The organism is Actinotignum urematis (assembly GCF_051264595.1).
GTDB lineage: Bacteria > Actinomycetota > Actinomycetes > Actinomycetales > Actinomycetaceae > Actinotignum > Actinotignum timonense_A.
In genome coordinates this window covers 1-57,671 of sequence record NZ_JBOZBG010000010.1, presented here as the reverse complement: position 1 = coordinate 57,671, position 57,671 = coordinate 1, and the positions used below count along the sequence as shown (strand labels likewise).

Annotated in this window: 41 protein-coding genes (1 of these 41 running past the window's edge); 13 read left to right on the top strand and 28 right to left on the bottom strand. The window is 63.1% G+C overall.

Features of this window, described 5'->3' with window-relative positions; translation table 11 throughout:
• Nucleotides 1–986, top strand: partial view of an MFS transporter gene (locus ACRQDJ_RS05905; protein ID WP_087071139.1) — the 3' portion only. It extends 367 nt beyond the left edge of the window; the window shows 986 of its 1,353 coding nt (coding positions 368–1,353); the start codon falls outside the window, past its left edge; it ends in the stop codon at nt 984–986.
• Between the two features lie 201 nt (nt 987–1,187).
• Here ACRQDJ_RS05905 and ACRQDJ_RS05900 read toward each other — a convergent pair whose 3' ends face one another.
• The 5 genes from ACRQDJ_RS05900 to gnd form a co-directional block, all read right to left on the bottom strand.
• Nucleotides 1,188–1,940 (bottom strand): iron ABC transporter ATP-binding protein, encoded by a 753-nt coding sequence (locus ACRQDJ_RS05900; RefSeq protein WP_435717883.1) that lies wholly within the window; start codon nt 1,938–1,940, stop codon nt 1,188–1,190.
• A gap of 107 nt (nt 1,941–2,047) precedes the next feature.
• Entirely contained in the window at nt 2,048–3,103 is a 1,056-nt protein-coding gene (locus ACRQDJ_RS05895) for an iron chelate uptake ABC transporter family permease subunit (protein WP_087070057.1), read from the bottom strand.
• A complete protein-coding gene (locus ACRQDJ_RS05890; RefSeq protein WP_026429002.1) occupies nt 3,100–4,101 on the bottom strand; it encodes an ABC transporter permease in 1,002 nt (333 codons plus the stop codon). Before ACRQDJ_RS05890 ends, ACRQDJ_RS05895 begins: the two co-directional genes overlap by 4 nt.
• A 63-nt stretch (nt 4,102–4,164) precedes the next feature.
• Entirely contained in the window at nt 4,165–5,217 is a 1,053-nt protein-coding gene (locus ACRQDJ_RS05885) for a siderophore ABC transporter substrate-binding protein (protein WP_284896028.1), read from the bottom strand.
• A gap of 567 nt (nt 5,218–5,784) precedes the next feature.
• Entirely contained in the window at nt 5,785–7,242 is a 1,458-nt protein-coding gene (gnd, locus tag ACRQDJ_RS05880) for an NADP-dependent phosphogluconate dehydrogenase (RefSeq protein WP_435717879.1), read from the bottom strand.
• A gap of 199 nt (nt 7,243–7,441) precedes the next feature.
• Here gnd and ACRQDJ_RS05875 point away from each other — a divergent pair, with 199 nt between their 5' ends.
• Nucleotides 7,442–8,089, top strand: coding sequence for a DUF4232 domain-containing protein (locus ACRQDJ_RS05875; RefSeq protein WP_284904612.1), 648 nt, complete (start codon nt 7,442–7,444; stop codon nt 8,087–8,089).
• Nucleotides 8,090–8,139: 50 nt separating this feature from the next.
• Here ACRQDJ_RS05875 and ACRQDJ_RS05870 read toward each other — a convergent pair whose 3' ends face one another.
• From ACRQDJ_RS05870 to ACRQDJ_RS05860, 3 genes are all read right to left on the bottom strand, one after another.
• On the bottom strand, nt 8,140–9,132 hold the full coding sequence (locus ACRQDJ_RS05870; RefSeq protein WP_284904611.1) for an Abi family protein: 993 nt from the start codon (nt 9,130–9,132) through the stop codon (nt 8,140–8,142).
• Nucleotides 9,133–9,469: 337 nt separating this feature from the next.
• Entirely contained in the window at nt 9,470–11,140 is a 1,671-nt protein-coding gene (pgm, locus tag ACRQDJ_RS05865) for a phosphoglucomutase (alpha-D-glucose-1,6-bisphosphate-dependent) (RefSeq protein WP_284904610.1), read from the bottom strand.
• Nucleotides 11,137–12,333, bottom strand: a complete 1,197-nt coding sequence (locus tag ACRQDJ_RS05860; RefSeq protein WP_284904609.1) for a glutathione S-transferase family protein — start codon at nt 12,331–12,333, stop codon at nt 11,137–11,139. Before ACRQDJ_RS05860 ends, pgm begins: the two co-directional genes overlap by 4 nt.
• A gap of 222 nt (nt 12,334–12,555) precedes the next feature.
• Between ACRQDJ_RS05860 and ACRQDJ_RS05855 the strand changes: the two genes are divergently transcribed.
• Together ACRQDJ_RS05855 and ACRQDJ_RS05850 are read left to right on the top strand one after the other, a co-directional pair.
• Nucleotides 12,556–13,227, top strand: a complete 672-nt coding sequence (locus ACRQDJ_RS05855; protein ID WP_284904608.1) for an ATP-binding cassette domain-containing protein — start codon at nt 12,556–12,558, stop codon at nt 13,225–13,227.
• Nucleotides 13,224–15,608 carry an ABC transporter permease family protein gene (locus tag ACRQDJ_RS05850; RefSeq protein WP_435706443.1) on the top strand — a complete coding sequence of 795 codons (2,385 nt, stop codon included), beginning with the start codon at nt 13,224–13,226 and terminating at the stop codon, nt 15,606–15,608. The genes ACRQDJ_RS05855 and ACRQDJ_RS05850 overlap by 4 nt, the downstream gene beginning before the upstream one ends.
• A gap of 43 nt (nt 15,609–15,651) precedes the next feature.
• On the opposite strand, the gene ACRQDJ_RS05845 is transcribed toward ACRQDJ_RS05850, so the two are convergent.
• The 13 genes from ACRQDJ_RS05845 to ACRQDJ_RS05785 form a co-directional block, all read right to left on the bottom strand.
• Entirely contained in the window at nt 15,652–16,011 is a 360-nt protein-coding gene (locus ACRQDJ_RS05845) for a fluoride efflux transporter FluC (RefSeq protein WP_284904606.1), read from the bottom strand.
• Entirely contained in the window at nt 16,008–16,418 is a 411-nt protein-coding gene (locus tag ACRQDJ_RS05840) for a fluoride efflux transporter FluC (RefSeq protein WP_284904619.1), read from the bottom strand. Before ACRQDJ_RS05840 ends, ACRQDJ_RS05845 begins: the two co-directional genes overlap by 4 nt.
• A gap of 64 nt (nt 16,419–16,482) precedes the next feature.
• A complete protein-coding gene (locus ACRQDJ_RS05835; protein ID WP_435717878.1) occupies nt 16,483–18,177 on the bottom strand; it encodes a DUF2079 domain-containing protein in 1,695 nt (564 codons plus the stop codon).
• Nucleotides 18,158–19,753, bottom strand: coding sequence for a DUF2079 domain-containing protein (locus ACRQDJ_RS05830; protein WP_435717877.1), 1,596 nt, complete (start codon nt 19,751–19,753; stop codon nt 18,158–18,160). Before ACRQDJ_RS05830 ends, ACRQDJ_RS05835 begins: the two co-directional genes overlap by 20 nt.
• Nucleotides 19,753–22,581, bottom strand: coding sequence for a lysylphosphatidylglycerol synthase transmembrane domain-containing protein (locus tag ACRQDJ_RS05825; protein WP_301575263.1), 2,829 nt, complete (start codon nt 22,579–22,581; stop codon nt 19,753–19,755). Before ACRQDJ_RS05825 ends, ACRQDJ_RS05830 begins: the two co-directional genes overlap by 1 nt.
• Before the next feature lie 119 nt (nt 22,582–22,700).
• Nucleotides 22,701–25,151 carry a heavy metal translocating P-type ATPase gene (locus ACRQDJ_RS05820; RefSeq protein WP_284904600.1) on the bottom strand — a complete coding sequence of 817 codons (2,451 nt, stop codon included), beginning with the start codon at nt 25,149–25,151 and terminating at the stop codon, nt 22,701–22,703.
• Nucleotides 25,152–25,262: 111 nt separating this feature from the next.
• Nucleotides 25,263–25,508 carry a heavy-metal-associated domain-containing protein gene (locus ACRQDJ_RS05815; protein WP_274735787.1) on the bottom strand — a complete coding sequence of 82 codons (246 nt, stop codon included), beginning with the start codon at nt 25,506–25,508 and terminating at the stop codon, nt 25,263–25,265.
• 94 nt (nt 25,509–25,602) lie between these two features.
• Nucleotides 25,603–25,791: a hypothetical protein gene (locus tag ACRQDJ_RS05810; protein WP_284904598.1), complete on the bottom strand. Its 189-nt coding sequence runs from the start codon at nt 25,789–25,791 to the stop codon at nt 25,603–25,605.
• The gene (locus ACRQDJ_RS05805) at nt 25,784–26,731 is read right to left on the bottom strand and encodes a BsuBI/PstI family type II restriction endonuclease (RefSeq protein WP_284904596.1); all 948 of its coding nucleotides are present in this window, start codon (nt 26,729–26,731) and stop codon (nt 25,784–25,786) included. Before ACRQDJ_RS05805 ends, ACRQDJ_RS05810 begins: the two co-directional genes overlap by 8 nt.
• Nucleotides 26,728–28,167 carry an HsdM family class I SAM-dependent methyltransferase gene (locus ACRQDJ_RS05800; protein WP_284904594.1) on the bottom strand — a complete coding sequence of 480 codons (1,440 nt, stop codon included), beginning with the start codon at nt 28,165–28,167 and terminating at the stop codon, nt 26,728–26,730. The genes ACRQDJ_RS05805 and ACRQDJ_RS05800 overlap by 4 nt, the downstream gene beginning before the upstream one ends.
• Before the next feature lie 186 nt (nt 28,168–28,353).
• The gene (locus ACRQDJ_RS05795; protein WP_016441929.1) at nt 28,354–29,037 is read right to left on the bottom strand and encodes a DedA family protein; all 684 of its coding nucleotides are present in this window, start codon (nt 29,035–29,037) and stop codon (nt 28,354–28,356) included.
• Nucleotides 29,038–29,141: 104 nt separating this feature from the next.
• Complete coding sequence (gene purB / locus ACRQDJ_RS05790; RefSeq protein ID WP_284904592.1) at nt 29,142–30,596, bottom strand: adenylosuccinate lyase; 1,455 nt, start codon at nt 30,594–30,596, stop codon at nt 29,142–29,144.
• Between the two features lie 105 nt (nt 30,597–30,701).
• Entirely contained in the window at nt 30,702–31,544 is an 843-nt protein-coding gene (locus ACRQDJ_RS05785; protein WP_284904590.1) for a fructosamine kinase family protein, read from the bottom strand.
• Nucleotides 31,545–31,683: 139 nt separating this feature from the next.
• Here ACRQDJ_RS05785 and ACRQDJ_RS05780 point away from each other — a divergent pair, with 139 nt between their 5' ends.
• On the top strand, nt 31,684–32,796 hold the full coding sequence (locus ACRQDJ_RS05780) for a histidinol-phosphate transaminase (RefSeq protein WP_435717876.1): 1,113 nt from the start codon (nt 31,684–31,686) through the stop codon (nt 32,794–32,796).
• A 68-nt stretch (nt 32,797–32,864) separates the two neighbouring features.
• Here the strand turns inward: ACRQDJ_RS05780 and ACRQDJ_RS05775 are convergent, their stop codons facing one another.
• Together ACRQDJ_RS05775 and ACRQDJ_RS05770 are read right to left on the bottom strand one after the other, a co-directional pair.
• The gene (locus ACRQDJ_RS05775; protein ID WP_284904586.1) at nt 32,865–33,662 is read right to left on the bottom strand and encodes a hypothetical protein; all 798 of its coding nucleotides are present in this window, start codon (nt 33,660–33,662) and stop codon (nt 32,865–32,867) included.
• Between the two features lie 119 nt (nt 33,663–33,781).
• Complete coding sequence (locus ACRQDJ_RS05770) at nt 33,782–34,261, bottom strand: (deoxy)nucleoside triphosphate pyrophosphohydrolase (protein ID WP_435706442.1); 480 nt, start codon at nt 34,259–34,261, stop codon at nt 33,782–33,784.
• Between the two features lie 162 nt (nt 34,262–34,423).
• On the opposite strand from ACRQDJ_RS05770, the gene pulA reads away from it, so the two are divergent.
• A complete protein-coding gene (gene pulA / locus ACRQDJ_RS05765) occupies nt 34,424–37,186 on the top strand; it encodes a pullulanase-type alpha-1,6-glucosidase (RefSeq protein WP_284904582.1) in 2,763 nt (920 codons plus the stop codon).
• Here the strand turns inward: pulA and ACRQDJ_RS05760 are convergent.
• Genes ACRQDJ_RS05760 through ACRQDJ_RS05750 form a run of 3 tightly spaced genes read right to left on the bottom strand, consistent with a single transcriptional unit; the run spans nt 37,170 to nt 39,878 of the window.
• Nucleotides 37,170–37,832 (bottom strand): DNA-3-methyladenine glycosylase, encoded by a 663-nt coding sequence (locus tag ACRQDJ_RS05760; protein WP_284904580.1) that lies wholly within the window; start codon nt 37,830–37,832, stop codon nt 37,170–37,172. The genes pulA and ACRQDJ_RS05760 overlap by 17 nt on opposite strands.
• 57 nt (nt 37,833–37,889) lie before the next feature.
• On the bottom strand, nt 37,890–38,861 hold the full coding sequence (locus tag ACRQDJ_RS05755; RefSeq protein WP_026428978.1) for an L-lactate dehydrogenase: 972 nt from the start codon (nt 38,859–38,861) through the stop codon (nt 37,890–37,892).
• A gap of 18 nt (nt 38,862–38,879) precedes the next feature.
• Nucleotides 38,880–39,878 (bottom strand): MDR family oxidoreductase, encoded by a 999-nt coding sequence (locus ACRQDJ_RS05750; RefSeq protein WP_284904578.1) that lies wholly within the window; start codon nt 39,876–39,878, stop codon nt 38,880–38,882.
• Nucleotides 39,879–40,038: 160 nt separating this feature from the next.
• Between ACRQDJ_RS05750 and ACRQDJ_RS05745 the strand changes: the two genes are divergently transcribed.
• The gene (locus tag ACRQDJ_RS05745; RefSeq protein ID WP_284904576.1) at nt 40,039–41,253 is read left to right on the top strand and encodes an amidohydrolase; all 1,215 of its coding nucleotides are present in this window, start codon (nt 40,039–40,041) and stop codon (nt 41,251–41,253) included.
• A 36-nt stretch (nt 41,254–41,289) separates the two neighbouring features.
• Nucleotides 41,290–42,981 (top strand): MFS transporter, encoded by a 1,692-nt coding sequence (locus tag ACRQDJ_RS05740; protein ID WP_284904573.1) that lies wholly within the window; start codon nt 41,290–41,292, stop codon nt 42,979–42,981.
• A 334-nt stretch (nt 42,982–43,315) separates the two neighbouring features.
• On the opposite strand, the gene ACRQDJ_RS05735 is transcribed toward ACRQDJ_RS05740, so the two are convergent.
• Together ACRQDJ_RS05735 and ACRQDJ_RS05730 are read right to left on the bottom strand one after the other, a co-directional pair.
• On the bottom strand, nt 43,316–44,128 hold the full coding sequence (locus tag ACRQDJ_RS05735) for a carboxymuconolactone decarboxylase family protein (RefSeq protein WP_284904571.1): 813 nt from the start codon (nt 44,126–44,128) through the stop codon (nt 43,316–43,318).
• 129 nt (nt 44,129–44,257) lie between these two features.
• On the bottom strand, nt 44,258–47,311 hold the full coding sequence (locus ACRQDJ_RS05730; protein WP_284904569.1) for a choice-of-anchor M domain-containing protein: 3,054 nt from the start codon (nt 47,309–47,311) through the stop codon (nt 44,258–44,260).
• 124 nt (nt 47,312–47,435) lie between these two features.
• On the opposite strand from ACRQDJ_RS05730, the gene ACRQDJ_RS05725 reads away from it, so the two are divergent.
• The 5 genes from ACRQDJ_RS05725 (at nt 47,436) to ACRQDJ_RS05705 (ending at nt 57,599) form a co-directional block, all read left to right on the top strand.
• The gene (locus tag ACRQDJ_RS05725; protein WP_284904567.1) at nt 47,436–49,268 is read left to right on the top strand and encodes a choice-of-anchor M domain-containing protein; all 1,833 of its coding nucleotides are present in this window, start codon (nt 47,436–47,438) and stop codon (nt 49,266–49,268) included.
• 93 nt (nt 49,269–49,361) lie between these two features.
• Nucleotides 49,362–49,916 (top strand): NADPH-dependent FMN reductase, encoded by a 555-nt coding sequence (locus tag ACRQDJ_RS05720; RefSeq protein WP_434736388.1) that lies wholly within the window; start codon nt 49,362–49,364, stop codon nt 49,914–49,916.
• A 202-nt stretch (nt 49,917–50,118) separates the two neighbouring features.
• On the top strand, nt 50,119–51,159 hold the full coding sequence (nrdF, locus tag ACRQDJ_RS05715; protein ID WP_284904565.1) for a class 1b ribonucleoside-diphosphate reductase subunit beta: 1,041 nt from the start codon (nt 50,119–50,121) through the stop codon (nt 51,157–51,159).
• A 752-nt stretch (nt 51,160–51,911) separates the two neighbouring features.
• Complete coding sequence (locus tag ACRQDJ_RS05710; RefSeq protein ID WP_435717875.1) at nt 51,912–57,254, top strand: Rib/alpha-like domain-containing protein; 5,343 nt, start codon at nt 51,912–51,914, stop codon at nt 57,252–57,254.
• 213 nt (nt 57,255–57,467) lie between these two features.
• On the top strand, nt 57,468–57,599 hold the full coding sequence (locus ACRQDJ_RS05705) for a hypothetical protein (protein WP_435717874.1): 132 nt from the start codon (nt 57,468–57,470) through the stop codon (nt 57,597–57,599).
• The last annotated feature ends 72 nt before the right edge of the window (nt 57,600–57,671 follow it).

Below are 57,671 nucleotides of genomic sequence, written 5' to 3'. Positions count from 1 at the left end.
GTGTGTGCATCGGGGTTGGGGGTCTGAACATCACTTCTATCCCCTATGTCCAGGAATTCGTTCCCGCGAAACAGCGTGGCTTACTCTCTGGTCTGACCTCGGTTTTCATTCCTCTGGGTATTTTCTTAGGGTCCTTGGCAACAAAGTTCCTCGGTGAACCCTTGGGATGGAAAGGACTCATTGCCCTGGGGTGTGTACCCGTTGTTCTCGTGGCGTGGGCCTTCTTCGTCCCGGAGTCGCCGCGCTACCTGGTGTCGCGCGGTCGGGTGGAAGATGCACGCAAGGCCTATGCCTGGGCACTCCAGATTCCCGTTGAAGAAGTGGGTGAGCTTCCTGTTTATGAACAAAAGCAAGCGGCATCATACGGAGTTATTTTCACCAAGTATCCCAAAGCGTTGGCGATTGTTACCTTTGGCTCCTTCTGTTTCATCTTAGGTTCCTTCACCATTCAGTCCTGGGGACAGGCCATCCTCGGCGAATCCTTCAAGTTCGATATCTCCACGGTGGTCTACATGTTCATGGGTGTTTCCCTGGCAGATCTGCTCGGACGCTTGGGCTCAGCGTGGATTTCTGACCGCATCGGGCGGCGCACAACCATGCTGATCTGGGGCGTCCTTGGCGGTATCGGCTGCCTAATTGCGGCCTTTGCCAGCCAAATGGATGGATACTCAGCCGGGATTATCTTCTTCATCGGCATCCTCATTGCCATGGCCTTTGGTGACGGCGCCTTCGGTATCTTGAACGCCTTCGGTGCCGAGCAATTCCCCAACGAGGCTCGCTCCACCGGGCTCGGCCTGGGGTACGGGATAGGTGCCACGGCAAAGATATTCGGTCCCTACATGGTGGGAGCGATGATCGGAGGAGGTAAACCGACCCCGGAAGTGGTTCTGGTGCCCTTCGTCATCTTCGCGGTATTGCTCTTCATCGGCGCGGGCATCTATATGTTCGCGAAAGAAACTAAGGCTTTGCAATTAGAAGAAGTCTAGTTTTCTTATGTCGCCATCCGTGATGGTGTAGCCTTGTGTTTCATCAAAGTCCTCCCGAGGAATGAACTGGCTAATTTGTCATTAACCAGGTTCACTCCTCGGGAGGTTCTGTATCAGGGTCAACGCAGGGCCTACATGAATGAAAATAATCTCCGTGCTGGGCCGTGCAATTCTCATTGCGCCCAGCACGCACGCCTCAGGCTAATAAATCGCGACCGGGCCGCAGGGGCCGGGGCTCACGTCGATCTCCGCGTCGAAAATCGCGGAGAGGCGCTCCGGGGTCATAATATCCGCCGGGGTGCCGGCATCCATGACCACGCCTTCGCGCATGGCAATAATGCGATCCGAGTAGCGTGCCGCGAAATTAATATCGTGGATAACCAGCACGATGGTGCGGTGAAGCTCGTCCGCGGCCTGGCGCAGGTGGCGCATCATCTGCACCGAATGCGAAATATCCAAGTTATTGAGCGGCTCGTCCAGCAGCACGCAATCGGTTTCCTGGGTGAGGACCATCGCCACGTAGGCGCGCTGGCGCTGCCCACCGGAGAGCTCATCCAGGTAGCGCCCTTCCAGCTCGGTCAGCCCAAGGAAATCAATATAGCGGGAAATGATCTTCTCATCCTCGGCGGTCAGGCGCCCATTCGAATACGGGAAACGCCCGAAGCCGACCAGCTGACGCACCGTCAGGCGGGTAACGAAGTGATTTTCCTGGCGCAGAATCGCGAGAATCTTGGCAAGATCGGCGGATTTCGTCGTCGTCACATCAAGACCCGCCACCGCAATCGCGCCCGCGTCCATACGCATAAGCCGCCCAATCATCGTGAGTAGCGTGGACTTGCCCGCACCATTCGGACCCACCAGGGCCGTCACCCCGCCGTGCGGAATATCCAAGGTGACCGGGCCGATCCGCACCTCCGAACTGTAATCGCGGCGGGTGCCCTCCATACGGATCATCGGATCGGCGCAGCTCAGATCGGCCGCACGCAGATGCGGGGAGACCACCGGCGGCACCGGCGCGGGAACCTCAAGATGCGTGCCTGCTGTTTTCTTGCGGTGGCGCATTACAACCGCCCCTTTCTCAATACGACGACGAGGAACGTCAGGCCGCCCACCAGCTCAATAATGATGGAGACCACGCCTTCCGCCGAGAAAATATTTTTCATCACGAAGAAGCCACCCATGAGCACCGCGTAACCAATCACGGCGGCCATGGGGAAGAGGAAACGGTGATCGTAGGTATCCGCCGCCTGGTAGGTGAGGGTTGCCACGAGGAAACCGAAGAACGTCATCGGCCCCACCAGCGCCGTGGACACCGAGACCAGCACCGCGATAAGTGTGAGCGAAATGAGCAGCATCCGCAGGTGATTGACGCCCAGCGACACCGCCACATCGCGCCCCAGCGCAATCGCGTTGAGGGAACGCGAAATGAGGAGGAGCGCCAGGCCCGCCCCGAGCGCTAGCGGCAGCGCCGCCACGAACACATCCGAACGCGCATTCGCGATGGTGCCGAACATGCGCGCGGACAGCACATCAAATTCGGAGGGCGTGAGCATACGCTGCATAAACGCGGACAGTGAGCCCAAGCCAGTGCCGATAATAATGCCGATAAGCAGCATAATATGCAGGCTGCCGAGCTTACCGCGCAGCAGCCAGCCGTACAGCGCCAGCGCACACGCCACCATAATCGCCACCTGGATGAGGAAGGCCCGCACCCCGGTGAAAGCCACGAATCCGGCCACCCCGAAGAAGAAAATCGTGGAGGTGTGAATCACCGAATACAGCGACTCGAAACCCATAATCGACGGCGTAAGAATCCGGTTGGTGGTCACCGTCTGGAACGCGAGGGTGGCTAGCGACTGGCAAAAGGCCACCAGCAGAATCGAAAACACCGCCTCGGCTCGCATCCGGGTAATAATCCAGAAGCCCTCGCTTCCCACCGCCACCGGAATATTCCACACAAAATAGAGCGCGGTGAAAGCCACGCCGAGTAGCGCGATGCCGATGAGCAGCAGCCAGTAGCGCCGCCGCGCCCGCGGGGTCGCGAAGGCACCCGCGTGGCGGGGAGCTGCGCCCGTGGCACAAGATTTTTCGGGAGATTGTGGTACGACGACGCTCATGAGAGCCTCCGGCGCTGCCGCAGAATAAGGAAGATGAACACGGCCGCTCCCAGGGTGCCGAGGATCAGTGACACCGGGATTTCAAAGGGAGCGATGAGGGTGCGGGATACCAGGTCGCAGACCGTGAGGATCCCGGCCCCGAAAACGCACACCCAGGGGAGGTTGGAGCGCAGATCATCCCCGCGCAGCAGCGAAATAATATTGGGGACGATGAGCCCGAGGAAGGGAATGCGGCCGATCACCACGGTGACCACGCCGGTGGTCAGGGCGATCACCCCGGTGCCGAGCAGCACGATGAGGTTGTAATTCACGCCCAGGCCGGTGGCCACATCCTCACCCAGGCCCGCCACCGTGAGGCGGTCGGCCAGGATGAAAATAAGCACCGTGGCGATAAGAACGATCCACAGCGGTTCGTAGCGCCCGGCCACCACATTAGCGAAACTGCCCTGGAACCACACCCCTAGGGTTTGCAGGGTGTCAGTTTTGAGGGCGAAGAACGTGGAAATGGCGCTGACAACCGCGCCGAGCATAATCCCCACAATCGGCACAATCACCGAGGAGCGCAGCGTGACCCGGCGCAGCACCAGGAAGAAAATAATGGTGCCGATAAAAGCGAAAAGGATGGCGGCCAGCATCTGCTCGATAAGCGAGGTATGCGGGACCAGGAACATTACGACGAGCAGCCCGAGGCCGGCCCATTCGGTGGTGCCCGTGGTGGTGGGTTCCACGAATTTATTTTGGGTCAGCAGCTGCATAACCAGCCCGCACATGGCCATGGCGGCGCCGGCCAGCACCAGGGAGGCGGTGCGGGGGATGCGGGTGGCGAAGTACATGAATTCGCCACCTTCGTGCTCGGCGATATTGTAGGTGCCGGTGGTCATGGATAGGTAGACCAGGCCGGCCAGAATAATAATGCCGAGGGTCAGGGGCAGGGCGCGCAGCAGCCTGCTCGCGGTAGGTCTGCGTGAGGAAAGAGAACTCTGCGGTGGTGTTGTCATGGGCGTACATGCTGCGGGGGGCGGGTTCCCGCCCCCCGCAGGTTGGTTAGCCTCTAGCCTGAGCTACTTGGCGGCCTTGAAGGCCTTAGCCAGGTCGTTGAGGAATTCGATGTAGGTTTGCGGACCTTCATTGACGTAGGTATCCGCGGGCATGGTCAGGATCTGCTTCTTCTGCACCGCCGGCACATTGGCCATGGCGGGGGAGTTGGTTACCAGATCAGCACCGTGAGCTTCGTTGCCTTCGCCCACGCCGGCATCGCGGTCCATAATGAGGATCCACTCGGGGTTGGCCTGCGCCAGAGCTTCGTCGGAAACTTCGTCACCCTTGTGGTTCGAGGTTCCTTCACCCAGATCGAAGGCCGGGGTGAGGTTGAGGAGCGGGTAGAGCGGCCCGAGGGTACGGCCCACGCCCGGGGCGAGGTAACCCATCTTGCCACCGTTGGTGTTGATGGACAGCACCTTCTGGCCGGCCGGGTAGGCATCGCGCGCGGCGGCAATCGCGGCATCCAAGTCCGCGTTGAGCTTGGCGGCTTCCTTTTCCTTGCCGAAGATCTTGCCCAGATCCTCAACGTCCTTCTTCATGCCGTCCATGAGCAGTTCGCCGGACTTATTGGCGTCCGCATCCTGTTCTTCCTTGGGTAGCACGATATTCATATCGATAATCGCGGCGTTCGGAGCGGCAGCCTTGATCTTGTCATAATGCTGGGCGAAGCGCTGGCCCACAATAACCAGATCCGGGTTGGCCGCGGTAATCGCCTCGAAATTCGGTTCGCGGTGGTTGCCGATATTCACGACCGAGTCATCCTTGACGTACGGATCGTCCTTCGGCATCACATCCTTGGGGGCCGCGAGGAGCTTGACGCCCCATTCATGCAGGGTTTCGAAAGTGCGGTTATCCAGGGAAACCACGCGCTCCGGATTGACCGGAACTTCGTGGGTGCCGTGCGAATCCGTAATCGAAACGCTGCTGGGGGCTTCCGAGGTGGCCTCAGCGGCGGGTTCTGAAGCGGCGGCCGAAGGGGAGGAGGTATCCTTGGCCGAGTCATTGGAGCAAGCGCCCAGAGCGAGGGTGCCGGCAGCCACAAGCGCGAAAAAGCCGCGAACTGTCTTCTTCATCGTTTACCTTTGCGTAGAGTAAAAAATTGTTAGGGAAGGAAGTCCTAACCCATCCATGAGTGTACTTATACGGGACACCATAATTCAAGGCTATGTGCATAATGCGGCATTATGCCAGTTCCGCGCTGTGTATAGACCTTAACTAATATGGCATCTTTTGGAGACACTGTCACGGAACAGGGTTTCGGGGTGGTCGCGGTGCTGGCCCGCTAGGACCTCGGGCCGGCAGGCCGCGCGGTAGCGCGGCGTCGTCGTCGTGCTACGTAACGTTCCCGCGGACCGAGGCGGGGTAGAAGCACCTCGGCAGCAAGATGTGGAACGGATCTTGCCACCGAGGTGCAGTCGCTGTGGTGTATAGCCACTGGCGAGGGATAGTTATGCACCCCGTTGAGAATTCGGGAGGCCCGCGCCCGCGGTACTACTCTTCAAGGTTACGCTACCGAAGGTTAGTGCGGCGGGAACGGCGCCCCGGGATATGTCACATCTGTGGATAACTCAACAAACGTTGATTGGCCCCAGCACGCCCGGCCCTGGCGTTCTTAAACGCAGCTACTTAGCCCAGCTGGCCTAGTCCCAGCGCTCTTCCGGGCGAGCCGGATCCTGCCACACGGTGTGGAACACGCCCTCGGTATCGAGGCGGCGATAGGTATGCGCCCCGAAATAATCGCGCTGGGCCTGAATGAGATTGGCCGGGAGGCGTTCGGCGCGCACGCCGTCGTAGTAGGCCAGCGAGGACGCGAAGGCCGGGATCGGCACCCCGCGCTGCGCGGCGAATACCACAATCCGGCGCCAGGCCTCAACCGCCCCGGAAATCTCGGAGCTGAAATAGGGGTCGGCCAGGAGGAGCGGGAGATCGGGCTGGCGGGTGTAGGCCTCGGTGATGCGGTCCAGGAAAGCCGCGCGGATAATGCAGCCCGCGCGCCAAATCCGCGCCATCGCGCCCAGGTCAATGCCCCAGGAATTCTCCAGGGAACCCTTGCGGATGAGCTCGAAACCTTGGGAGTAGGCCACCATCTTGGAGGCGTAGAGGGCCAGGCGAATATCCTCGATGAAGCGCTCGCGATCCTCCACCGTGACCTCGGTGGTGTGCCCGGGCAGGGCGCGGCCGGCGGCGCGTTCGGCGGCGTCCCCGGACAGGCTGCGCGCGAAGGTTGCTTCGGCGATCCCGGTGGCGGGCACCCCGAAAGCAGCGGCGTTTTGCACGGTCCAGGCCCCGGTGCCCTTCTGGGCGGCGGCGTCCGCAATCACATCCACGAGCGCGGCGCCGGTGGTGGCATCGCGCTGGCGTAGCACCTCGGCGGTGATCTCAATGAGGTAGGAATCCAGTTCGGTGGAATTCCAGCGCTCGAAAACATCGCCAATCTCCGCGGCACTCATTCCCAGGGCGGTGCGCATAAGATCATAAGCTTCCGCGATGAGCTGCATATCCGCATATTCGATGCCGTTATGCACCATTTTCACGAAATGGCCGGCGCCGTTGGGGCCCACGTAGGTGCAGCACGGTTCGCCGTTCTTGCGCGCGGCAATCGCCTCAAACATGGGGCCCAGGCGATCATAGGATTCGCGGGTGCCGCCGGGCATAATCGAGGGGCCCTTGAGCGCGCCCTCTTCACCGCCGGAGACCCCGGTACCCACAAAATGCAGCCCGCGCGCGGAAATCTCTGCTTCGCGGCGCATGGTATCGGTGAAGAGTGAATTCCCGCAATCCACGATAATATCGCCCGGCTCCATGAGATCGGCGAGTTCCTCAATCACCGCATCGGTGGGCTTGCCTGCCTTGACCATAATAATGGCCACCCGCGGGCGGGCCAGCGAGGCCACAAAATCCGCCATGGATTCACTCGGGTAGAACTCCCCTTCGCTGCCGTGCTCGGCCATCACCCGCTCGGTTTTCGCGGCGGTGCGATTGTGGATAGCAACTTTGTAGCCGCGGCTGGCGAGGTTGCGGGCCAGGTTCGAGCCCATCACCGCCATCCCGGTCACTCCGATATCTGCAACGCCAACGGGCGGGGTGGGAATAGACATGCGGCTCCTTCTTCTACGACTTCTCAGAACGCCTGATTGAGGTTTCTAACGGATCTATTCTAGAGTCCCGCGCGCAGATCGTGGATGGGCGTTCCGTTCGTTTTTGTGGTGAGAGCGCGAAAAATGACAGTCAGATGAGAATCTTGTCATTTTTCCTTGAAATACGGCCGGTTTCGCGGGTGCTTGTTAGGCTGGCGGTATGAAAATAACACGATTCACGGCCCTCTTTGCCGCCACCGCTACCGCCACCGCGCTGACCTTGAGCGCCTGCTCGAATGACGCTGCCACCACCGGGGATACCGGTTCCACGCCCCGGGCCACCGCCACGGCGCCGGGCTCCGGTGCTGAGAGTGGGAAGAACGACGACGCCGCCACTGCCGCTCCCGCCACCTCTGCCGCGGCTGCTGGTGGGGCGGCGGCCCCGGCCGCGGGCGCTTGCGGCGCGGCGAATCTGGCCGCCACGTTCGAGCCCGGGGGTGCGGGCGTGGGTGCGGCTGGCGATGCGAGCAATAGCGTGGCCGGCACCTATATTCTCACCCTCACGAATTCTTCGCAGGCGGCCTGCACCCTGCATCCGGATGTGGACATCGAGCTGAAAGACGCCGCCGGGGATGGCGTGTCCGAGAATCTGGAACTGAGCTCCCAGGCTGGCAGCATCGCTCCGGGTTCCAGCGTGAGCTGGACTGTGGCGGTGGCCGATGCCGGGAGTGTGCCCGGGTGTACTCCCACCAAGCCTGCCACCCATCTTGAGGTGGATATCGAGGATGGCGGGGAGGATATTGACATTCCCGTCAATCTCACGGGCTGTCAGGATGATGATATCGACCTGCTGAGCGAAGTCCGCTAGCGGGGAATCAACCGGGGCGGGTGGCACAGCCACCCCCCCCGCGTCTCCACTTATCTACGCCATAAGGGGTCATTCCGCCAGTTCTCAGGTGCTCCTAGTCGCGTAAACGGAACCAAGGTGTTATGCGGAAAGCTCTCGAGAACGTCGAGAATTGCGTCGTTGTGAGAAATATTAAGCACTCGTTGAAGGTGACGGATGAGCGTGAGTTGACCGAAAACACGATTAGTGGATTGCGCGAATCGGGGGTAAAGATCTTTTGGAAGTTTTGGCTTGATATCGAATGTCTTGTTGAAAACTCGCGCGTGGTGGGCCGCATAATTGCGGAGAATATTGAGACACTTGAGCCAGGACTCAAGCTGTGGGGCACGTAAGTGACAAGTTGTCGCCACCTCATTCCGGGCGCGTGAAGGGGACATACGGTAGAGATGGGAGAGCGTTCCCCAATCCATTATTTCAACAGCGACCCAGATGGGAAGCTGGCCGCCGTATCGCTCCCTGTGGTGCTTCACGAATTCTTCTTGTGAATTTTTTACGGCGTTTTCGTATTTCGCCAACCATATTTCGTGGTGGGTCGAAGCTGTTTTACCTGTTCGCTGGCGAGCCGGTGCACCGAGTTTTCTCGAATCAAGGTGGATGAGCGGGTCTATCGCTCCTAAGCGATAACCGATGAGCGCACGCATCGCAAGTTCGATGCTGCTCAAATCCGCGAAAACTACCTGCCGAAGTCTCTCGTCGAATCGATAAAGTTCCGCGGCGAGTTCGAACGAAGACCCTGGCCGGAAGGTGTTGAGGCTCTTGCGTGTTTCGGGGTCTATCTGCCGCATGGAGTGCCAGTAACCGGAAAGCCGATAGTAGTTTAGTGTGGCAAGCTGCCGCTCTGCCTGTTGTCGGTCGGCGATCACCATACCGCGGTTTATAAGTAGATCGACCTGCTGGGCGTAGGGTAGAAAAGGCTTCACTTCAATCTGGCGCACCCTCGCCTCCCGATGGAGAAAAAGGACCGGCCCTGGACTCCCGCCGAAGCGGGCAGCGGAACCGGTCATGTTGCCGTAAGTGTAACAAGTAATAACGCTGAGTGAAAGATCCCTGGATTCTCAATCGGCATGCTCAATCAAGAAACGCATATCACTTTTCAGAACAGGGTTGCCGTCAGCATCGTCCGGCACCCGCGTGCGCACGGTGTAGTCACGTGTCTCGTCGCCCGGGTAGGTCACCGCTGTAACGGGCGCCCAGATTTCTGGAAGGCGCTTTGGCAATTGTTGGTCGCCGCACGGGGAAGAAGCTACCTGCCATTATTGGGCTGTTGGCAAGGGAACGGGGGGGGGGGGGGCACAGCCACCCGCCCCGCGTCGTCGTCGTCGTTCCTATGTAGTGACGTTCTTAGTTACCCAACGCGGCCGCGACCACGGCGCGCGCCTCCTCCTGGACTTGGGCCAGGTGCTCCGGGCCGCGGAAGGATTCGGCGTAAATCTTGTAGACATCCTCCGTGCCGGAAGGCCGGGCCGCGAACCACGCATTCTCCGTGGTGACCTTGAGGCCGCCAATCGCCGCGTGGTTCCCGGGAGCCTCCACCAGCTTCGCGGTGATCGGCTCGCCGGCCAGTTCCGTGGCCGTGACATCCGCCGGGGAAAGCTTGCCGAGCTTGGCCTTTTCTTCCTTCGTGGCGGGGGCGTCGATCCGGGCGTAAGCCGAGGAGCCGTAGCGTTCCACCTGCTCGTCGTGGAGCTGGGAGGGGGACTTGCCGGTTACCGCGGTGATTTCCGCCGCGAGCAGATCAAGCACAAGGCCGTCCTTATCCGTGGTCCACACCGAACCGTCCTTGCGGAGGAAAGAAGCGCCGGCGGATTCTTCCCCGCCGAAGCCGATCTCGCCGCTCACCAGGCCGGACACGAACCACTTGAAGCCCACCGGGACCTCAACGAGAGTGCGACCAATGCCGGCCACCACCCGGTCGATAAGCGAGGAGGACACCAGGGTTTTCCCGACGTTCACCCGCTCGGACCACTGCGGGCGGTGCGTGAAGAGGTATTCAATGGCCACCGCGAGGTAGTGGTTGGGGTTCATGAGGCCGGCATCCGGGGTGACGATGCCGTGCCGGTCGGAATCGGCGTCGTTCCCGGTGGCCAGATCGTAGGGGGCGCGGCCGCTCGCATCCGGTTCCATGCGATGGAGCAGGCCCGCCATCGCGTAGGGCGAGGAGCAATCCATGCGGATCTTGCCGTCCCAATCCAGAGTCATGAAAGGCCAGGCCGGGTCCACTTCGGGATTGACCACGGTCAGGTCAATACCGTAGCGGTCCGCGATTTCCTGCCAGTATTCGGCCGAGGCGCCGCCCATCGGGTCCGCGCCAATGCGCACGCTTGCCTCGCGGATCGCCTCGAAATCGATGATGGTATCCAGCGCGGTGACATACGCATCGCGGAAATCATAGGTGCCCACCTTCGTGGCCGCATCCTCATAGGGCACGCGGGCGATGTTTTTCCATCCCGCGGCGATGAGCTCATTGGCCCGCGCCGCGATCCACTTCGTGGCATCGGTATCCGCCGGGCCGCCATTGGGCGGGTTGTACTTGAAGCCGCCATCGCGCGGCGGGTTGTGGGACGGCGTAATAACAATGCCGTCGGCCAGGCCCGGGCCGTCCAGGCGCAGCGCGTGCGGGGCGCCGTTCGCCTCCAGGATGGCCAGCGAGACCGCCGGGGTGGGAGTCCACGAGCCGCGAGCATCCACCCGCACATCAGCGCCGTTGGCTACCAGCACCTCGATAGCGGTTTTTTCCGCCGGGAGGGACAGCCCATGGGTATCACGGCCCACGAAAATGGGGCCGTCATAGCCTTGCTTATTGCGGTAGTCCACGATCGCCTGCGTGGTTGCCGCGATATGGGCTTCATTAAAGGCGCCATCGAAAGCTGAGCCACGATGGCCGGAAGTTCCGAAAACCACCTGCTGGAGGGGGTTGGTCGGATCGGGTTCGATATCGTAATATGCCGCCACCAACTCATCAACATTGATGAGATCTTCGGGGCGGGCCGGGGTTCCTGCGCGTTCGTTCATACATTGAGTATCCCACGAATTGCGCTCCAATCGCGGGACTTGTTCCGCGGGTGGATAACATCGCCGTTGCTGCCGTGCGTGCGGCTGTGTTCGGTTCCCTGCGCGCGGCTGTCCGCGGCTTCTGTGGTGCGCGCGAGTTCTTCGTGGAAATTCCCCCAGTGCCCGGCGTGCGCGGCCAGTGGAACTTCCTCGCCGGGGGCGACCGGCCCGGGCGCGGTGGAGCGTTCCCCGCGGGTGGCCGGCCCGCCGAAAGGCGCACCACCCAGGGCTTCGCGGCCGTGCGGGCTGAGCCATCCGGAGGTATCCGGGCCCAGCGGCACGATCTGGTTGGGGTTCACATCCAGGTGGACTTGGTAATAATGCGAAGTGATGTGCTCAAAATCCACGGTGTCCCCGAAACCGGGGGTCTGGAAAAGATCGCGTGCGTAGGACCAGAGTACCGGCATCTCGGTCAGTTTCTTTTCATTGCATTTAAAATGCCCGTGGTAGACGGCATCGAAACGCACCAGGGTGGTAAAGAGGCGCACATCCGCTTCGGTAATGTGATCGCCCATGAGGTAGCGGCGCCCCGCCAGCAGCTCGGAAATATTGCGCAGTGCGGTGAAAAGGCGCAGATAGGCGCGGTTATAGGACTCCTGGCTGCCGGCGAAACCACAACGGTAGACGCCATTATTAATCTCGGTGTAGATATAGCGCATGAGCGCGTCCATGGGCTCGCGCAGTTCCGCGGGATAGAGATCCGGGGCGCCTTCGCGGTGAAAATCGCGCCACTCGGTAGAAAAATCGAGCGTCATCTGCGCAAAATCATTTGTGGCGACGGCGCCGCTAGCAAGATCCACCAGGGCTGGAACCGTAATTCCCAAGGAGAAATTCGGGTCGCGGGCCAGGTAGGCATCGCGTAGGAAATGGATCCCGAGCACCGGATCCACCCCGCCCTCATCGCGGTCAAAAATCCAGGACCGCTCATCGTGGGTGGGCCCGGGTATGCCCAGCGATATAGCATTTTCCAGCCCGAGCAAGCGGCGCACAATCAGCGTGCGATTCGCCCACGGGCAGGCGCGCGCCGCGATGAGGCGATAACGCCCCGGCTCCACGGGGAAACCGGCGCTGTCGCGGCTCACGCGCGTGGTGATATAGCGAGCGTCGCGGCTGTAGCCTTCGCCGCGGCGAGTAAATGTTGCTCCGATGGTCATTTCGCCTCCCTGCGCGTCGGTGAGTATTGGGTGTTGATCGGGACATCGGTCTCTGATGACCCCTGATCGTTGAAGAATATATCAGATTGGGTGGGTGAGGGCCAGGTCTCCCTGCGCAGTAAGTCGGGTGAAACATGTAGGTTAGAATATAAGTAATGTAAGTCACTATGGATACGGTGTGGGACTCGCGAATCAAAGGCGATACGGAGGAGGCTTGCGGCAATGGCGGTAGACGTGATCGGGCTTGATTTCGCATATAAAGCCCAGCAGGAACAACGCATTATTTTTTCGGGCGCCACGGCGAGCTTTTCATCGGGCCGTTTTTACGCACTCATGGGCCCTTCCGGTTCCGGTAAAACCACGCTCTTCCGCATTCTTGCCCGCGAGTTAGAACCTGACGCGGGAAAAATAGTCATCGCAGGCAAAGACCTTGCCAGCATTCCACCGCGTGAATTGCGGGCATCAGTCATGTGCCGGATTTTCCAGGACTATCTTCTCATTCCGTTTTTATCACCCCTCGACAACCTTCTTCTAGCGGCTGAGATCACCACGGGCCGCTCAGGTAAAGAAGAAGATAAAAAACGTGCCCTTGAGCTTTTAGACCGCGTGGGGCTAATAGAGCACGCGTATAGGAACGTTGATTTACTCTCCGGTGGTGAACAGCAACGAGTCGCTATCGCACGAGCATTAATGGGCTCGGCACGAATCCTCCTTGCGGATGAACCCACCGGGGCGCTCGACCGTGACAACACTGAACATATAGCTCTTTTACTCGCTGACCTTGCTCACGAAGAGGGCCTTATTGTTATTGCGGGGACTCACGATAGCCAGTTCGCTGCTCATGCCGATGCCATTGTTCGCATCAGTGAGCATCAGCTGATTCTGGAGTCATGACCATGGGTAAACAGCGCGTCCTCCTTATCCTAAAGATGGCGGGGCAGCGTTCTTTCGCTACCTTGCGAACCGCAGTCCTGGCGCTTATTGCCGTAGCGCTAGCGGCCACGGTGGCCGCCTGCGTATCCGCACATGGGCGTGCGGTGGAACGCGGTGCTACGGCTTCGTTTGGCTCGTATTTCCAGCAAGTGACGGGAAATGCCGCAGTGCAAAGCTATATGGAAAAGCTTGGGAGCAGCGGGCGCGCGGTGGCCCTTTCCCGAACCCGGGCGAATCTTCTCTCTGCACAAACCCAAAGCGCCACGGTTGCTGATGTGACTATGACCAGCGGCCCGGCAAACATCGGAGTATTGCGCCAGGGAAGTTATCCGGCGCGGCCGGGGGACATCTCCATCAGCGTGGAAGCTGCCCGGCAACTGCACCTGAGCGTGGGTGATGTTCTTCAACTCATCGATACTCAGGCCGCAGAAGGGGATAAGACCGGAACCGCTGCGGAATTCCGGGTGAGCGGCGTGACCGAAAACCCCGCCTCCATTCGGGAGCTAAGTGCCGTTGCATTGACAGATAGCTCGGATGTACTCGGTCAAGCCGATGTGTGGCTTACCAATGAATCGTTGGCGCCGATTGAAGTTGAGCTTACCCGCGGTGGCGGTCAGGCGACGACGGCCGCGGTAACGTCGGCACGAATGGGCGCATACACACTCAGCAATCAGACTATCCCGCCACAACTGGCATGGTTTATTGGCTTGGTGATGCTCAGCGTGGTGATTGTGGCTCTCTACGGATCGGGCCGGTCGCGACGGCGTGAGATCTACCGGATCCTCCTTTCTCTCGGGGATACCCGGTGGAAGGCTTCCGCAACAACGTGTGCATCCGCCACCGTGACCGCCCTGGCCGGAGGAATTCTCGGGTGGGTTAGTGCTGCCGCTGTACACGTGAGCTTTGCTGGGGTCCTCGGAGAGTATGTCGAACAGCGCTGGGAAGAACCGGAATGGGGAGCCATTAACTCAACAGCGGTAGCGGTGCTTCTTCTCATGCTTATCGGTGGTGTGCTTGCCGCTGGTGCGACGGTTTTCTTCGAGGCACACCGGCACCGCAGCAAACTGCACGGTGAGATATTTTCACGGCGGCTGTTATTGGGGATTGGGATTATCGGCACGGTGCTCACCGTAGCTTTCGTCGCAGCACGGCAACTGTATATCTTCCCTTACGGGCACTACGCGGCGATGATTGCGGGTGCTTTGAGCATTCCGAGTCTCGCCCACGCACTTCAGCCTGGAAGCCGGCGTTACCCTGTCACCGCGCGTCTGGCACAGCGGATGCAGAAAATGGCGTTATTGGGTATGGCTGTGGTTTTTGTCCTTTCCTATTACGCTTCCCTCTACGCGAGTAGTGTGGCGGTGCTAAGTAACTGGACTAGCCGTCAGGTGAGCGGCGAAACAAGTTATCTCTCCATCACGGGTGCTAATAAGAACGCGGTTGATAATCTGATGCAGCGCTACCCAGAAATCTCGGAGCGCACCGCTATTTTCGGTGACGTAGCAACACACGACCGGATGTATAGAATCGTAGATTCGGCGGGAGCTCCGTGCATTAAAAGCGCATCTGATCTTGGTGATTGCCCTACCGTGGCACTGGACTTGGTCATGGTCGCTTCTGGTGGGCTTCTTGACCGTGGGTACGTTAACCATGCTCCGGCTTCTTTCGTTTCCGAAAGTGGGGCGACGACGCTACTCGGAATCGCGCTCTCTGACGGGCAGGTAACCGGGACTTTTACGGCTGATGGGCTCATCGCGGATGAGCGCCTGGAAAACAACGTGCTCAGCGGTTTGATTCTCCCACCCGATTCTCCGCTACTCACGCAGTTAGGCGTGGGGGAACCATATTCGTACACGGTTATTATTTTTGGCTTCGGAAGCCTTTCTGATGAAGTCCGCGACGGTATCCGCTCCACGGTTTTATTGGAAGCGCCCTTCGCGTTTCTCGTTGATCCAGATGAACCAGGAATACGGCAATTGAAGGCACAAGCGGTAGTGCGCCAGCTGCTGGCCCTGTTGGTAGCACCGATCGTTCTGCTAGCAACCGTGACGGCCGTGGTCTCTGAACAAACGACGGAACGCCGGCTCATTGAGCTGGGAGGCGGAGGGAATCGCGCTCGTTGGCGTTTGGTGGCTCCGTTGATCACCAGCTACGTGCTCAGCCTTGGCTCCGGGGTTGTTTTTGGCCGGTTGGCCGCAATGGACCGCCTGCCCTTCACGTATTCTCCGGTGACGCATGACTATGGATGGCTGTGGGCGCTCACGCTCGTGGGGTTGCTTGCCGTACTTCCGGCGCTGCGATTGGGAATCCGACCTTTCGTAGAAAATGTGAACCGCCGGTGAGCTCCCTAGCGTATCGCTTCATGAGAACTCGCTCTACCTGGCTCTACCCGAGCGCCAGGCCGGCGAAGAAGGCTGCGATGCCGAGGAGGAAATTCCCGAGCAGGAGGCTGATGCAGGCCCAGTAGCGGTGCTTTTCGAAGAGGCCGAGGGCGTCGGTCATCGCCGTCGAAAAAGTAGTGAAACCACCCAAAAAACCGGTGGTGACGTAGAGACTGTACGAACCGATCCAGGCGGAAAGGGCCCCGCCGCCGGTCACGAGCCCGAAGAGGAAACAGCCGATCACATTCACCGTAAAAATCCCGGCAGGCCACGTCGGCTTCAAACGCGCGGTGAGGAAAGAATCGAGAATCCCGCGACACAGGGCACCCAGCCCGCCCGCTAGACCAAGAAGCAGGAGCGTCACGCTGCATCACCGCCCGCGCGCCGGCGCGCCGCGAGGAAGCGCCGGCCTAGCGCGCGCCCGCAGGCCATCCCGGCGAAAGCCAGCAGGAAACCACCGAAAAGAGTGCCTCCCGCAGCCAGCCCGGCCAGGCGCGCTAGCTCGCTAGGTGCACCGCTGAGGACCTCGCCGGTGGCCAGGTGGGCGCTGAGCGCCACGAAACTCGAATAGGTGGTGAAGCCTCCGCAGAAACCGGTGCCGAGCAGCAGCCGCAGTCGGGCCCCGTACCGATGCACACCCGTGATGAAGCAGCTGGTGATGAGGCCGAGGAGGAACGCCCCCGCGAGATTGACGATAATCGGCGCCGCCACGCTCGGGACGAGCGCGCGGGCTACCGTGCCGGCCCCGCCGCCGAGGAAAACGAGGAGCAGCCCGGTCGCGTCCCGATAGAGTGGGCGCGTTTTATCCGTAGAAGTAGACCCAGATGTAGCCGTGTTATTTTCCTTCCTCGCGCGCGGGGGCTTCGCCGGGTAGCACGGTCACGTAGCCGCCCTTGTCGCTAGCAATATGCCAGGTGCCCCCGAAGGATGCGCTGGCCCAGTCGAGAATCTGCTGCGCATCCCCGTGGTTGGCCTTCGATTGGGGTGCGAAGACCACCGCGTTCGCCCCGGCATTCCCACGGGTTCCCTCCCAGTACACCGTATTATTCGGCACCAGGTAGGCAAGCATATGAATATCGGTAACCACGTGGGAGCCATCCGGTACCGCGGCCAGGGCTTCCCGCGCGCCGGCGCGCTCCTCCGCGCTCGCTCCGTCATAACGCCCTTGGAACCACCAGCCCACCGCGTTGGTGCGGGTACCGATCACCGTGGCAATCAAGCTGGCCGCCAGGGCGAGCGCAATCAAGCCGCGCTTGACGTGCCCGCTGCGCGTGGCGCATTCGCCGCGCGGGGAGCACTCGCCATGCGTCGCGCGCTCGGCATGCTCACGCCGCGCCCGAATCCTTATAGAACGCTCCAGCCGCCCCAGCCCATCGAGCAGCGCAATGGTGGCAATCGGCATGAGCACGGCGGAATAATGCCAGTCCAGGCCCCAGTAGAATTCCACGTTTCCCGTGAAACGCCAGGCGAGGGTCGGGAGCATAAGCAGAATCCACGGGCTGACCAAGCCCACCACTCCGGCGCTGCCCAGCAGCACCGCCAGGGTCATCAGCTTCGTAGCCGCGCCGGTGAAAAGCCCGGCATCGCCCGTGAGGCGATCCGTGTAATCCCAGGCACCGTCCGGATTGAAAGCCGGCAGCAGCACCCAGATAGAAAGTACAAACCACACCGCGCCCCATATCGCCAGGCCCACCGCCCAGCGCCCCGCGGGACTCGCCCAGAGTGCCTGAGCTCGCGCGCTCCGAGTTTGCGCCGCCGCGGCGGCGCCGTCGTCGTTCTGCACCGCCGCGCCGCAAACCGTCCGCCTCTGCGCGAAAAACTCCGCCAGTAGCGCGGCCGCACCGAAAGCGATGAGCGTGAGGCCGAGGTCTTCTTTGACGAAAACGAGCGTTCCGAGCGGGAGCGCGGCGCGCCGGTAGCGGCCCTCCACCCAGGCCGTCAGCCCGTAGGCGAGGAGGGGTACCGCGAAGGCGATCTCGTGGAATTGCGCGGCCACCGCGGCCGATAGCCCCCAGGACACCGCGTAGAGCAGGCCGAAAGCGGTCCCTGCCCCGGCCCCGCAGCGTGCCCGCGCCAGGCGGGTGAGCGGAATCGCGGAGATCGCGAAGAGCGCGTTTTGCACAATAAGCAGAGTGGCGCCGCTGGGCCACAGCGCGAAAATCGGGCCGAGCACCACCAGGATGGGATGAAAATGATCGCCCCACAGGTTGAAGCCGGGGCCTTTAATATCCACGATGGGCGCTTCGAGATGCGCGTAACGCTGGGCGAGCTGCGTGAAAATGCCCAGGTCCCAGGAGGACGTCTGCATAGAAGCCCATTGGTGCAGCGAAAAAGCGGTAAAAATAATGAAACTGAGGAGTGCCACCAGGTAGGGAACCGGGTCGGTGCGCAGCGGGCGGTACCAGGTCGCGGTGCGAGCCAGCCTCGTGCGGCGTGAAGCCGAGGTCGCGGTGCGAACCAGCTTCATGCGGCGCGGTACCGCTGTGCGGCGAGCCATCATCATGCGTTCCTCACCTTCCGTCCGTGCCATCGCGAGCCACCACCACATAGCCGGCGTCCTCGGTGACAATATGCCACCGCCCGCCCACTTTCGCGGTAATCCACGCCACCACCTGGGCGCCGTCCCCGTGGTTGAGCCGGTTGGAGAACACCACCGTGTCAATATACGCGCCGCCGTAGCTGTGCTCCCAGTACACGGTATTGCCCGGCACCACGTAGGCCATCATGACCACGTCGGCGAGGATATGCCGCCCGGTGCCGGCCGCCGCCACCGCCGCGCGGGCACCGTCGTGTTGCTCGGCGGTCTGGGTGGCGCCGTAATCGGAAAAATACACGTATTGCTGGGTATTGGAACGCCCCGTGAGCCACGAGCCGAAGCCGTTGGAGGCGGTGCCGAGCACACTGGAGGCGAGCGCAAGGGCGAGGGCAGCTGCGGCCAGGCGGGGGCGGCGAGCCAGCACACCCAGGGCATCGCGTTGCGTGGTTGCGGCCGCGGGAGCTTCAGATTCTTGCGCCTCCGGTGGTGGTACGACGACGCCGCGCGCACCCGCCCGCGCGAGCCCATCGGTCAGCGCGACGGCGATCATCGGCGCGAGCACCGCCGAATAGTGCCACAAAATAGTCCAGTAGTAGGGGTTGTCCCCCACGAAACGCCAGGCGAGAGTGGGGAGCAGCAGCGCCGCCCACGGGCTGCGCAGCCCCACGATTCCCAGGGCGGCCACGATATAGCAGAGGGTGCCCCAGCGGTTAGGCTCGAGGAGCATGCTCGCCAGGTCGAGGCCTTCGCGGACCCGCCCGGCGTAGTCCCACTGCCCGGAATTATTGAAAGCCGGGAGAATAACCTGGGTGGCGGCCAGAAACCAGGCGGTGCCCCAGGCAGCCAGGAAGGCGCCAATGCCGGCCAGCTCGCGCGCCCCGCGCCAGCTGAGCAGCGCCACCAGCACCCCGAAGCAGACCACCGTGAGGCCGAGATCCTCCTTGACGAAAACCAGCAGGGAGATGAGCACGGCGGCGCGCCGGTAGCGGCTCTCCAGCCAGGCGGTCAGCCCGAAAGCGAGCAAGGGCACCGCGAAGGCGATTTCGTGGAATTGCACCACGAGCGCGGACGTGAGCCCCCAGCTGGCCGCGTAAGCCACCCCGATGAGGGCGCCCGGCACGGCCCCCACCCGCGCCCGGGCGAAACGTGCGATGGGATACACCGAGATCCCGAAGAGTACCGCTTGGAGGGTGAGGAGGCTCAGCCCGGAAGGCCAGAGCCAGAACAGCGGCCCGGTCAGCAGCAAAATGGGATGGAAATGATCGCCCCACAGGTTGAAGCCCGGGCCTTTAATATCCACGATGGGCGGGAATTGCCAGCGGGCGTACTGGTCGGCCAGCTGGGTGAAAATGCCCTGATCCCACGACGGGGAGGAGAAGTTCACCCAGGTATACCAGGAGAAGAACATGTACACGGCGAAAGCACCCGCGGCCAAGAGCAGCGCCGTCGTATCACAGTGCTTGCGCGCCCACGCGAGTACCGCGCGCGGCGCCCACGCGCGCACCGTTGCCGTTCGGGAATGTGCCCGCGCCCCGCGCGCGTCCAGCTCCCGCGCCGGCCCGCCGCGCATTAGATAATGTCCTTCTTCTGGAGGTGACGCAGCGCGAACCAGCCGATGGGAACCCGCGCCCAGAAGGTGAGCAGGCGGTACAGGATTGCGGTGGAGAAGGCCACCGAATACGGCAGGCCAGCGATGGTGAGCCCGCCGGTGAGGGCCGCTTCCACCGGGCCGATACCGCCGGGGGAGGGCACCAGGGAGCCCACCGAATTGGAAACCAGGTAGGTGATCGCCAGAGTGACCACCGGCAGGGTCTCCCCGAAGGCCGCCAGGGAGAAACCGAAAGCCGCCACGAAACTCACCGTCATGAGGAGGGAACCGCCGAAACCGGCGAGAATCCGGGACGGGTGGGTAGCCAGCCACACCACGCGCGGCCACACCTGCTCGATGGTGGGGCGCACCAGCTCAATGACCTTGCGGCGCAGCGGGCGAATGAAGTAGACGGCCGCACCCAGGGCCGCCACCGCCGCCACGATGAGCATCACGGAGGTGCTCGGGATGGAAAGATTCCCGAAGTCGCCGGTGAGCAGCCCGAGGGCCAACAGCAGCAGCACCGTGGTAATAAATTGCGCGATCTGCACCAAGGACACGGTGGCAACCGCCACCGGGGTGGCCACCTGGTTGCGTTGCAGGTAACGCAAATTGAGGGCGAGCGGCCCGATACCGGCCGGCATAACCAAGCCCAGCACCGAAGCGGCGATCTGCACCTCGCTGGTTTCCCACAGCGGCAGGCGTTCGGCCGTGTAGGCCTTCAGGCACAGCGCCGCGCCCACGTACGTTGCGAAACTGGCGATAAACGCGGCGAGCATCCACCACGGGTTGGCGTTGCGAATCGTTTCTTGCAGCTCGGTGAAATTAATCGAACCGAGCAGAATAAAGATGGCAAGCACCCCGATGACGATGGTAATAATCGTCTTCGCGGAGAATTTACGCAGCTGGATGGTCTGGGTGGCGGTGCCAATATCCTGCGGGAGGACCTCCAGGAGCACCTCGCGCATGCGCTGCACGCCCTTTTTATCCTCAAGTTCGGCCAGGGTTTGCGCCGGCATAATGGTGCGCTGGATCGTCGGGGCCACCGAGGAGAGCCGGTCGCGGGAAATGCAGCGCAACGCGGAAGCAACGGCGCGCTCGGGGCCCACCGCCACCGCCTGGAGCAGGTACAGCTGCGCCAAATCAATATGCCGGGAAAGCTCATTAGAAGAAAAACTGCCGTTGCGCCAATGGGTGATGAGGGCTTCGTCCCCGCGCACCGCGACCACCCCGGCGCGAATATCGTGGTGGGTGAGCCCGCGTGCGTGCGCGCGTTCGAGCGTGGACCACATGGAGTCCAGCGCCGCGTCGGAGATGTCTTCCGGCTCCAGATCCGTGAGGGGAACGGCCTCGATATCAGCAAAAGCGACGACGGCGGACGCGCCGGCCGCCGCGTAATGTGCATCGCGCCGCGGGGCCACCCCGGCGTTCACCGCGAGGGCTTCCATGAGGAGGGTGCGTTCGGCAGTTTCCTCCACGTTATCCCCGGTCCGCTGGGTGACCTGGGTGAGGGTGGCTCGCTGCCAAGCACTGGCCAGGCGCCCGAGGACCGCGCGATCCGAGTCAATGAGGGCGGCAACGTAATGGGCGCCGTCGGCCAAAGTAACCACGTAGTGGCGGGAATTGACGTCCCCGATAAGCGGGCGGACCTCGTGGCGGGCCCGGGTGATGAGGGCGCGCACGTTAATATCGTCTTCCGGTTCGCCCAGCTGGTAGGCGCCCGCCGCGCTCGCGGGGAGCACGCCCTCGGTTTCCGCGCTCGCATCGGCGGCGAAAGCGGCGTTGGTTTGCGCGCTGTGGCCGGTATCGCCGCCCAATCCGCTATGCCCGGTGAGCGCCTCGCGCAGTTCTTTGAGAATCGCGGTATCCACATATCCGAGCGGGCCGGTTACGGGAACGGACCACGCGTGCATATCGGCGTCGTCGCCCGCATCCACGCGGATAATGCTGCGCGCATCCAGGCCGGCGCGGCGAATGAGAGTGACGACGGCGGCGCCGGTGGCGCGGTCGGGCGAATCCCCAAAAGCGTAGAGCGCGAAATATCCGCAGGCCATCCCCACGAACACGGTGGTGAGCGCGCCGGTCAGCGTTTGGGCGCCCTGGAGCACGGAAAGCACCAGCACGATTCCCAGCGCCCACCAGCCGGTGCGCACCAGCCGGCCCTGGCGTTCGGAAGCGGCCACCACTAGGATGGTGGCGATAATCGAAACGTAGGGGAGCATGCCCACGGCGGCTTGTTCTTGGATGGTATCCGAGAGGTCGATGGTGATTTGGGAGGTCGGCATAAAACGCTCGAAAAGCCACAGGGAGCCGTAACAGATAGCGAGTGCGCCGGCCATAGCCACCAGCGCGGTCACGAGGGTGCGCCAGCGCCGGTAGCGGATGATATCGAAGAAAAGCAGGAGGGGGAGGAAGAGCGAGACGAGGCCCTCCAGCACGTTAATGGGCATGGAGAAAATGGTGCGGAGGGTATCCGGGGCGGCGTTGGCGACGTCGTGCGTGACGGCCACGGTGGTGGTGTAGCCGAAGCGGGAGATGAGGAGCATCCCGGCGATGGCCAGGGTGAAGAGGATGCCGCGCAGCAGGTTGGCGGGGCGGCGGGTCCAGCGCGCGATTTCGTCCACGAGGAGGACGCGGTGCACGGCGGGTTCGGCAGGCTCCGCGGGTTCGGTGTGCTCCTCAAGGGAAGTTTCCGCAGGCGCCGGTGAAGCGGTGGAAACGGAAGCCTGTGCTTCTGGCGCGCTTACCGCAGCCGGGGCGGCTTCTACCTCCGCCGGCTGGACCGGGCTCGTTTCCTCGTTGTGGCGCACCAGCCCAGTCTAGTTGATAGGTATTAGTTTCTCCTGTGACCCGGCGTGGTTATTCGGCCCGGCGCAGCGCCGGCCGTGGTGCGCGTGCGGCGGCGTGCGCCCAGCGATTCGGCGCGGAACTACTCGGCCCGGCGCAGCCGCAGCGAATTGAGCACCACGATAACCGAGGAGGAAGCCATGGCCGCCGCGGCCAAACCCGGCAGGATAATCCCGGCCACCGCCGCCGGAATAGCGATGAGGTTGTAGCCGAAAGCCCAGGCCAGATTCTGGCGGATGACCCGCAAGGTGGCGGCGGAGATGCGCAGCGCCGCGCCCACATTGCGCAGATCGGAATTGACGATGGTGATATCTGAGGCGGCCTTGGCCACATCGGTGCCCGAACCCATCGCGATGGAGAGGTCCGCGGCGGCCAGAGCTGCGGCGTCGTTCACCCCGTCACCGACCATCGCAACCCGCGCACCGGCTGCGCGCGCCGCTTCCACCACCAGGACCTTGTCCGCGGGGAGGACCTCGGCGTGCACGATGTCAATGCCGGCGGCCCGGGCCACCGCCCGCGTGGTGGCCGCGTTATCCCCGGAGGCCAGAATCGGGGTGAGGCCCAGGTCTTTGAGCTCGGCGACGGCCGCGGCGGAGGTGGGGCGCAGCTGGTCGCGCACCGTCACGAGGGCGAGCGCTTCGCTTACCTCGCCCTCGCGCGCCAACATCACCAGGGACGCCCCGCCGCTCGCGGCTTCTTCCAGCACGCTCTCCCACTCGGAGAGATCCACTCCGGCCTCCCGCAGCGCCCGCGGGGATGCCGCATAGTAGCGCTGCCCGCCGATGGTGGCGCGCACGCCCTGCCCGGCCAGATTCTCAAAATCGGTGGCGGGGGCGAGCTGCAGCCCCTCCTCACGCGCCCGGGCCACGATGGCGCGGGCGAGGGGATGCTCGGAATAGTTATCCACGCTCGCGGCCAGGGCGAGCGCTTCTTTTGTAGCGACGACGCCGCCAGCCGCGCCATCAGCCCCCGCCGGCGGGAGGGTCACCCGGTCCACGGCCATGGTTCCGGTGGTGAGAGTGCCGGTTTTATCCAAGATGATGGTGTCTACGCTATGTGCGCTTTCCAGGGTTTCCGGGCCGTGGATAAGGATGCCGCGCTGGCTGGCCCGCCCGGAACCCACCATGAGCGCGGTGGGTGTGGCCAAGCCTAGAGCACAGGGGCAGGCCACCACCAGCACCGTAATGGCGGTCATGATGGCCAGATCCAGGGGGTTGCCGAGCGCCAGGCGCACCCCGAATGTCGCGAGCGCAATGAGGATAACGGCGGGCACAAATACCGCGGAGACCCGGTCCGCCAGGGCCTGCACCGGTGCTTTCCCGGATTGGGCGCGGGTGAGGAGGCGGCCCATCTGCGCCAGGGTGGTATCGCGGCCCACCCGGGTGGCCCGCACCCGGATCGCGCCGGCGGTGGTGAGGGTTGCTCCGGTCACCTCATCGCCCGGGCCCACGTCAATGGGGGTGGATTCGCCGGTGAGGAGGCTGGCGTCCACCGCGGTAGTCCCGGAGACCACCACTCCGTCGGTCGCAATTTTCGTGCCGGGGGCCACGAGGAATTCGTCGCCGACGGCCAGGTCGCTGGCAGGAATAATTTCATCAACATCCGCTCCGGAGGCGGTGCGTACCCGGCGTGCGTCGTCGGCCCCTAAAGCGAGGAGGGACCGCAGCGCATCGCCGGCGCTGCGGCGCGAGCGGGTCTCTAGCCAGCGCCCCAGCAGGAGGAAGGTGACGATCATGGCCGCGGTTTCGAAATACACGTGGGAGCCGTGCGCGGCGCCGGTGGCGAGCGCGTGGATGCCGGTCATGGACATGCGGTAGTCCGCGCCGCCGGCTCCGCCCCACAGTAGTGCCCAGATCGACCAGCCCAGCGAGGCCAGGGTGCCCAGCGAGATGAGCGTGTCCATGGTGGTGGAGCCGTGGCGCAGCGCGGCGGCGGCCGAACGGTGGAAGGGCCAACCGCACCAGAGCGCGATCGGGAGGGTGAGCGCACCGATGACCCACTGCCAGTACGGGAATTGCAGGGCCGGGATCATGGAGAGTGCCACCACGGGGATGGAGAGGGTCAGCGAGATCCAGAAACGGCGCCGCAGCGAGGCGATGCGGGCGCTTGCTTGGGCGTCAGCTGCTTCACGCGTAGCGGTTGCTGCGCGGGCGGCATCGGCGTGCGTGTTCGGGTTGGTGGTAGCCGGGTGCGCGTCGTCGTGCGGATTGATAGTGCCCGTGCGGGAAATGAGCCGGGCTTCGTAGCCGGCCGCGCTCACCTGGGCGAGGAAATCTGCGGTGTCCAGCTGCGCCCCGGTTTCGCTGAGCTCGAGGCGGGCTTCGTCGGTGGCGAGGTTGACGGAGGCGCGCACTCCGGGCAGTTTATTGAGTTTCTTTTCCACGCGCGCCACGCAGGAAGCGCAGGTCATCCCGGAAATTGCGAGGTTCACTTCGGCAACGGGGGCGGCGTCAAGTTTTTCGCTCGCGCTGCTTGTGGTGTTGCGTGCGATGGGGTACGACGGCGCAGCTGCGGCCTGGGAGGGCTCGGACACGAAAAATCTCCTTACGTGGGCGCACTGAGTGAGCCGCCGCGGGTGGTGGCGCGCGGCAGTGTGTTTGTTAAGGCAGCGGGTGCCTACATTATTTGTGCGAGTGGGTGGTGTTTAGCGGATGATCTCGGTCACGGTGTAGTCGCCGGCTTCGGCTACCGCGGCTTTGAGGTCCTCGTCGGAAAAATCGTGCGGGGTGTACACGAGCACCGAGGAGGTACCTTCCGGGTTCAGGGTGACGAGCACGCTGTTGACATCCGGGAGAGCATCGAGTTCCGCGCTCACGTGCTTGACGCAGTTTTCGCAGGTCATCCCGGTGACTTTCAGCTCGATAGTGCGATCAAATTCTTCTGTTGCCATGGTGCGCCTCCTTCTTCAGCCCCGAGGTGGGGTGCACCCGGTTTAACACGAATCCTGGCGGTGCTATTCCCGCATGGCTTGTGGCTCAGGGAACCTAGTAGCGTTCTTCTTCGCGCATCTGTTGCAGAATCTCGCTGGCCGTTGGCCCATCGGGCGTCGGCTCGGCGGGCGTAGACGCAAGTTCAACAAGGTCCGGCCACGGAATTGTTGCTTCCTGTACTTCCCCGTTTTTCCACAGCCGCAGCAGTGGCGAATCTTTCTGCTCGAGTGGCTTTTTATCCATGTGTTTCATTGTATGGTCCGAGGAATCGCTTGCCATTGAAATGAATCATATGCGTTGGATCGGTAGCGACCCACGCTTCTGTTTCCCATGCAAGATCGGTCAGGAACCTGCGCATAGTGACTAAATCCGGAAAACAGGATACGTAGACGAGATCTGCTGTACAGGAGGCGAAAAGTCGTGACAATTCGTTTTTACGCGTGTGGTCAACTGGGCCGTGTGTGGAAGCAGCTTCCATGAGGAACAGCCAATTTTTACCCGGGTCGTAGACGATCAGATCGGGAAGTTTTCCGTGTGTATCGAGCTGAACCCCGAGCACTCGCAGCCGATCTTCGTCGAAGAGCAGAAGTTTCGAATCGGCATCTCCTACGTACAGCACTTCGCCGCCAGGAATGAAGAAGCCGCAGAAATCCTCGATCATGGCCTTCAGGAGAGTATTTTGCCCACCACCTTTGAGGCTTATGCCTTTCCCGTTCGGGAGAGTCACGGGAATCCTGGTGATCTCTCTGGCTTGGGCATATCGCGTAGCAAGCCCGGGCATATCAGCGAGGTACTCAGCAACAGCAGCATCAAAATCAGGAGTTCCGAATTGGCGTATCGCGAGTATCACTTCGGGGTTGAGGCGGTAGTTATTCAGGGATGAATTTGTTGGGCGCGATGGGTCGTCGTCGTTATAAAGACAAAATCCCGCCTCAATGAACTGGTGCAGAACAAACCTACGTACTGTTTCACGTGAGTTTTCAGCAATCGGATAGTCAAGTTTTTCGCGCATCCAGTCCATGATGGCTCGCACGCCCATCCTCTCGGTGGTTGCCTTTACCCAGGGGGTGTGTGCATCTACACCGGCTAATGCCATGAGCGTACGCCCGGACATGGCGTTTGTGCGTTTGTCGTCGAATTCCAGCGCTCTCAGGATGGCGCGCGCTTCTTCTAAAGTACTCATGCTGCTTTTATTCTCCCGTCACATAAGTGCTGTACGTTCAGCGCTGGATTGCCGTTCTGCCGAGCAAGGCTGACCAGCGCGTCGCGGTCCGGGAATTTCAGGAGGCGCAGATCGGTGGCATTCACTTGAGTATGGCCACTGAAAACACGGAAATAGGCATCAACCTGGGGGGAGTTGAGCCAGAGTGCGATCCCGCGGGCCAGCACCGGATCGAGGCCGCCACCGGATTCGTGGATGTAATTGAGCTTATTGTCGAAAGCTGAGGGTTCTGCGCTGGTCCAAACGGCCGATACAATCCTGCGCGCTTCTTCTTTGGAGGAGAATCTTTTTACCAGCACATAGCTGCCGGCCGGGCATAGCAGTTTTAGCCCGGCACTATCTACCGGGTTAATCCACTGCGGCTTTGACAGTGTGGCTCGCGGATGAACAACCCGGTGATCGACGATATTCGTCGGGTAGATCAAGCGTTGAGAGTGAAGGTCGGGATTGGGATGCACTATTTCTTTGCAGCGAAAACCAACCACCTTGCCAGTTGAAACATTGAGCCCAAGATCAGCCAGGGTATAAGGGAAACTTTCCATCCAGGAAACCGCATCGCTATCGCTTTGCGAGGCCGGCACAAAAATAGCGTTGGACCGGATGACCTCCGCTGTTGCTACGGTACGTTCACGAACCGGAGCGTAAGCATCCATGGAAGAACGGATGAGGATCCGATCCCCTTGGATTCCTGCGCTCACACACATAATGATCGACTCTTGCAGGACATCCATATCCCCAAAAATCAGGGACCGGGACTCAAAGGTGTGAATCGCGTCAAGGGAAACCCGGCTGATGAGATCCTTGCGGAAGCGCGAATAGTAGGTGCCATTCATCCACGAGCGCGGCGAAATAACTACCATCTGGCCCCGTGGCCCCAATTGACGAATCCCCAGTGCCATGAAGGCCGCATACACGTTAGGAACCTGGATTCCATGCGCGCGCAGCGCTACATCATCCGGGCTTCCCACGCGGAGTTTGTGATACGGAGGATTCTGAATAATGAGATCGAAATATTGCCGCGCCCGCGGAGCCCATTCGAAGTAATTTTCCGGGACAAGCGTGACCGTGGCACCCAAGTGTGCGCAGTCCGCCAGGGCTTCCCTCAACGCGGGGAGAAGGGCCGGATCGTTCTCAACCGCGGTGATCTCAAGCGTGAGATTCGGGCGGGCCGCGCGCAGATAACTAGCCACCGCAACGCTGAGCATTCCGGTTCCTGCACCGGGATCAAGGATGCGGATCACGCCAGATTCCGGCAGATGCGACATCCGCACCATCCGTGCCATGATGTCAGCAACGGCCGGTGGGGTGAAGAACTGCCCACGCGCTGCTTGTTCGGTGGAATCCAGGCAGGCTAGAGCGGCGTCACGCCTGTGTTCAGCCCGCTCCATCATCTCCATGGGGCAATCCTAACGTAGGGCCCCGACACAAAATACGCTCAGATTCGCATACCCCGGAGTGGCACTTGCTGCAGTGCTGTCCTACCGTTAGCAGATGCCCTACGCTACCATTAGCCGGCTTTCTATCCTACTTTTAGCCGGACTTCTACGCTACCTTGAGCCGAAATTGCTTGAGGGTTCTACTTTCTAACGCCCGCGCCGGTTCACAACCACTCGATGAATAATCCACCCCACCGCGATCACCAGGCACACCACCGCCACGATCTTCGCGAAAATCCCCACGTAATCTTCCACGATGGTCCAATTCGCGCCCAGCAGATAACCGGCGTAAATCAGAATCGTATTCCAAATCGCCGAGCCCACCGCCGTCAGCGCGGTAAATTTCAGCATCCCCATATTTGTCACGCCGGCGGGAAGCGAAATAAGGGAACGGAAAATCGGCACCATGCGCCCGAAGAACACGGTCCAACTGCCGTGCTTATCGAACCACGCCTCGGTTTTATCCACGTCGGATTGTTTGGTGAGCGGGAACCACAGCAGAATTTTGCGGGTGCGTTCCCGCCCGAGCCAGGCGCCCAGCCCATACAGCAGCCACGCCCCCGCCAGCGACCCGGCGGTACACCACAGAATCGCGCCGATCAGCGTCATATTCGAGGTGGGCGAGGAGGCCGTGAAACCGGCCAGCGGCAAAATCACCTCGGAGGGCAGCGGCGGGAAAATATTTTCCAGCGCAATAAGAAGCGCCGCCCCGAACCCGCCGATAGCGTCCATCACACTGACCACCCAGCCGGTGATCCCGCCCATCGCGCCCGGGTCACCGCCCGGCGCCGGTGCGGTCGCCAGGACGCTCGTCCATGCTGCTACGTTCACGCTTCTCCTCTGGTTGCGAACGCCGCGAAGTGCGGCACATATGCCGTATTTTTTACGACGACGCCGCCGCGCTGCCGCGCGGCCTGCCGGTTACCTTAGCAGGCTTAGCTGGCTGCGGTCCCGGGCGTGTCCTCCAGGAAATCCACGAGGCGGGCAGCCAGGCCGGTGTACCCGGCCGGGGTGAGAGCAAGAAGACGTTTCTCCACGTCCCCCGGCAAACCCAAGCCCGCAATAAATTCCCGCATATCTGCTGCGGTGACTTTCCGCCCGCGGGTCAGTGCCTTGAGCCGCTCATAAGGATCTTCCAGGTGTTCGGCACCACCCAGGGCCGCAGCCCGCATGGCCTGCTGGATCGGTTCGCCCAGCACTTCCCAATTCGCGTCCAGATCCGCGGCGAGTTTGGCGGGATTGGGATCCACCCCGGCCAGCCCGCGCCGTAAATTATCGAGGGCCAGGTAGGAATGCCCGAGCGCCACCCCGATATTGCGTTTCGTGGAGGAATCGGTGAGATCGCGCTGCATCCGGGAGGTCACCAGCGTCTGGCTGAGTACCCCGAAAAGCCCGGAGCTGATCTCCAGATTCGCTTCCGCATTTTCGAAACGAATGGGATTGACCTTATGCGGCATCGTCGAGGAGCCGGTCGAGCCTTGCGCCGCCAGGTTCTGATGGAAATAATCCAGAGAAATATAGGTCCACATATCGGTGGCGAGATTATGGGCGATGCGATTGACGTGCGCAATATCGTCGAAAAGATCGGCGAGCGCATCATAGGACTCAATCTGGGTGGTGAGCGGATTCCAGCTCAGCCCTAAGGATTCCACAAAATCGCGGGCCAGTTCCGGCCAGTTCACCTCCGGAATAGCGGTGGCGTGCGCGGAGAAAGTCCCGGTGGCCCCGGAGAATTTCCCATAATATTCGGCGACTTCCACCCGGCGCAGGGAACGGTGCAGGCGGTGCGCGAAAACGGCAAGCTCTTTGCCAACGGTGGTGGGCGAGGCCGGCTGCCCGTGCGTATGGGCAAGCATGGGAAGCTCCGCGTGGGTGCGGGCCAGCTCGCTCAAATCAGAAACCAGGCCCCAGGCGCGCGGCAACCAGCAGCGGCGCACCGCATCGCGCACGCCCAGCGCCCAGGCCAGGCTATTAATATCCTCCGAGGTGCAGAAAATATGCACCATTTCGCGCAGGTGGCCCAGCCCGCCAGCGTCCATGCGCTTCTTGATGAAGTATTCGACAGCCTTGACATCGTGCCGTGTTTCCGCCTCAATGGTGGCCAGCTCGCGTGCCGCGGCGTCGTCGAACTTTTCAGGAAGTGACCGCAAATATACGACGGCGCTGCCGGGCAACGCCCCCACCCCGGCAATCACCGCGCGTTCGCACAGGAAAATCAACCATTCGACTTCCACGTGAATCCGGTAGCGGTTGAGCGCGGCCTCGCACAGGTAAGGCTGGAGCGGGGCGGTGGCGCTGGCGTAGCGGCCATCTAAGGGGGATAGCGGCCCGGAAATATTCGGGACGGCGGTGGATTCGGAAGCTGGTTCTGGCGCGCGCTGCTCACTCATGGCTCTATTCTGGCAGATCCGCGCCCGGCTGGCAGAACCGTGCGGGCGTATACCGCTGCGTCCGGTGCCCGTTGGTGGCTGGGAATGCACGTCCGGCTGGCAGAACTAGAGATAGGGCCGGGCGGCGCTTAGCGTTTCGGCGCCGTAGGAACCGCCGAACAGCGCGGCGTGAAGGATGAGGATGTGGAGGCTGTGCAGGCCGATGCGGTGCTGCCACCCGGAAGCCAGCGGGGAGACCTCGTTATAGCCGGCGTAGATTTCCTCCGCGAACGGCGCGCGGAAGACCGTGAGGGTGGCCAGGTCGGTTTCCGCGTGCCCGCCGTGGGAAACCGGGTCGATGAGCATCCCGCCGAGCTCCGTCCACATCACATTGCCACTCCATAAATCACCGTGGAGCAGGGCGGCCGGGCTGTGCACCAGGGCCGGCTGAGGTGAATCGAAATCGCCGTCGCGCAGGCGCTCGCATAAATGCTCCAGGGCGTGGGTGCCGCTCGCATCCAACGCACAGTTGTCGCGGGCGGGGCCCAGGTAGGGCTCGATGCGATCCTCGGCGTAAAACTCTCCGAAGCTGCGGGCGGGGAAATCGGCGGGAACCACCGGCAAATCCCAGGAGCCCAGCCGGATCCGGCGGGAGCGGTCAGCCGTGGACGGAGCCGCGTTGGAGGGAGCAGCCGCGCCACCGGGAGCCTGCCCGAAAATCCGATGCCCGGTGGGATCCCAGGCGTGAGTGTGGGCCAGGCGCGCCCCGAATTCCCGCGCGGCCACCGCGGTGGGGCGCACGGAGCGTAAGCGTTCTTCACGAATAACACCGCGGTCGTGATCCGCGGCGGTGGACAGGAGGGGCACAACGGGCGCCCCGCCATGCGGCGTCGCCTCGGCCAGCTCCGCCAGCGAGAGCGCCTCACCCCAGATCTCAGCCGGGTCGCCGGTTTTCACAAAGGTCTCCATACCCGCATCCTACGGCGCCCCGCGCCGGGCGGCGCACCGTTCCGGATAACGGCGCGGGCGGACGGGATGGGACGGCGCGACGGTGCGGCGGCGCGGAACGGCCCCGGGGTGGCTCGCGGTGATGGTGCACAATAGAAGAATGCAATGGTTCCGCCCCGAATTAGCCGATCTGCCCAGTTACGTTGCCGGGAAACGCCCCCGCAACGCCGATAGCGTCAAACTCTCCAGCAACGAAGTTCCCTTCCCGCCCACCCCGGCGGTGGCCGCCGCGCTCGCGGCCGCGGTCGCTCAGGGCGGGGAACTCAACCGCTATCCCGATATGTCCTGCGCGCAGCTCACCGCCGCGCTCGCGGCCTACGAGAATTGGGATCCGGCCGGCATTGTGGTGGGCAACGGCTCCACCGCCCTCATCGAAAAATTCTTGCAAGCCGTGGTCACCCCGGGTGGCGACGTAGTCAGCCCGTGGCGCTCCTTCGAGGCCTACCCCATCGCCACCATCGCCGCGGGCGGGCGCTTCGTAGGCGTGCCGCTGCGCGCGGATGGCACCCATGACCTGGAAGCGATGGCCGCCGCCATCACGGAAAATACTCGCGCCATCCTCCTGTGTTCGCCCAATAATCCCACCGGCACCACCATCCCGCACGCCGAGCTGGCTAGCTTCCTGGCCAAGGTTCCCGCCCGCATCCCGGTGCTTCTCGACGAGGCCTATATTCACTTCGCTCCCGCGGTAGGTGAGAGCCAGGCGAGCCGCGCCGTCGTACAAAATGGGAAGGAACTCGCGCGCCAGTACCCGAATGTGGCGGTGGCGCGCACGTTTTCCAAGGCTTTTGCGCTGGCCGGGCTGCGGCTGGGCTACCTGCTCACCAGCCCCGCGCTGGCCGAGCCGCTGCGCCGTATCACCACGCCTTTCGGCATCAATCGCCTCGCTCAGGTGGCCGGCCAGGCGGCGCTCACCGAAGCGGATACCGTGCTGGAACGCGCCGCGCAGCTCGCCGGCGCCCGCGATGAGCTGGCCACCCAGCTCGCGGCGGCCGGCTGGCACACGCCCACCTCGCACGCGAATTTCCTGTGGGTTTCGGCGGCGGAACTGGACCGGCACGGGGTGAGCGCCGCGCGTTTCGAAGATGCTTGCATGGATGCCGGGGTGCTGGTGCGGGTGCTCGGCGAGGGCGTGCGCATCAGCGTGGCCGAGCCGGAAGGCAGCACGCGGGTGCTCGCGGCCGTGCGCGCGCTCGGCGAACGCAGCAGCTAACGCCGCGCCAACTAGACCAACGGTGCGGCCGCCCCACACGTGCCGCGTACCAACAAGCGCCGCGCCAGCTAGAACACTTCTTCGGCGGCTCGCCGCACCGTAAACCCGTGGCCGGTCAGCTCTGACCAGCAGGAAATCCCGGCGTATTGGTCGGCGGTGCAGGCGAAACCGTGCGCGGCCACCACGCTGCCGTAGGGCACTTCTTTGGCGGTGCTCACCTGGGTGGAACACCCGGCGGTGGTGGTGCCCGTCAGGCCCACGGTGTAATTGGCCGGTTCGCCTTCGCAGCCGGGCGGCGACACATAGTCGTAGGTGAAAATCGTGCAATTGGCGGCTTTTTCGTCGAGGGAGCAGCGCACGTTATTCATCGGGGTGGTGAAAGATTCCAGCCGGGTGGCCTCCGGCGGGGCGGGCCGCACCAGTTTCCACCACTGGCGCGAGGCCGCGAACGATTGGAAATCCGCCGGGGCGGCAATATCGCCGAGCGCCGTGCTCAAGCTCAGGGTGTATTCGGCCCCGCAGCTGGAGGAGAGGGTCCGCAGGGCCTCGGTGAGCAGCGGGGCCTCCGCGCTATAGGTGCCGCCCGCGGCCGCCGCGGTGGCGTAATCAGCCAGGGTTGCCGCCGCGCTCTCCGGATTCGGGCAGGAGCCCGAGCGCAAGTCGTGGACCTGTTCGCGCAGCTGGGTGAGATCAGCGGAGGCGCTGCGCCCGGGTTCGGAACCGGCGGCGGTGGGCGCCGGTGCGGCGGCGTCGTCGCCAGAAAAATACGAAACCCCCACCAGGGCGAGCACGCCCGCGAGAACGGCAGCGGCGAAAAGCAAGAAATACAGCGGCCATCGCGCCGGGCCGTGCGCGCCGTGTTTCATGCGTACTCCTTGTGCTGGGGATTGTCCTCCTAGGTTACGGCACCGCGCGCCGTGCGTCATCTTAGGTACGACGGCGCAGCTAGGAAGCCTGCCCTACGTGGCCCCGCCGTGGCCTTCGGCTAGCGCCCACTCAGGGCGGCGCGCAGCACGGGCAGAATCTGAATATCGCCGGGCAGCCACTTCACGCTATCGAGCTCCGCGGCGGTGAGGACGCGGGCATCGCGGTGCGCCGGGCCCAGGGTGATCTCCCCGAAGGGCCGCGCCAGCCACACCATCATCCGCAACCCGGCGTTATGCTCCCCGGAACTCAGGTCCCAGGAGCCGTCCGGGCTATCGGGGTTGGCCAGTTGCCGGCCGATATCAATACCGCAGCCTAGCTCCTCGGAAATCTCCCGGTGCAGGGCCTCGCGCGGGGTTTCCCCGGGTTCCACTTTGCCGCCGGGGAATTCCCACAGGCCGTCCGCCCATTCAGGGTAGGAACGCTGGGTGGCCAGCACGCCGCTGGGATTGGTGAGGTCGGCGACGAGGGCCGCGCCCACCACCAGGCGGGGCGCAGATTCGGATTCGGATGTCATATCGGATACCTCCTCGCCGCCCATATTAATTCCTGGGGTGGGCGGTGCGGATATGCGTTCACCTTGTGAGTGAGTTCTGCCACCGGATAAACTGGCCGCGCATTGCCCCTCCCTACGGGCGCCGTTCACGCACCGTCCCCGCGCGTATCCGCACCGCTCCCATTTTGCCGATCACAGGAGATCACCATGACCCACCACTGGAGTTCTGAGGCGCTTTTCGGCTCGGGGGAGTTCCTCGCGCAATCGGTTAACCGCTCGTTGATTGCCTGGCCCGCGGAGCAGATCGCGGAGGGCGACAGCTTTGAGCTGTGGGCCTGCCCGGATGGGGCTGGGGTGCTCGGGGGCAGTGCGCGTGGCGATAGGCGCGCAGAACAGCTCGGCGTCAAGCGGCTTTGCGCCCTCACGGCGGACCCGGGAGGTATCCCGGCCGCGGCCATTCCCACGCGCGCTCATCTGGCCGGCTATGCCGCGCTGCGCCTGAGCGGCGTGCCGTCCCACCAGCTGCGCGAGGCCCTGCGCGGGCAGCTCCTGGTGGCGCGCCACACTGGTGCCGGTGAACTGAGCGCCCTGACCGGGGTGCAGATCGCCGGGATGATTGATGATCTTTATGCGGGTGCCCGCCAGGCGCGCCTCGGGGTTACGTGGAATGGGGATACGCCCGCGGTGGCGCTGTGGGCGCCCACCGCCCGCCAGGTTCGTATTGTGGTGACGGGTGCGGGCGACGGCGCTGGTGCGGGGCCCGCTGGCCCCGTCACTGGCGCCGCTGCGTGCACCGCCGCCGCGCGCGACGCCACCCGCACCGCCGCCTCGCGCACCACCACGCACGCCATGACCCGCGATGAGCTGGGTATCTGGCACGTGCATGGCACCCCGGCCTGGAAGAACGCCAGCTATCTTTTCGAGGTCGAGGTTGTGGAACCCCGGGCGGGCACCGTGGTGACTTACCGGGTGACCGACCCCTACGCGGTGGCCCTCACGGTGGATTCCGAGCGCGCCGTCTTCGTGGATCTGAACGACCCGGCCTACCAGCCAGAAATCTGGCGCACCGCCCCGCAGCGCACCCTCACCAACCCGGCCGCCCACACCATTTACGAGCTGCATGTGCGTGATTTTTCAATGTCGGATCCCACCGTTCCCGAGCACCTGCGCGGAAAATACGGTGCGTTCACGCTGCCGGACTCGGCCGGGATGCGCCACCTGCGCGCCCTGGCGGAAGCCGGGATGACCACCGTGCACCTCCTCCCCACCTTTGATATTGCCACCATTCCCGAACGCCCCGAGAACCAGAAGATCCCGCAGATCCCGCCGGCCGCCCCGGATTCCCCGGCCCAGCAGCAGGCCGTGAGCGCGGTGGCGGATTCCGATGCCTATAACTGGGGCTACGATCCGTTCCACTACCTGGCACCGGAAGGTAGCTACGCGGTGGAGCCCAATGGCGGGGCGCGCATCGAAGAGTTCCGTGCCATGGTGGGAGGGCTGCATGCGGCTGGCCTCGGCGTCGTACTAGATCAGGTCTACAACCACACGGCCGCAGCGGGCGGGGCGCCGGCCTCTGTCCTCGATAAAGTGGTGCCCGGTTATTATTACCGGCTGGACGCGCGCGGTGCCGTCGCAACGTCGACGTGCTGCCCGAATGTGGCGACCGAAAATCTCATGGCGGAAAAACTCATGGTCGATGCGGTGGTGCTGTGGGCCAAGCACTATCGCGTGGACGGTTTCCGTTTCGACCTCATGGGCCACCATACGCGGGCAAATATGGAGGCGGTGCGGGCAGCTCTCGATGCCCTCACGGTGGAGCGCGACGGTATCGACGGCGCGCGTATCTACCTCTACGGGGAGGGCTGGAATTTCGGGGAGGTGGCCGATAACACGCGGTTCCGCCAGGCCACCCAGCTGGAGCTGAACGGCACCGGGATCGGGGCCTTCAATGATCGCCTGCGCGATGCCGTCCACGGCGGCGGGCCTTTCGATTCCGATAAACGCCACCACCAGGGCTACGGCACCGGTCTGTTCACCGACCCGAATGGCCACAGCCCGTGTTCTCCGCAGGAGAATCGCGCACGCCTCGGGCACGCCACCGACCTGGTCAAACTCTCCCTGGCCGGGGCCCTGCGCGATTTTCGCTTCCGCACCCACACCGGGGAGTGGAAAAGCGGCGCTGAGCTGGATTACGGCGGGCGGCCCGCCGGTTTCGCCTCCCAACCCCAGGAAGCCGTCAACTACGTGGACGCGCACGATAACGAAACCCTGTGGGATAGTGGCGCCTACAAACTGCCGCTCTCCCTGAGCACCGATGACCGCATCCGAATGGCGCTGCTCTCCCTGGCCACGGTGGCGCTCGGCCAGGCGCCGGCTTTCTGGCACGCGGGCACCGAGCTGCTCCGCTCGAAGTCCCTGGACCGGGATTCCTACAATTCCGGGGACCATTTCAACCGCCTGGATTTCTCCGGGCAGAGCAATAATTTCGGGGTGGGCCTCCCGCCCGCCAGCCGCAACGAAGCATCCTGGCCGGTCATCCGGCCGCTGCTGGCGCGCCCCGAACTGCGCCCCAGCCCGGAACAGATTGCCCGCACGGAAGCCATCGCCCGCGACCTGCTGCGCCTGCGCCATTCCAGCCCGCTCATCACCCTGGGAAGCGCGGATCTCATCCGCGCGAAAGTGAGTTTCCCCAACGGTGGGCCAGGCGCCACCCCCGGCCTCATCATCATGCGCATCGACGACACCGCCGGCCCGGATATCGATCCGCAGCTCGACGGCATCATCATCGCCTTCAACGCCTCCCCGCGCCCCATCACGGAAAAAATTGAGGGCGTCACGGAAACCTATGAGCTTTCGCCCATTCAGCGTTATGGGTACGACGACGCAGTTCGCGCCGCCACGCTTATCAGCGGCACCGTTACTGTGCCAGCGCGCTCCGTCGCGGTCTTCCTGCTCAGCGCCGCCCGCTGACGGTGGGATCCCCGGGCAGCCAGAAGCGCAACGGTGCCTCTTTATTTCGGGAAATCCCGATGCGGGGACCCGCCCGGTAGGGCAGCGGCGCCGGCGGCAACTCCAGCCACAGCGCCCGCCCCGCCAATCCGGCGGGAGCGAGCACCCCGCCATCCGTATCCCGCACCGTCAGCGGCAGCCCGCTCATGGAGGTATCCAAAGCTAGCACCTGGCCCAAGTTGCCCGGCCCGCGCGCCAGGGCCTGGCGCGCGGGCGGAGCGGCGCCTGGCCGAGTCCGGCGCATCAGGGCTTCCTCCAGCCCGGCCACGACCTCGCCGGCGCGCAAAAGTACCGCGCTGGCCTGGCCATCCGCCCCGCAGACGATATTGCCGATGCGATGGATGCCGTAGCTGAGATAGACATAGAGGTGGGCGGGTGGCCCGAACATGACCCGGGCGCGCGGGGTGGGCCCGGCGAAAGCATGCGAGGCCGGATCGCTCGCCCCGAGGTAGGCTTCCACCTCGGTCAGGCGCACCGCCACGGTGCCGTCGCCTATCATCGCGCCCAGTAGCAGCGGGGCGAGCTCATCGGCCGGCCGGCTCAGGTCCGCGACGCTTGCCGCAGCGATGCTCACCGCCTCGGTGCCCGCCGTATTCGCGCCCGTCATACCCCTCCCGCTGTTACGCCCACCGAGTCCGATGCTCGGGTGAGTACCGCGTGCCTCCTAGGCGTCGTCGCCCATACCCTCGAGGTTGGAAAGCGCTTCGCGAATCTGCGCGGCGCTGGCCCGTAGAGATTCCAGTTCCGCATCCGAGGGCTTCATATCGATCTGCCGGATCGCGCCGCGCGCCCCCACGATGGTGGGCACGGACATGCACACCCCGGAAATCCCGTTCCAGCCGGTCATAAGCCGGGAAACGGAAAGCACCACGTGTTCGTCGCGCAGCACCGCCTGGATAATCCGGGAGGCCGCCAGCCCGATGGCGTAATTCGTGGAGCCTTTCCCTTCGATCACTTCGTAGGCGGCGTTGATGACGCGGTCGGCGATACCGTCGAGGAGTTCATCGGTGACCGGGCCGGAACGCAGCTCCCATTCGCGGATCGGCACCGTGGAAATCGAAGCCATCGACCACATGGGAGTCTCGGAATCCCCGTGTTCGCCGCACATGTAGGCGTGCACATTCGAGGTCGCCACGTGGAACTTCTGCGAAATGAGCTGGCGCAGCCGCGAGGAATCCAGCACGGTACCGGTCCCGAAAACGCGCGCGGGCGGCAGCCCGGAGATTTTGAGGACGGCTTGGGTGACTACGTCCACAGGATTGGCGACGACGACGAAAATCGCGTTGGGGGAGAGCTCAACAAGTGGGGGAACAATGGAGCGCATCATTGCCACACTCGCGCCCGCAAGGTCCAAGCGGGACTGGCCCGGCCGCTGGCGTGCCCCGGCGGTAATGACGATAACATCGGAATCCGCGGTGGCCTCCACGTTATCGGTGCCCTCAATTTTGGCGGTCGGCATGAACTGGCCACCGTGCATAAGATCGAGAGCTTCGGCATGCACTTTTTGTGCGTTGATATCTTGGAGAACAACATGCCGGGCCACGCCTTTAATGAGCATGGCGTAGGCGAGGGAAGTTCCCACCGCCCCGGCGCCAATAATAGAAACCTTTGAGCCTTCAGTGCGCTGGTCAATCATATTTCACTATTTTAGCCGCTACGGGTTGACCCGCACCGCCGTGCGCCCGTAACGCTGACCGGCCAGCAGCTCGCGCCCAGCTGCGGGAACCTCCTCCAGCTCAATAACGTGGGTGAGGGAATCGAGCACGCCCGTATCCACGTGCTCGGCCAGCAGCTCCCAGGCGCGCAGGCGCAGCTCGCGCGGGGCCCGTACCGAATCCACCCCGGCCAGAGTGACGCCCCGCAAAATAAAGGGCAGCACCGTGGTGGGCAGCGCGGTTCCGCCGGCCAGGCCGCAGGCGGCCACCGTCCCGCCCCAGCGGATTTGCGCCAGCAGATTCGCGAGCACCTGCCCGCCCACGGTATCCACCCCGCCCGCAAAGCGGCTCTTCTGTAGCGGCCGGGCGGAAGGTTCCTCAAATTCCGAGCGCGAAAGCACCTCGCTTGCCCCGAGCCCGCGCAGGAAATCCCCGAAGCGCTCCGCCCGCCCGGTCAACGCCACCGGCTCATAGCCAAGCCGCGCGAGGAGGTGGAGCGCAATACTTCCCACCCCGCCGCTCGCCCCGGTCACCACAACGGGGCCGTCCTTCACCGCGTGATCACTGAGTGCCAGCACGCACAACGCCGCCGTATACCCCGCCGTTCCCAGGGCCGCCGCCTGCGCGGCGCTAAAAACTTCCGGCACCGGCACGCACGCCTCCCCGGGCACCAGCAACTGCTGGGTGTAGCCACCGTGCCGGAATTCACCCAGACCCGCCCCGTTCACACTGACCAGCTGCCCCGGGCGCACCGGGCTATCCGGGCCGGCCTCCCGCACCGTCCCCACTGCGTCAATACCGGGAATAAGCGGGCTGACCCTCGCCACACCCCGGTCCCCTTTCAAGCACAGCGCATCTTTGTAATTGAGGGAAGACCAGGAAATATCGAGGAGCACATCGCCTTCCCCGAACGGGGCCGCATTCGCTCCACCGGCCTGAGTGTCGAAAGTGAGCGTGGGCGCGGCTGCGTCGTCGCACCGCACAAAAATAGTAGCCATGCATTAAGCGTACCGGCGCGGCACGCGAGGTGCTTTTACCGCTACTATCTGAAGTAGACCCGGCGCGTGAGCCGGGCACAAGGCGCAGATAGGGCCGGCCGCTACTTCCACGCATTCGCAACGATGGCGGTCCCGCCCTATCCTGGCGGAAAGGTGATTCATGATCAACATTAAAGAGGCGGTGGATTCTTTCACCTCCTGGCAAGAAGAGCTTTATGTCCACCTGCATCAGCATCCCGAACTTTCTATGCAGGAAAAAGAAACGTGTGACACTATCGACGCGGAACTGACGCGCCTCGGGTACGCAACGCAGCGGATCGGCGGCGGCGTCGTCGGCGTGCTGGAAAACGGGGAGGGGCCCGCGGTGCTGTTCCGCGCCGATATTGACGGGCTCCCGGTCAAGGAAGCGACCGGGCTTGAGTACGCATCCACGCAGACGCGCACGGACGCGGACGGCAATGAAGTCCCGGCCATGCACGCCTGCGGCCACGATTTCCATATTTCTTGCGCCCTGGGTGCGGCCCGTATTTTCGCGGAAAATCGCGAGGCCTGGGCCGGCACCTATATCGCGCTGTTCCAGCCCGGGGAAGAAACCGCGGCCGGGGCGCGCTCCATGGTGGCCGACGGGCTGGTCGATAAGATTCCGGCGCCGGATGTGGCTCTGGGGCAGCACGTGCTGGCCGGGCCGATGCGCGCGGGGCAGGTCGGCACCCACGCCGGGGCGATTCTCTCCACCGGTGCTTCCGTTAAGGTGACGCTGCACGGGAAGGGCTCGCACGGCTCCATGCCGCATCTGAGCATCGACCCGGTGGTGCTGGCCGCCGCCGTGGTGACCCGGCTCCAGAGCGTGGTGGCGCGCGAAATTAATCCCTTCAAGATGGCGGTGCTGACCGTGGGCTCCATCCACGCCGGAAGCAAATCAAATATTATTCCGGACACGGCCACCCTGCTTATTAATATTCGCGCGTACGACATGGACGTGCGCGAACAGCTCCTTGATGGCATTAAGCGCACCATCACGGCCGAATGCGAAGCGGCCCGCGCCCCGCAGGCACCGGAATTTGAGATCTACGATTCCTACCCGCTTACTAATAACGACGACGCAACTACCGCCAAGGTCACCCAGGCATTCCTGGCACACTTCGGGGAAGAGCGCGTGATGGACTGCGGCGAAGTATCGGCTTCCGAAGATTTCAGCGTGATCCCGGACGCCTTCGGGATTCCCTACACCTACTGGGGCTTTGGTGGTTTCGCGGAAGGCGCGCCCACCTACCCCAATCACAACCCCGCCTTCGGGCCGGTTCTCCAACCCACCCTCGCCACCGGCACCGAAGCCGCGGCCGTTGCCGCGCTCGCCTGGCTGGCGCGGGACTAGCGGGACCACATTTCCACGATGACAAAGGATAAAACTATGGCTACCACCAATGGCGCAAAGGCGCCGGCCGGTAACCCGCCGCAAGAAACCGGCTACCGCGGCACCGAAAAACTGCTGTGGGGCATCGTCCTCGCGGTGGTGACCTTCTGGCTATTCGCCGGAACTGCCGCCACCGTGGCACCCAATATTATGGAGGACCTCGGTAACGTGGACGCGGCCGGGATGAACCTCGCGGTGTCCATTACCGGCCTGTTCTCCGGCCTCTTCATGGTGCTCATGGGCGGCCTGGCCGATAAAATCGGGCGCGTACGCATCACCCTCCTCGGGATTGTGCTCAACGCGGCCGGTTCGCTGCTGCTCATTTTCGCGGCCGGGGGCGTGGCGCTGCCGCTGCTGCTGACCGGGCGCGCGATCCAGGGCCTGGGCGCGGCCTGCATTATGCCGGCCTCGATGGCCCTCGTGAAGGCCTACTGGGATGGCCCGGCCCGCCAGCGCGCGGTGTCCATGTGGTCGATTGGTTCCTGGGGTGGCTCCGGCCTGGCCGCGATCTTCGGCGGCACCGTGGTGCAATTCGTGGGCTGGCGCGGAATCTTCATCGCCTCGATTATTATTTCCGTGCTCGCCTTCCTCATGATCCTGGGCACCCCGGAAAACCGGGTGGAAAGCACCGGCCCGCGCAAGAGCTTCGACGCCATCGGCCTGGTGCTCTTCATCGCCGGCACCCTCGGACTCATGATCGTGCTGCTCTACGGCTCGAAACTCGGCTGGGGCAGCGCGGCAACGCTCCTGCTCACCGCGCTCGCGGTGGTTTCTTACGCGCTCTTCTTCGGGTGGGAACGCAAGCAGGCGAACCCCTTCATTGATTTCGCGCTTTTCAAGAACACCACCTTCACGGGTGCCACGATCTCCAACTTCCTGGTAAACGGCACCATCGGCATGCTCATTATTAGCCAGCAGGTCATCCAGCTGGCCGGGCACAAGGCGGACGGTTCGCTCTACACCGCGTTCGATGCCGGCCTGCTTTCGCTGGGCTACGGCGTGTGCATTATCGCCTTCATCCGTATCGGCGAGAAACTCCTCCAGCGTTTCGGGCCGCGCAAGCCGATGATCTGGGGCTGCCTCATCACCATCGTGGCCTGCGGGCTGCTCATGACCACGCACCTGCTTATCGGCCAGTACGTGCTCATGGCGGTAATCGCCTACTGCCTCTTCGGTCTGGGCTTGGCCTTCTACGCCACCCCGTCCACGGACGCGGCGCTCTCGAACCTGCCGGCTTCCCAGGCCGGTTCCGGTTCGGGTATCTACAAGATGGCCTCCTCGCTGGGCGGGGCGATCGGTACCGCGATTTCGCTGGCGGTCTTCTACGGGCTGCAGGGCGCCCCGGTGCCGGACGTGATCGCGATGTCCGGGCGTACGGATAACTCCTCGATTCGCCTGGCCGCGATGGTCGCCTTGGGTGTTTCTTTGGTGTTCTTGCTGCTCGCCATTGTTTCTATTACGACGACGGTACCCAAGGGCGGGGGCTCTGCCACCGCGGGTGCTTCGGCTCCCAGCGCGGCTCCGGCACCGCAGCTCGCCCCGGACGACGAGCGCCAGGAGATTATCGCGCGCCTGTCCGAGCTGCCGCTACGCGATCTCCAGCGCCTGGAGCGCCAGCTGCTCGTGGATGAACTCTCCGGCTTGGACACCAAGGCTTTGCAGACCCTGGTGGAGAAGCAGAAGGCGTAGTTCTTCGCGCGGCGCGCTCGCGGAGCGGGTGCGCGGGCGGCGGGTGTGACTGCCGCACGCGTAGGCATATTTACATAGGTGTGGGTGCGTATTGCAGATTTCTGCGGTGCGCACCCACACCCCGTTAATGCTGATGTGCTTTCGAAGCGGTCCAGATTCCTCACGTGGCAATCCCGATGATGGTATTTTCCCACTGACCTCAATAATCACATCACACCCTGCGGGGGCATGTGTTTTCAGAGCTGTAGTGCATATGTCGTACATGCGAAGTACAGCTCAGAAAAATACCACTCGCCCGGTAATCTTCGATGGATGAGGTGTGAATTTTGGGCGGTTAGCCTCGCACAGTCAGCCGCGCATACTCCGCATCGCTCACCGGCTCGAGCCATTCGTTGGAGGTATCCGTGCCGGGAACTTCCACAGCCAGGTGGGAGAACCAGCTATCGGGTGCGGCTCCGTGCCAGTGCTTGGTGCCCGCCGGAACGTTGATCACATCCCCGGGCAGCATTTCTTCCACCGGCTGGCCCCAGACCTGGTGGAATCCGCGGCCGGCCACGCAGATAAGGATTTGGCCGCCGCCGCTGGAGGCGTGGTGAATATGCCAGTTATTGCGGCAGCCCGGCTCGAACGTCACGTTGTACATGGGGACCTGGCTGGTGGAAACCGGCGTGAGGTAGCTCTGCCCGATGAAATACTGAGCAAAACCGTCATTGGGTGCGCCGATGGGGAAGAGGCATTCGCGCGCGTGGCGTTCCTTGGCGCTCAGCGCATCCGTGCCAGGATTGGAGCCAGCGCTACCATCCGCACCCGCAACCTCGGTATCAACACTCCACACATTCTTCGCCAGATTGAAAACCGCCCAAGCCTTCGGCCAGCCTACGTACATGGCCGCATGCGTAATAATCGCGGCGATCTCCTCCCGAGTCACCCCGTGATTCTTGGCGTTCTCCAGGTGATAGCGCAGCGAAGAATCCGTGATACCGGAGGCCATGAGAGCCACCACCGTGACCACGCACTTCGTTTTGAGAGACAGCTCGGGCTGATTCCACACCCGCCCAAAAAGAACATCGTCATTGAGCTCGGCAAAAAGCGGGGTGAAATCTCCCAGCTGGTCGCGGCCTGCGGTTTGGGTAATCTTCTCACTCACCTGAGATCATCTCCTTCACGTATGGCCGACGCCTTTGCCCAGCCAAAAACAGACTACACCCCGGCGCATCCGGTCTCGGGTGCGCCGGGGTGTAGGGGGCCTTAGTGGCCCGGTCCGTTTATAGGAGCGTTACTTGCGTCGGTGGCGTTCCAGGGCGACGCCGCCGCCCAGGCACAGGGCACACAAAGCGATGACGCCCATGATCTTCGCCAGGGTGCTCAGCTTAATGCTCCGATCCCAGCCGCTTGCCGAAGCATCCGCATTCGCACCAGCAGCCGCCTGGTTACCCTGGCCCGCCGCGCCATTGGGCATACCAACGAAGGCGGAACCGGAGGGCGTGCCGGCACCGGGCGTGGCACTCGCCGACGGAGTGGCGGAGGGGGCGGTCGCTTTACCGGCTGCTGGCCCACCGGCCTTCGCCGGAGCGGGGGAAAGGGGACGCGGTGCCCCGCCGCCACCGGCCTGTGGTGCGCCAACTACCCGGTTGCCCGTGAGGGTGGCGCCGCCACCGGGGCCGAGCGGTGCGTTGCCGCTCGGTGGCAGCACCTTCGCCCCGGGATTCTCCGGAAGCGGGGCGGGCGCGGGCGGCCCGCCCGGAGTTAGCGGCTTATTCCCGGGATTAGTTCCGGGGCCGGGTGTACCCGGCTGCGGATTCGGGTTCGGTGTGCTAATGCCGCCCGGGGTTCCGGGTGCGGCCGACGGTTGCGGTGCGGGAGTGGCGCCCGGCGTGGGCGCACCATCCGGATTAACGGTGCCGCCCGGGTTGCCACCGGGGTTGCCGCCCGGATTCGGATCCGCGGAGGGATGATCCGCACCGCCCGGTTCGGGAGCGGTGGGATCGCCGGGGATGCTCACGATGCCCTGCTCGTAACCGGCGATCGTCTCATCCCCGACCAAGAAAACTAGGCGGCCCGCCCGATTGGCCCCGCCCGCGCCGGAATTTTCCGGCGCGGCTGCGGCGTCGTCGTACCACACCCGCAACACGTACACGCCCGGCTGCGTGAAGGCCCAACCGGCGTGCTGGTGCGTGGGATCGGGCAGGTCAAGGGCGGTGCGCGAGGCGTCGAAGAGGCGATCCACGTTCCCGAAGCCGCTCAGCGCGTAGGCGTGATACTGCGCGCCCGCCGGAATCGACTCCGGCTCCACGTGGAAACGCGTGGGCTTGCGGTAGCTCTCCGTGGACCACCCGGGCCAAATATGCGAACGATCCCAGTTCTGGGGCAGCTGGTAGAGCCGCTCGCCCTCCGCGCCGAGGAAATCAAAAGCCGCGCCCTTCGCCCGCGGGGACTTCGCCGAATCAGGAACCGCCAGCGCCACCGTGCTCACATCGCGCTGCACCGAGGTGGTGGCGTGCTCGAGGGTGTCGTCCTTGAGGGTAACGCCCGGGCCGCCCTCGCCCGGCACCGCCTGCAGGTCCACGTGGCCGCGGCGCAAAATGGTGCGCGACGGGGCGGGCTGCGGTGCGGGGGCTGGTGCGGGAGCGCTAGGCGACACAGAAGGTGTAGGCGCCGGCGCGGGCGGATTCGGGCCGGGATTCGGTCCCGGGTTCGGGTTTGGCGCAGGATTCGGACCTGGGTTCGGCCCGGGCTCAGGCCCCGGCCCCGGCGCCGGTTCGGGCTGCGGCTCGGGGGCTGGCTGGGTGCCGGTACCAATCGCGGGAGCGGCGGCGAGCCGCCCGGAATAGCTTTGCGGGGCGCTCAGGTCCATGGTGCCGAAACGCGCGTCCGCCGCCGCGCTCATATTCACTTCCGGATGCGGGTCGATGCTGAGCTTGAGGTGGTAGCCCTCGCACCAGGAATCACCCTGGGTTACGGTGGCCACGCCGCGCGAATCCGTCACCATATTCACTTCGCAATCCGGGTACTTATCCTCCGGTTTCGCGTAGTAGCCGCCGTGCACGTACGCGCGCACCTTCGGATCCGCGAAAGCAACCGAGGTGGTTACGTTTCCGGTGGCCGTCTTTTCCGTGCGTACCGTGTAATCGAAGGACGACGGCGTATACTCCCCGCCCTCCATGGCCGGCGCCGGATCCTGCGAATGGGGCTCGGGCAGCTGCGCGGCGCTCTCCGAGGTGCTGGCCTCGGCCGCCCCGAAGGCGTAGGAGACCGGGGCGGATATCCAGCGGGCCCCGGTGGTGGCCTGAGCGCCGGGAGCCGAATTGGCTGCGCCGTCGGCCTTGGGCGCGCCGGCCGCGCCCTGCGTTCCCGGGGTGGCGGGCACGAAAACCGCCTGGAAATTCGAGGCGCCCGAGCCGATCATCTCCGCCCAGCGCGCCTTCCCCTTCTCCACCGGGACTTCAGCCAAGAAGTAACCATCCAGGAAGAACTGCACCTTCCCCGCCACCGTTTCCGAACCGGCATCGAAACGCAGCTCGGTGAGCTGGTCATCCGCGTCGTGCTCGCGGCCCTCGTACGGGGCGAGGGAGAAACGGTAGCCGGAGGTATCCCCGGTGGGGGCGGCATTGAACGCGGTAGCCAGATCGGGGCCCGCTTCCTTGGCGGGGCGGGTGCCACCCACCTGCCACACAAACGGAATCTCCTGCGAGGCGATAATCTTGCCGTCCACCCCGCGCGCGATGGCGCGATAGGTCAGGGTGTAGCGCCCCGGCTTGGTAAAAGCGGTCTCGTTATGGGTGTGGCTGCCGGGCACCAGGTAGGAGACCCGCCGCCCCGTCTCGTGGCTGGAGAACAGCGGGAGGTAGAGGTCCATATTGGTCATGAAGGCTTCCATGCGCCCCGGGCCGTCGAACTTGGTCAGCTCCAGCGCGAAAGTGCCGTTGCGGAATTGCTCCACTGGAATGGCGGCATCCGCACCGAAACCGGCCCAGATGGGGAAGGGGCCGCTGGGCATACCCGGCGCGGAATACCAGCGCTCGGCCACCTTGCGCAGATGCCCGTAAGCCTCGTTATCCGGGGGGAGGAAAATGTACTGCTGCCCGCCCTGATTCGAGCCGGAGCGCGCGTAGCCGCGCCCCACCCAATTGACGGTCTTCTCCAGCGGATACAACTCGTCATAGGCTTCGTTTTTCAGCACGAACGTACCGTTTTCCCAAAAAACCTTGGGGGCATCAACGTGCGCCGTCGTTGTGACAATCTTTCCGTCATCCGGGGCGGCCGCGGCGGCCGGAGCTATCCCGGCGGTGAGTGCGGCGGCGGCCAGGGCCGCGAGGAAGCGTCGTGCCATTCTGTCTCTTTCCGTTTCGGTGTGCGGCAGTCCGGGTGAGAGACAACCGCATCACCCCTTATTGATAATCATTATTGTTATCAAATAGGCTAGGTGGCGCAAGTACCGCAAGGAAAGGAAAGTCATGACAGCACTCACACGGCGTGCTGCGGCGGGGCTGGCGGGCGCCATGGCGGCGCTCCTGGCCGGGTGGGGAGCATTCCTTCCTGCCGCCCAGGCCGCACCGGCGCCGGCAGCGCCCGCGGGGGCGGGGGCCGGGCAGTCCACCGTTCTCACCTCCGGGCATATGGACCTCTTCAATATTGCCGCGGGTGCAGATGGCGCCATCTCCCTCAATCTCAAAGAAGACGCCACCGGTACCGGGGTGGAGCGCGCCCCCGAAGAAACCGTGATCGGGGTAGTGGAGCGAACGTTCATTAGCAAATCCGCCGAGGTTCCGCAGCTGGGTACACCCGGCTTTCTGCTCGACCAGGTGCAGCAGCCCGGAATTGTATGGCCCGGCTGGGATTCCGGGGCGGCGCGCCAGCTCGGCGGCACCGCGGCACGTTTCGTGGTGGAGCAGCTCGAAGGCCCCGGCAAGGTCTTCCTATGGGAAACGAATTTCGCCACCCTCAACCCGATTCTGCGCGACGCCGCCGGCGCCCCAATCTTCCAGATGGGGCCGGGCAGCGTGATCGCCCAGCCCGAACCCGCGCACCAGCACGCTAATTGGCTCTTCTCCGCGCCCGGCACCTACCGCATGACGGTGCGCGCCGAAGTGGATACCCCCGGAGGTACCCTCACCGCGCCCGCCCGCACCTACACCTGGGCGGTGGGTGACGCCGCGATTGCGGCCGCGCAGGGTCACGATAACGGTGGCTCCGGTAGTGGGAACGATAGTGGGAACGACGGTGCCGCTGGCGCGCCGGGCAATACCGCTACCCCGGGCGGCGGATCCACCCCGGGAGCTGGCAAGGGGGGAAGTGGTGCGAACGGCGCCAACGGCGGGAACGGTGCCAACGGTGCGACTGGCGGGGCTAACGGCACGCCCGGCACCCCGGCGCCGAACGGCGGCGCTACGCAGGCGCCCCAGCCCCCCACGGGGCAAGCACCCCAGGCGCCGGCCGGCCAAGCACCCCAAGCCCCGGCCGGCCAAGCCCCGCAAGCGCCCGCCGCGCCGGTGTGCATCCCTACCCCGGTGGAGCGCGCCGCGAGCGGCGGTGCCAGCGGTTCGCATAAGATACCGGCCAATACCCATGTGCACCCCAATTGGGTCTTCACCCAGCCGGGCACCTACACGGTGGGCTTGGCCCTCAACGCCACCGCAACGGACGGCACCCGCCTGTCAACCACCACTACCCTCACCTTCAACGTCGGGGGAAGTGGCAACGCCAATAGCGGCCATTACGACCTGGGTGCGGTGGTGGACGGCGGGCAGCTGCGCGCCGCCGTCAAGGACGATAATTCCGGGCAGTGGCTCGACCCGGCTTCCCTGAGCTTCGGGCTGGGGGAGGCCGCGGCCACCACCGCCCCGGCCGGTATTGATTTCGTGGCGAGCGCCGGTGAGCGCATCTACATGATTTCTTCCAGCCAGGTCTCCGGAGTGCCGTGGCTCGGCGCGAATACCCAGCATCCCAGCTTCCGCGAAGCGACCACCGGCGAGCTCACCCTGAGCGTCACCAGCGTGTCCGGCCCCGGCAAGATGGCCGTTTTCGAATCGGGTACCTTCGGGCAGTTGGTGGGCCAGCAGTGGTTCGGTTCGAGCGGCGGCGGTACCGAAACGGTGTGGGAAGGCCGCACCGCGGATGGCCAGCCCTGCGAACTTTCCGCCGAGCAAATCGCCCAGCTGGAACGCGAAGGCAAGAAGCTCGGCAATAACCTCGCGCATTCCGGCTCCGAGGTGATTGACCCGCTCTCGGTTACCCTGGCCCTCCTCTGCGTGGGTGGGGTGGTGCTGTATACCCGCAAGCGGGCCTAGCCTATGATGGTGGCAGCGTCCGCTTCGGCGCCTGTGGCGGCGGCCGGGCGCGGCACACCCAGTCAATATACGAGTGAAAAGCGCGGGATACTTATGAAGATTTCAATTCTGGTGGGTAGTTTGCGGCGCGGTTCCTACGCGCGCAAAATCGCGAGCGAAGTGGCCGGCTATTTCCCCGAAGGGTACCAGGTGGAGATTGTGGAGATCGGTCACCTGCCGCTCTACAACTTCGATTACGACGACGCAGCTGTGACGGACGTACCCCTGCCGGAAAGCTACACCAGCTTCCGGGAAACCATTAAGGCCAGTGATGGCATCCTCTTCGTCACGCCGGAAAATAACCGCACCGTGCCGGCCTGCCTGAAGAACGCCGTGGACATCGGCTCCAAGCCCAATAGCGATGTGGCCTGGAAGAACAAGCCGGCCGGCATTATCAGCCATTCGGTGGGGCGGATGGGTGGCTACAGCTCGCAGAAGAACCTGCGCCTGGCCCTTTCCTACTTCGATATGCCCATGCCTGGCCAGCCCGAAGTGTTCCTGGGGCGCTCCCCGGAACTCTTCGAGGAGTCCGGCAAGCTCAAGGCCGATACCGCGGACTTCGTGCGCGGCTATATTGACCGCTTCGTGGCCCTGGTTGAGAAGAAGTAAATCTCGCTTATCGCGTAGCGCACCCCCGAGTTGGTTTCCGGCCGGCTCGGGGGTGTTTTTCGTGGCTCGGGTGCTCGCGGGAAAGGAGCGGCGTCGTCGTTATGACATACACCACTGCGGCGAGCCTTAAGTCCTAGGCGCCCACAATGCGACACTATATCTAGTGGTCTAAATTGAAGTGACCACAATATCTAGTGTTTTGATGAAAATTGGAGAAGTCATGAGCGCACCTGATGGACGGCATTACACCCTGCGTTCCTTTATGCCGCCGCAGTACATCCAGCATCCCGAGGGGCCTTTCCGGCCGATCAACTGGAATTACGTCCCGGAGGAGAAGGACTTGGAGGTGTGGCGCCGGCTCACCGCGAATTTCTGGCTGCCGGAAAAGGTGCCGCTCTCCAATGACCTGCCCTCCTGGCAGCGCATGAGCGAGGTGGAGCAGACCCTCGTGATGCGGGTCTTCACCGGCCTGACCTTGCTGGATACCGTACAGGCGAGCATTGGTGAAATCAGTCAGATCCAGGACGCGCATACCGAACACGAGCAGGCCGTCTACGCCAATATCGCCTTCATGCAGGCAGTGCACGCGCGTTCGTATTCCTCGATTTTCTCCACCCTGGCCTCGAGCGCCCAGATCGAGGAAGCTTACACCTGGGCCGTGGATAATCCGCTGCTCCAGCAGCGAGCCAAGGCGGTGCTGGAACACTACGTGGGCGATGATCCGCTCAAGCGCAAGGTCTCCTCCACTCTGCTGTCCTCGCTGCTGCTCTACGCCGGGTTCTTCCTGCCCCTCTACCTGTCCTGCCGCGGCAAGCTCATGAATACCGCGGATCTTATCCGCCTCATTCTGCGCGATAAGGCGGTGCACGGGTACTACTCCGGGTACAAGTACCAGTGCGGCCTGGAAGAATGCAGCGAGGCGCGGCGCGCGGAAATGGAAGAATTCACCTTCGAGCTGCTCGAGAAGCTCTACCAGATGGAACTCGAGTACTCCGGTGAACTTTACGAGCCCGTGGGATTGATGGACGACGTCGCAATTTTCGTCCGCTACAACGCCAATAAGGCACTCATGAACCTTGGCTACCAGGCGCGCTTCAGCGGCGAAGAAACGCGGGTGAGCCCGGAAATCCTCACCGCACTTTCCCCGGCCGCCGACGAAAACCATGATTTCTTCTCCGGTTCGGGCTCCTCCTACATTATTGGGGAGTCGGAAGATACCACCGACGACGATTGGGATTTCTAAAGTAGCCCGAAGCTGAGTATCCGAAGCTGAGTATCCGAAGGTGAATAGCTCAAGGTAAGTAATCCATAAGCGAGTAGCCCAAAGGTCCTGACCTGTGGTGCGATGATCGGGGCGGCCACCTGCGCGTGTGCTGTGTGCGGGTGGCCGCCCCGAGAAAACGAGAGATTGGGTACATTTACCGGAGCGATGCCCCAGGTAGGGGCCGTGGCGGCACATAAGTATTCACGCGGCGGGGCGTGGTGTGAATCGGGGAATGTACCGCGCGTGTGCCCGCCCTTTCGCCGCGCCGGCACGGGACTTTAGTACCGTCCGGGCGGTGTGGGTGGTGAGCGAAGGCCCGCGCCGCTACGGAAAAGTATTATTATTCACGCCGGCGCGGGCGGCATAATGGCGAGGTGGACGCGCGGCCGCGCCGTCGAAAAAGCGGCCAGGCAGGCCCGAGCGCAACGAAGCGCCCGTCTCAAAACCGCGCGGTGCCGCGGGTTAATACTTAGTAAATAATTCTGAAACAGCCTGATAAAAAGTTAGTTATCTCCGCGAGGGAAGCCGCGTTGCTACGCGGTTTATATAACCTTTGGTACTGAATAATTGAATACGGCTCTTTGTGCTAGGCTCATGAATTGTTTAGGCGATTTAGCTGACAGGGTCGGTTGAATTGCGGGGGGGGGGGGCACTCCAGCGCTACCCTCCCACAATTGACGCTCTCCTCATGCTTCACCCTAACGATCCATAAACCTACTAATGGAGAAATAATGTCCCAACACACGGAGTCGACTCAGTCGGCGCCCGGAGTCTCCGCGTCTGTGTCCCGCAAGGGTGGGCATCGTCGTCGCGCGAAAGTGTGGGCCGGTCTCACCGCCGCGGCGCTCATGACGACGTTTGCTTCGGGAATCGCCTACGCTGCACCGCAAGGTAATTCCGGTGCGGCGCCGACTGCTCCCACGGCGCAGTGTCCGACGTATGTCGGTGACACCGCTGTCGAAGCAGGCGCGAACCAAGCTGGCGCTAACCGACCGGATATTCCTTTCAAGCAAGATGCCATTATCGAAGCCGATGCTTTCAAGACCGGCTGGATTAAGAGCACCACCGATGCCAGTAATGCCAAGAACACGCTCTCGGGGCGTGCGTTCTTCGGCGGCGTTGGCACGCCGGCAACCACCTCCAATGGTGCAACCCCGGTTCCGGACGGAACCAAGGTGTACCTCCAGTGGCGTGATACCGACGGCGCGGCCTCCCCGATTTACTCCACCACCGTCAAGACGATTGACGAGAGCGACGGAAGCCAGATCGGCCCCGGCGCCTACGCTTTTGATCTGCGCGTGCCCTGGGTAGATAACACCGGCAAGCAGCACCTTTACAAGGCCGTTGCTGGCCAGTACTACCGCCTGTGGATTAATGATTTCACCAACCCGGCCGGCAACCCCGTCACCATGGTGCGCCAGGCCGGCGGCTTCTTCCCGGGTGCCTTCGTCAATAGCGTGACGGCCAATAACCTGGGCCAGTTCCCGCTTATCGGCACCAATATGCAGCGGACCGCGGTGTTCATGTACACCGATCCGAATGACTACCTCACCCGCCCCAAGAACGAATGGGTCAATGATGACAAGGGTCCCCTGACCGACCCGGCCGTGACCCTCTCCACCCGGGACTCCGTTTCCGGCAAGGTGTGGTTCGAATCCGGTGCTGGCGATCTTGCCAACTCCGCCACCGGCCCGAACTTCAATACCTCGGGTGACGTGGTGGCCTCCGGCTACACCGTGGTGCTCTCGCAGCTGACCCCCGCGGGCAAGGCTGCGCTCCAGGAACTGCGTAATGCCACCCCGTCCGTGAATGACCGCGAGGTCAAGGTCCGTGACATGCTCACCGAGCACCCCGATTACATCGAGGGCACCTACACGGCCACCACGAACGAAAAGGGCATGTACACCATCCGCCTGCCGAAGAATGCCGGCGCGGACGTGGACCGTATTTACATGTACGTCCTGGACCCGAACGGGCGAGTAGTCCCGAACTACTCCTCCTTCATGCGCCAGACCTTCAACATGTTCAACTCGAATGCTTCGTGGACTCCGCAAACCTCCGCGGCTGTCAATCTGATTACCAATAACTGGTACAACGTCAATCTGGCGCTGGTGCTCAGCGTGCAGGTGGAACTGGATATCACGAACTTCGATGCCCAGGAAAACTACGCTCTCCCCGGGCAGACCGCTGAAGTCAAGCTGACCGGTAAGGATCTCTCCCCGCTGCCCAACCGCATCGAGTGGACCGATTCCAAGGGCAAGGTTGTGCAGACCAACGGCGGCCTGAAGAAGCTGAGCGATGCCAGCAAGGCATACTTCAAGGTTCCGGATAACGCGAAGGACGGCGAAATCTACACGGCAACTCTGTATGCCGCTGAAAACGCTGTTTCTTCCGATTCCTTCATCGTGCGCGCGATTCCCGTCAAGTACGACGCCGTCCAGGTGAAGAAGACCCAAACCGAGAAGAGCAAGGCTCCTTACGCAACCCGCGAAGCCAAGGGCTTCACGCAGGCCGGTAATAACAAGTACCAGCTTCCTGCCGATGCGACTTATGAGCTGGGTGAAGGCGCGAAGGTCTGGGCTACTGTTGATCCGGCCACCGGCGTGGTGACCGTCAAGCCCGGCGCGGACGTGGCTCCCTGTGACTACCGCATCCCGGTGGTTGCTACCGTGACCGATCCGCTCAACGCCAAGAACAAGCTCAAGCTCAAGACCTGGGTTCCGGTCAAGGTGCTGGCGCAGCTCACCGATACCTACGATCCGAATTACAAGCAGGACAATACGGTAGAAGCGGGGCAGACCATTGAGGTCCCGGCTCCCACCTTCGATAAGCTCGCTACCAAGAAGGTTGAAACTGACCCCGCTCCGACGGAGAAGGGCAAGAAGACCACCTTCAAGCTCGGCGAGAACTCCCCGATTACCGCCACGGTTAACCCCGAAACCGGCGCCATTACGGTGACTCCGGCCGCGGGCACCGCCGCTGGCCCCTACGAGGTTCCCGTTGTTGTCACCTACCCGGATGGCAGCACCGATACCGTCAAGGTTCCGGTAACCGTCACCACCCCGGCCCCGGTCGATACTGACCGCGACGGTGTGAACGACGACGTAGACCAGTGCCCCACCATCGCCGGCCCGGCTTCCAATAATGGTTGCCCGGCGTGGAACAACGGCGAGGGCAAGCCCGGCACTGATGTGACGCTCACGAAGGACCCGAAGAACGGCCCGATCCCGAGCACCGCGACCTGCGAAGCCGGCAATGGTGCCACGTGCACCATCGGCACCGATGGCAACGTCGTCGTCAAGGTTCCGGAAGGAACCGCCCCCGGCACCGAAATTCCGGTGACCATCAAGAACGAGGGCAAGACCCTCCACACACCCAAGGTGACGGTGACGGCCCCGGATCCGGTTCCGAACCCCGATACCGATAACGACGGTGTGAACGACGACGCAGACCAGTGCCCCACCATCGCCGGCCCGGCCACCAATAACGGGTGCCCGGCCTGGAACGACGGCGAAGGTAAGCCCGGTGCGGATGTGACGCTGGCGAAGGATCCCGCTAACGGCGAGATCCCGAACACCGCTACGTGCGTTGCGGGTAATGGCGCGAGCTGCACCATCGGCCAGGATGGCAATATCACCGTGAAGGTTCCGGAAGGTGCGACCCCCGGTACCGAAATCCCGGTGACCGTCAAGAATGACGGCAAGGATCTGGACACCTCCAAGGTGACCGTGCTTGCCCCGAATAACCCGGCCTGGAATGACACGACCACCAAGCCGAGTGAGCCGGCGCAGCTGCCTAACGCGGGTGGCCCGGTTCCGGACGGTTCCACCGTTGAGGTGACCGGCCCGGGTACCGCCAAGCTCAACCAGGATGGCTCGATTACGGTCACTCCGAACGCGAATGCGAAGGATAAGGACCAGATCGTTGTCAAGGTCAAGGACCCCAACGGTAAGGACCTGGATACGGCTACCGTGACCATTGCTGATCCTGATCCCGATCAGGATGGAGTGTCCGGGGATGCCGATCAGTGCCCGACCATCGCCGGCCCGGCTTCCAATAATGGTTGCCCGGCGTGGAACGACGGCGAAGGTAAGCCCGGCACCGATGTGACGCTCACGAAGGATCCGGCCAACGGCCCGATCCCGGCTTCGGCCACGTGTGAAGCAACCGGTGGTGCCACGTGCACTATTGGCGGGGATGGCAACGTCGTCGTCAAGATTCCGGCGGGTGCAACCCCCGGTACCGAGATTGCGGTGACCATCAAGGATGGTGACAAGGTCCTCGACAAGTCCAAGGTGACCGTCACGGCCCCCGCTCCGGTTCCGAACCCGGATGGCGATAACGACGGCGTGCCCGATGCTCAGGATCAGTGCCCCACCATCGCCGGCCCGGCTTCCAATAATGGTTGCCCGGCGTGGAACGACGGCGAAGGCAAGCCCGGTGCGGACGTGACGCTCACGAAGGACCCGGCGAACGGCCCGATCCCGGCTTCGGCCACCTGTGAAGCAACCGGCGGTGCAACCTGCACCATCGGCACCGATGGCAATGTTGTGGTCAAGGTGCCCGCGGGCGCTAAGGACAAGTCTGAGATCACCGTGACCATCAAGGATGGTGATAAGGTCCTCGACACCTCCAAGGTGACCGTCAAGGATCCGGATACCGATGGCGATGGCCTGACCGATTCCGAAGAGGAAAAGATCGGCACCGACCCGAATAACCCGGATACCGATGGTGACGGTATCAATGACGGCGACGAAGTCAATGGCACCAAGAATCCGTTCAAGGACGATAAGTTCAATAAGGACGGTAAGCCTGGTAACACTGATCCGCTCAACCCTGACACTGATGGTGACGGGGTGAACGACGGTGACGAAGTGACCGGTAAGAATAACGGTGGCAAGCCGACTAACCCGAACAAGGCCGATACCGATGGCGATGGCGTGACTGACGCTGACGAAATCAAGGACGGCACGGACCCGAATAATGCTGACACTGATGGTGACGGCATCAATGATGGGGATGAGAAGAAGGACGGGACTGATCCGAAGAATCCGGATACTGACGGTGATGGTGTGAGTGATGGTCGTGAAAAGGACCTGGGCACCGATCCGAAGAACCCGGATACTGATGGTGATGGCCTGACCGATGGTGAGGAAGCCGGTACGGATATCGACGAGAACGGTAAGCCTGCTCGTAATGAGGATGGTACCCCGAAGGTTGATGATTCCAAGGCCACCAAGACCGACCCGAAGAACCCCGATACTGACGGTGACGGCCTGACCGATGGTGAGGAAAAGAAGATCGGTACTGACCCATTGAACCCGGATACTGATGGTGACGGGCTCACGGATGGTGATGAGGTCAATGGCACCAAGAACCCGTTCCAGGACGATAAGTTCAATAAGGACGGTAAGCCTGGTAACACTGACCCGCTCAACCCTGACACTGATGGTGATGGTCTCACCGATGGTGACGAGGTGACCGGCAAGAACAACAACGGCACTCCGACTAACCCGAATAAGGCCGATACTGATGGTGACGGCGTCAATGATGGCGACGAAATCAAGAACGGTACGGACCCGAATAAGGGTGATACCGATGGTGATGGCCTGACCGATGGTGACGAGAAGAAGATTGGTACTGACCCGAAGAACCCGGACACCGACGGTGACGGCATCACGGACGGTGATGAGGTGAACGGCACCAAGAACCCGTTCCAGGACGATAAGTTCAATAAGGACGGCAAGCCTGGTAACACTGACCCGCTCAACCCTGACACCGATGGTGATGGGCTCACCGATGGTGACGAGGTGACGGGCGTGAAGAATGGTGGTAAGCCGACTAACCCGAATAAGGCCGATACCGATGGTGACGGTATCAATGATGGTGACGAGATCAAGAACGGCACCGACCCGTTGAACCCGAACGATCCGGGCAAGGCTGCACCGAAGACTAAGAAGGTCAAGAAGGCCAAGGGCCTGACCGCGACCGGTGCCGATGTGGCATCGCTGGCAGTCTTCGCTCTTCTGGCCGCCGGTGCGGGTAGCGTGGCAATTCGCCGCCGCAAGAAGTAACACAATGTTGCTGAGGTAGCTGAAAAGCTACCCAACCAGCCGCGCGGCTGCGGAAGTTTCCAATGGGTTACCCAAGCAGCCGAGTGGCTAACGCAAGGGGCCGCTCCTGAAATATCAGGGGCGGCCCCTTTGCGTGCGCGGTGCGTAGTCCTGCTATGCAGTTTCTCGGCGTGTGGATCGGTGGCGGGAATGACGCTTCGATAGCATCGGGAGATGAGCGGTTACGAACCACCACTGCGCATAACACCTGCCTGCGAGGCGCTGGTCGGGCAGGTCTGCAACCTTGTTGAAAAACTGGAACGCCCGGGGGACGGCGGGAAATTCTGGCTGGATTCTTTGGCCTGACTTGGCTCATTTTGGCGTGATGTGATTCATATTGACGTTGTGGCCTGGGGTTTTGTCTCGTTGGTGGGTGAA

Bases quoted from the DNA above. Each gene is read 5' to 3' on its own strand.
- ACRQDJ_RS05705 (WP_435717874.1), top strand. From the start codon at position 57,468: ATGAGCGGTTACGAACCACCACTGCGCATAACACCTGCCTGCGAGGCG.
- ACRQDJ_RS05730 (WP_284904569.1), bottom strand. From the start codon at position 47,311: ATGGCACGACGCTTCCTCGCGGCCCTGGCCGCCGCCGCACTCACCGCC.
- ACRQDJ_RS05770 (WP_435706442.1), bottom strand. From the start codon at position 34,261: ATGGGCGGCGAGGAGGTATCCGATATGACATCCGAATCCGAATCTGCG.
- ACRQDJ_RS05800 (WP_284904594.1), bottom strand. From the start codon at position 28,167: ATGGAGATGATGGAGCGGGCTGAACACAGGCGTGACGCCGCTCTAGCC.
- ACRQDJ_RS05875 (WP_284904612.1), top strand. From the start codon at position 7,442: ATGAAAATAACACGATTCACGGCCCTCTTTGCCGCCACCGCTACCGCC.
- ACRQDJ_RS05720 (WP_434736388.1), top strand. From the start codon at position 49,362: ATGAAGATTTCAATTCTGGTGGGTAGTTTGCGGCGCGGTTCCTACGCG.
- gnd (WP_435717879.1), bottom strand. From the start codon at position 7,242: ATGTCTATTCCCACCCCGCCCGTTGGCGTTGCAGATATCGGAGTGACC.
- ACRQDJ_RS05725 (WP_284904567.1), top strand. From the start codon at position 47,436: ATGACAGCACTCACACGGCGTGCTGCGGCGGGGCTGGCGGGCGCCATG.
- ACRQDJ_RS05740 (WP_284904573.1), top strand. From the start codon at position 41,290: ATGGCTACCACCAATGGCGCAAAGGCGCCGGCCGGTAACCCGCCGCAA.
- ACRQDJ_RS05855 (WP_284904608.1), top strand. From the start codon at position 12,556: ATGGCGGTAGACGTGATCGGGCTTGATTTCGCATATAAAGCCCAGCAG.
- ACRQDJ_RS05710 (WP_435717875.1), top strand. From the start codon at position 51,912: ATGTCCCAACACACGGAGTCGACTCAGTCGGCGCCCGGAGTCTCCGCG.
- ACRQDJ_RS05900 (WP_435717883.1), bottom strand. From the start codon at position 1,940: ATGATCCGTATGGAGGGCACCCGCCGCGATTACAGTTCGGAGGTGCGG.
- ACRQDJ_RS05750 (WP_284904578.1), bottom strand. From the start codon at position 39,878: ATGGCTACTATTTTTGTGCGGTGCGACGACGCAGCCGCGCCCACGCTC.
- ACRQDJ_RS05805 (WP_284904596.1), bottom strand. From the start codon at position 26,731: ATGAGTACTTTAGAAGAAGCGCGCGCCATCCTGAGAGCGCTGGAATTC.
- ACRQDJ_RS05890 (WP_026429002.1), bottom strand. From the start codon at position 4,101: ATGACAACACCACCGCAGAGTTCTCTTTCCTCACGCAGACCTACCGCG.
- ACRQDJ_RS05760 (WP_284904580.1), bottom strand. From the start codon at position 37,832: ATGACGGGCGCGAATACGGCGGGCACCGAGGCGGTGAGCATCGCTGCG.
- ACRQDJ_RS05870 (WP_284904611.1), bottom strand. From the start codon at position 9,132: ATGACCGGTTCCGCTGCCCGCTTCGGCGGGAGTCCAGGGCCGGTCCTT.
- pgm (WP_284904610.1), bottom strand. From the start codon at position 11,140: ATGAACGAACGCGCAGGAACCCCGGCCCGCCCCGAAGATCTCATCAAT.
- ACRQDJ_RS05810 (WP_284904598.1), bottom strand. From the start codon at position 25,791: ATGGATAAAAAGCCACTCGAGCAGAAAGATTCGCCACTGCTGCGGCTG.
- ACRQDJ_RS05860 (WP_284904609.1), bottom strand. From the start codon at position 12,333: ATGACCATCGGAGCAACATTTACTCGCCGCGGCGAAGGCTACAGCCGC.
- ACRQDJ_RS05785 (WP_284904590.1), bottom strand. From the start codon at position 31,544: ATGGAGACCTTTGTGAAAACCGGCGACCCGGCTGAGATCTGGGGTGAG.
- purB (WP_284904592.1), bottom strand. From the start codon at position 30,596: ATGAGTGAGCAGCGCGCGCCAGAACCAGCTTCCGAATCCACCGCCGTC.
- pulA (WP_284904582.1), top strand. From the start codon at position 34,424: ATGACCCACCACTGGAGTTCTGAGGCGCTTTTCGGCTCGGGGGAGTTC.
- ACRQDJ_RS05850 (WP_435706443.1), top strand. From the start codon at position 13,224: ATGACCATGGGTAAACAGCGCGTCCTCCTTATCCTAAAGATGGCGGGG.
- ACRQDJ_RS05895 (WP_087070057.1), bottom strand. From the start codon at position 3,103: ATGAGCGTCGTCGTACCACAATCTCCCGAAAAATCTTGTGCCACGGGC.
- ACRQDJ_RS05775 (WP_284904586.1), bottom strand. From the start codon at position 33,662: ATGAAACACGGCGCGCACGGCCCGGCGCGATGGCCGCTGTATTTCTTG.
- ACRQDJ_RS05830 (WP_435717877.1), bottom strand. From the start codon at position 19,753: ATGCGCGGCGGGCCGGCGCGGGAGCTGGACGCGCGCGGGGCGCGGGCA.
- nrdF (WP_284904565.1), top strand. From the start codon at position 50,119: ATGAAAATTGGAGAAGTCATGAGCGCACCTGATGGACGGCATTACACC.
- ACRQDJ_RS05835 (WP_435717878.1), bottom strand. From the start codon at position 18,177: ATGGCACGGACGGAAGGTGAGGAACGCATGATGATGGCTCGCCGCACA.
- ACRQDJ_RS05815 (WP_274735787.1), bottom strand. From the start codon at position 25,508: ATGGCAACAGAAGAATTTGATCGCACTATCGAGCTGAAAGTCACCGGG.
- ACRQDJ_RS05755 (WP_026428978.1), bottom strand. From the start codon at position 38,861: ATGATTGACCAGCGCACTGAAGGCTCAAAGGTTTCTATTATTGGCGCC.
- ACRQDJ_RS05885 (WP_284896028.1), bottom strand. From the start codon at position 5,217: ATGAAGAAGACAGTTCGCGGCTTTTTCGCGCTTGTGGCTGCCGGCACC.
- ACRQDJ_RS05780 (WP_435717876.1), top strand. From the start codon at position 31,684: ATGCAATGGTTCCGCCCCGAATTAGCCGATCTGCCCAGTTACGTTGCC.
- ACRQDJ_RS05745 (WP_284904576.1), top strand. From the start codon at position 40,039: ATGATCAACATTAAAGAGGCGGTGGATTCTTTCACCTCCTGGCAAGAA.